Annotated in this window: 53 protein-coding genes and 6 pseudogenes (1 of these 59 only partly in view); 35 read left to right on the top strand and 24 right to left on the bottom strand. The window is 69.2% G+C overall.

The window, feature by feature from the left end:
• A protein-coding gene (locus tag AC07GB_RS35375; protein ID WP_478852852.1) for an MDR family MFS transporter crosses the window boundary here: on the top strand, nt 1-444 show its final stretch. It extends 825 nt beyond the left edge of the window; only the last 444 of its 1,269 coding nucleotides appear in the window; the start codon falls outside the window, past its left edge; it ends in the stop codon at nt 442-444.
• A 117-nt stretch (nt 445-561) separates the two neighbouring features.
• Here AC07GB_RS35375 and AC07GB_RS35370 read toward each other — a convergent pair whose 3' ends face one another.
• The 3 genes from AC07GB_RS35370 to AC07GB_RS35360 form a co-directional block, all read right to left on the bottom strand.
• A complete protein-coding gene (locus tag AC07GB_RS35370) occupies nt 562-1,158 on the bottom strand; it encodes a cysteine peptidase family C39 domain-containing protein (protein WP_478852850.1) in 597 nt (198 codons plus the stop codon).
• Between the two features lie 186 nt (nt 1,159-1,344).
• Nucleotides 1,345-1,758 carry a hypothetical protein gene (locus AC07GB_RS35365; protein ID WP_478852848.1) on the bottom strand — a complete coding sequence of 138 codons (414 nt, stop codon included), beginning with the start codon at nt 1,756-1,758 and terminating at the stop codon, nt 1,345-1,347.
• 5 nt (nt 1,759-1,763) lie between these two features.
• Nucleotides 1,764-2,135, bottom strand: a complete 372-nt coding sequence (locus AC07GB_RS35360) for a tyrosine-type recombinase/integrase (protein ID WP_478852846.1) — start codon at nt 2,133-2,135, stop codon at nt 1,764-1,766.
• 147 nt (nt 2,136-2,282) lie between these two features.
• On the opposite strand from AC07GB_RS35360, the pseudogene AC07GB_RS35355 reads away from it, so the two are divergent.
• Nucleotides 2,283-3,156: pseudogene (locus AC07GB_RS35355) on the top strand (methyltransferase domain-containing protein); the annotation flags it as partial.
• Nucleotides 3,157-3,255: 99 nt separating this feature from the next.
• On the opposite strand, the gene AC07GB_RS35350 reads toward AC07GB_RS35355, so the two are convergent.
• The 3 genes from AC07GB_RS35350 to AC07GB_RS35340 all read right to left on the bottom strand — a co-directional run bounded on the left by AC07GB_RS35350 (nt 3,256) and on the right by AC07GB_RS35340 (nt 5,144).
• The gene (locus tag AC07GB_RS35350) at nt 3,256-4,269 is read right to left on the bottom strand and encodes a lysostaphin resistance A-like protein (RefSeq protein ID WP_478852844.1); all 1,014 of its coding nucleotides are present in this window, start codon (nt 4,267-4,269) and stop codon (nt 3,256-3,258) included.
• 5 nt (nt 4,270-4,274) lie between these two features.
• Complete coding sequence (locus AC07GB_RS35345) at nt 4,275-4,586, bottom strand: hypothetical protein (protein ID WP_478852842.1); 312 nt, start codon at nt 4,584-4,586, stop codon at nt 4,275-4,277.
• A gap of 75 nt (nt 4,587-4,661) precedes the next feature.
• Complete coding sequence (locus AC07GB_RS35340) at nt 4,662-5,144, bottom strand: hypothetical protein (RefSeq protein WP_478852840.1); 483 nt, start codon at nt 5,142-5,144, stop codon at nt 4,662-4,664.
• 659 nt (nt 5,145-5,803) lie between these two features.
• Here AC07GB_RS35340 and AC07GB_RS35335 point away from each other — a divergent pair.
• Together AC07GB_RS35335 and AC07GB_RS35330 are read left to right on the top strand one after the other, a co-directional pair.
• The gene (locus AC07GB_RS35335; RefSeq protein WP_478852838.1) at nt 5,804-5,983 is read left to right on the top strand and encodes a hypothetical protein; all 180 of its coding nucleotides are present in this window, start codon (nt 5,804-5,806) and stop codon (nt 5,981-5,983) included.
• Complete coding sequence (locus tag AC07GB_RS35330; RefSeq protein ID WP_478852836.1) at nt 5,980-6,243, top strand: hypothetical protein; 264 nt, start codon at nt 5,980-5,982, stop codon at nt 6,241-6,243. The genes AC07GB_RS35335 and AC07GB_RS35330 overlap by 4 nt, the downstream gene beginning before the upstream one ends.
• A gap of 588 nt (nt 6,244-6,831) precedes the next feature.
• Here the strand turns inward: AC07GB_RS35330 and AC07GB_RS35325 are convergent.
• Nucleotides 6,832-7,959 carry a hypothetical protein gene (locus AC07GB_RS35325; protein ID WP_478852834.1) on the bottom strand — a complete coding sequence of 376 codons (1,128 nt, stop codon included), beginning with the start codon at nt 7,957-7,959 and terminating at the stop codon, nt 6,832-6,834.
• 750 nt (nt 7,960-8,709) lie between these two features.
• Here AC07GB_RS35325 and AC07GB_RS35320 point away from each other — a divergent pair.
• The 4 genes from AC07GB_RS35320 to AC07GB_RS35305 all read left to right on the top strand — a co-directional run bounded on the left by AC07GB_RS35320 (nt 8,710) and on the right by AC07GB_RS35305 (nt 14,508).
• A complete protein-coding gene (locus AC07GB_RS35320) occupies nt 8,710-9,456 on the top strand; it encodes a hypothetical protein (protein WP_478852832.1) in 747 nt (248 codons plus the stop codon).
• Between the two features lie 237 nt (nt 9,457-9,693).
• A complete protein-coding gene (locus AC07GB_RS35315) occupies nt 9,694-10,209 on the top strand; it encodes an endonuclease domain-containing protein (RefSeq protein WP_478852830.1) in 516 nt (171 codons plus the stop codon).
• A gap of 153 nt (nt 10,210-10,362) precedes the next feature.
• A complete protein-coding gene (locus AC07GB_RS35310) occupies nt 10,363-13,302 on the top strand; it encodes an NACHT domain-containing protein (protein ID WP_478852828.1) in 2,940 nt (979 codons plus the stop codon).
• Between the two features lie 378 nt (nt 13,303-13,680).
• Nucleotides 13,681-14,508 (top strand): FRG domain-containing protein, encoded by an 828-nt coding sequence (locus tag AC07GB_RS35305; protein ID WP_478852826.1) that lies wholly within the window; start codon nt 13,681-13,683, stop codon nt 14,506-14,508.
• 329 nt (nt 14,509-14,837) lie between these two features.
• Here AC07GB_RS35305 and AC07GB_RS35300 read toward each other — a convergent pair whose 3' ends face one another.
• The 3 genes from AC07GB_RS35300 to AC07GB_RS35290 all read right to left on the bottom strand — a co-directional run bounded on the left by AC07GB_RS35300 (nt 14,838) and on the right by AC07GB_RS35290 (nt 16,063).
• On the bottom strand, nt 14,838-14,972 hold the full coding sequence (locus AC07GB_RS35300; RefSeq protein ID WP_478852824.1) for a hypothetical protein: 135 nt from the start codon (nt 14,970-14,972) through the stop codon (nt 14,838-14,840).
• 198 nt (nt 14,973-15,170) lie between these two features.
• Nucleotides 15,171-15,422 (bottom strand): hypothetical protein, encoded by a 252-nt coding sequence (locus AC07GB_RS35295; RefSeq protein ID WP_478852822.1) that lies wholly within the window; start codon nt 15,420-15,422, stop codon nt 15,171-15,173.
• 104 nt (nt 15,423-15,526) lie between these two features.
• Nucleotides 15,527-16,063, bottom strand: coding sequence for a hypothetical protein (locus tag AC07GB_RS35290; protein ID WP_478852821.1), 537 nt, complete (start codon nt 16,061-16,063; stop codon nt 15,527-15,529).
• A gap of 229 nt (nt 16,064-16,292) precedes the next feature.
• Between AC07GB_RS35290 and AC07GB_RS35285 the strand changes: the two genes are divergently transcribed.
• Nucleotides 16,293-17,540: an MFS transporter gene (locus AC07GB_RS35285; RefSeq protein WP_478852819.1), complete on the top strand. Its 1,248-nt coding sequence runs from the start codon at nt 16,293-16,295 to the stop codon at nt 17,538-17,540.
• A 4-nt stretch (nt 17,541-17,544) separates the two neighbouring features.
• On the opposite strand, the gene AC07GB_RS35280 is transcribed toward AC07GB_RS35285, so the two are convergent.
• Both AC07GB_RS35280 and AC07GB_RS35275 read right to left on the bottom strand, forming a co-directional pair.
• Nucleotides 17,545-18,258 carry a class I SAM-dependent methyltransferase gene (locus AC07GB_RS35280; protein ID WP_478852817.1) on the bottom strand — a complete coding sequence of 238 codons (714 nt, stop codon included), beginning with the start codon at nt 18,256-18,258 and terminating at the stop codon, nt 17,545-17,547.
• A gap of 105 nt (nt 18,259-18,363) precedes the next feature.
• Entirely contained in the window at nt 18,364-19,119 is a 756-nt protein-coding gene (locus AC07GB_RS35275) for a hypothetical protein (RefSeq protein WP_478852815.1), read from the bottom strand.
• A gap of 286 nt (nt 19,120-19,405) precedes the next feature.
• Between AC07GB_RS35275 and AC07GB_RS35270 the strand changes: the two genes are divergently transcribed.
• Both AC07GB_RS35270 and AC07GB_RS35265 read left to right on the top strand, forming a co-directional pair.
• Nucleotides 19,406-20,647, top strand: coding sequence for an XRE family transcriptional regulator (locus tag AC07GB_RS35270; protein ID WP_478852813.1), 1,242 nt, complete (start codon nt 19,406-19,408; stop codon nt 20,645-20,647).
• 375 nt (nt 20,648-21,022) lie between these two features.
• Nucleotides 21,023-21,295, top strand: a complete 273-nt coding sequence (locus AC07GB_RS35265) for a hypothetical protein (RefSeq protein WP_478852812.1) — start codon at nt 21,023-21,025, stop codon at nt 21,293-21,295.
• Between the two features lie 516 nt (nt 21,296-21,811).
• Here the strand turns inward: AC07GB_RS35265 and AC07GB_RS35260 are convergent.
• Together AC07GB_RS35260 and AC07GB_RS35255 are read right to left on the bottom strand one after the other, a co-directional pair.
• Nucleotides 21,812-22,426, bottom strand: a complete 615-nt coding sequence (locus AC07GB_RS35260) for a hypothetical protein (RefSeq protein ID WP_478852810.1) — start codon at nt 22,424-22,426, stop codon at nt 21,812-21,814.
• Nucleotides 22,427-23,017: 591 nt separating this feature from the next.
• Nucleotides 23,018-23,236 carry a hypothetical protein gene (locus AC07GB_RS35255; protein WP_478852808.1) on the bottom strand — a complete coding sequence of 73 codons (219 nt, stop codon included), beginning with the start codon at nt 23,234-23,236 and terminating at the stop codon, nt 23,018-23,020.
• Nucleotides 23,237-23,440: 204 nt separating this feature from the next.
• Here AC07GB_RS35255 and AC07GB_RS35250 point away from each other — a divergent pair, with 204 nt between their 5' ends.
• The 4 genes from AC07GB_RS35250 (at nt 23,441) to AC07GB_RS35235 (ending at nt 28,279) form a co-directional block, all read left to right on the top strand.
• Nucleotides 23,441-24,115, top strand: coding sequence for a DUF4262 domain-containing protein (locus tag AC07GB_RS35250; RefSeq protein ID WP_478852806.1), 675 nt, complete (start codon nt 23,441-23,443; stop codon nt 24,113-24,115).
• An 863-nt stretch (nt 24,116-24,978) separates the two neighbouring features.
• The gene (locus AC07GB_RS35245; RefSeq protein WP_478852804.1) at nt 24,979-25,425 is read left to right on the top strand and encodes a hypothetical protein; all 447 of its coding nucleotides are present in this window, start codon (nt 24,979-24,981) and stop codon (nt 25,423-25,425) included.
• A gap of 498 nt (nt 25,426-25,923) precedes the next feature.
• Nucleotides 25,924-26,475: a flavoprotein gene (locus tag AC07GB_RS35240; protein WP_478852802.1), complete on the top strand. Its 552-nt coding sequence runs from the start codon at nt 25,924-25,926 to the stop codon at nt 26,473-26,475.
• Between the two features lie 208 nt (nt 26,476-26,683).
• Nucleotides 26,684-28,279, top strand: a complete 1,596-nt coding sequence (locus AC07GB_RS35235; RefSeq protein WP_478852800.1) for a pentapeptide repeat-containing protein — start codon at nt 26,684-26,686, stop codon at nt 28,277-28,279.
• Between the two features lie 674 nt (nt 28,280-28,953).
• On the opposite strand, the gene AC07GB_RS35230 is transcribed toward AC07GB_RS35235, so the two are convergent.
• Entirely contained in the window at nt 28,954-29,106 is a 153-nt protein-coding gene (locus tag AC07GB_RS35230; protein WP_478852798.1) for a hypothetical protein, read from the bottom strand.
• A gap of 508 nt (nt 29,107-29,614) precedes the next feature.
• Nucleotides 29,615-29,749 carry a hypothetical protein gene (locus tag AC07GB_RS35225; RefSeq protein WP_478852796.1) on the bottom strand — a complete coding sequence of 45 codons (135 nt, stop codon included), beginning with the start codon at nt 29,747-29,749 and terminating at the stop codon, nt 29,615-29,617.
• A 309-nt stretch (nt 29,750-30,058) separates the two neighbouring features.
• Here AC07GB_RS35225 and AC07GB_RS35220 point away from each other — a divergent pair, with 309 nt between their 5' ends.
• Nucleotides 30,059-30,640, top strand: coding sequence for an SMI1/KNR4 family protein (locus AC07GB_RS35220; RefSeq protein WP_478852794.1), 582 nt, complete (start codon nt 30,059-30,061; stop codon nt 30,638-30,640).
• 97 nt (nt 30,641-30,737) lie between these two features.
• On the opposite strand, the pseudogene AC07GB_RS35215 reads toward AC07GB_RS35220, so the two are convergent.
• Nucleotides 30,738-31,064: pseudogene (locus AC07GB_RS35215) on the bottom strand (IS5 family transposase); the annotation flags it as partial.
• A 418-nt stretch (nt 31,065-31,482) separates the two neighbouring features.
• On the opposite strand from AC07GB_RS35215, the gene AC07GB_RS35210 reads away from it, so the two are divergent.
• Nucleotides 31,483-31,953, top strand: coding sequence for a hypothetical protein (locus AC07GB_RS35210; RefSeq protein ID WP_478852792.1), 471 nt, complete (start codon nt 31,483-31,485; stop codon nt 31,951-31,953).
• 106 nt (nt 31,954-32,059) lie between these two features.
• Here AC07GB_RS35210 and AC07GB_RS35205 read toward each other — a convergent pair whose 3' ends face one another.
• Entirely contained in the window at nt 32,060-32,590 is a 531-nt protein-coding gene (locus tag AC07GB_RS35205) for a hypothetical protein (protein WP_478852790.1), read from the bottom strand.
• Nucleotides 32,591-33,039: 449 nt separating this feature from the next.
• Between AC07GB_RS35205 and AC07GB_RS35200 the strand changes: the two genes are divergently transcribed.
• Nucleotides 33,040-33,576 (top strand): GNAT family N-acetyltransferase, encoded by a 537-nt coding sequence (locus AC07GB_RS35200; RefSeq protein WP_478852788.1) that lies wholly within the window; start codon nt 33,040-33,042, stop codon nt 33,574-33,576.
• Between the two features lie 268 nt (nt 33,577-33,844).
• On the opposite strand, the gene AC07GB_RS35195 is transcribed toward AC07GB_RS35200, so the two are convergent.
• The 5 genes from AC07GB_RS35195 to AC07GB_RS35175 form a co-directional block, all read right to left on the bottom strand.
• Nucleotides 33,845-34,330 (bottom strand): hypothetical protein, encoded by a 486-nt coding sequence (locus AC07GB_RS35195; RefSeq protein ID WP_478852786.1) that lies wholly within the window; start codon nt 34,328-34,330, stop codon nt 33,845-33,847.
• Nucleotides 34,331-34,929: 599 nt separating this feature from the next.
• Complete coding sequence (locus AC07GB_RS35190; protein WP_478852784.1) at nt 34,930-35,304, bottom strand: hypothetical protein; 375 nt, start codon at nt 35,302-35,304, stop codon at nt 34,930-34,932.
• Nucleotides 35,305-35,528: 224 nt separating this feature from the next.
• Nucleotides 35,529-36,848, bottom strand: coding sequence for a UDP-glucose dehydrogenase family protein (locus AC07GB_RS35185; RefSeq protein WP_478852782.1), 1,320 nt, complete (start codon nt 36,846-36,848; stop codon nt 35,529-35,531).
• Between the two features lie 67 nt (nt 36,849-36,915).
• Complete coding sequence (locus AC07GB_RS35180; RefSeq protein ID WP_478852780.1) at nt 36,916-37,353, bottom strand: NUDIX domain-containing protein; 438 nt, start codon at nt 37,351-37,353, stop codon at nt 36,916-36,918.
• A gap of 28 nt (nt 37,354-37,381) precedes the next feature.
• The gene (locus AC07GB_RS35175; RefSeq protein WP_478852778.1) at nt 37,382-39,148 is read right to left on the bottom strand and encodes an asparagine synthetase B family protein; all 1,767 of its coding nucleotides are present in this window, start codon (nt 39,146-39,148) and stop codon (nt 37,382-37,384) included.
• A gap of 333 nt (nt 39,149-39,481) precedes the next feature.
• Between AC07GB_RS35175 and AC07GB_RS35170 the strand changes: the two genes are divergently transcribed.
• From AC07GB_RS35170 to AC07GB_RS35095, 16 genes and pseudogenes are all read left to right on the top strand, one after another.
• Entirely contained in the window at nt 39,482-40,879 is a 1,398-nt protein-coding gene (locus AC07GB_RS35170) for a sporulation protein (protein WP_478852776.1), read from the top strand.
• Between the two features lie 243 nt (nt 40,880-41,122).
• Nucleotides 41,123-42,043 carry a hypothetical protein gene (locus AC07GB_RS35165; protein ID WP_478852774.1) on the top strand — a complete coding sequence of 307 codons (921 nt, stop codon included), beginning with the start codon at nt 41,123-41,125 and terminating at the stop codon, nt 42,041-42,043.
• 94 nt (nt 42,044-42,137) lie between these two features.
• Nucleotides 42,138-43,541: a pentapeptide repeat-containing protein gene (locus tag AC07GB_RS35160; protein ID WP_478852772.1), complete on the top strand. Its 1,404-nt coding sequence runs from the start codon at nt 42,138-42,140 to the stop codon at nt 43,539-43,541.
• 351 nt (nt 43,542-43,892) lie between these two features.
• Nucleotides 43,893-44,072, top strand: coding sequence for a hypothetical protein (locus tag AC07GB_RS35155; protein ID WP_478852770.1), 180 nt, complete (start codon nt 43,893-43,895; stop codon nt 44,070-44,072).
• An 819-nt stretch (nt 44,073-44,891) separates the two neighbouring features.
• Nucleotides 44,892-45,242, top strand: a pseudogene (locus AC07GB_RS35150) (phosphodiester glycosidase family protein); the annotation flags it as partial.
• A gap of 196 nt (nt 45,243-45,438) precedes the next feature.
• Nucleotides 45,439-46,110 carry a PIG-L deacetylase family protein gene (locus tag AC07GB_RS35145; protein ID WP_478852768.1) on the top strand — a complete coding sequence of 224 codons (672 nt, stop codon included), beginning with the start codon at nt 45,439-45,441 and terminating at the stop codon, nt 46,108-46,110.
• A 412-nt stretch (nt 46,111-46,522) separates the two neighbouring features.
• Complete coding sequence (locus AC07GB_RS35140; protein ID WP_478852766.1) at nt 46,523-47,077, top strand: AAA family ATPase; 555 nt, start codon at nt 46,523-46,525, stop codon at nt 47,075-47,077.
• Nucleotides 47,078-47,316: 239 nt separating this feature from the next.
• Nucleotides 47,317-47,640: pseudogene (locus AC07GB_RS35135) on the top strand (transposase family protein); the annotation flags it as partial.
• A gap of 136 nt (nt 47,641-47,776) precedes the next feature.
• A complete protein-coding gene (locus AC07GB_RS35130) occupies nt 47,777-48,181 on the top strand; it encodes a DUF4265 domain-containing protein (protein WP_478852764.1) in 405 nt (134 codons plus the stop codon).
• Nucleotides 48,182-48,448: 267 nt separating this feature from the next.
• A complete protein-coding gene (locus AC07GB_RS35125; protein ID WP_478852762.1) occupies nt 48,449-49,096 on the top strand; it encodes a SpoIIE family protein phosphatase in 648 nt (215 codons plus the stop codon).
• Between the two features lie 462 nt (nt 49,097-49,558).
• The gene (locus AC07GB_RS35120) at nt 49,559-50,878 is read left to right on the top strand and encodes an ATP-binding cassette domain-containing protein (protein ID WP_478852760.1); all 1,320 of its coding nucleotides are present in this window, start codon (nt 49,559-49,561) and stop codon (nt 50,876-50,878) included.
• A complete protein-coding gene (locus AC07GB_RS35115; RefSeq protein ID WP_478852758.1) occupies nt 50,845-51,426 on the top strand; it encodes a hypothetical protein in 582 nt (193 codons plus the stop codon). The genes AC07GB_RS35120 and AC07GB_RS35115 overlap by 34 nt, the downstream gene beginning before the upstream one ends.
• Before the next feature lie 71 nt (nt 51,427-51,497).
• A complete protein-coding gene (locus AC07GB_RS35110) occupies nt 51,498-52,967 on the top strand; it encodes an NUDIX domain-containing protein (RefSeq protein ID WP_478852756.1) in 1,470 nt (489 codons plus the stop codon).
• Nucleotides 52,968-53,114: 147 nt separating this feature from the next.
• Nucleotides 53,115-54,170, top strand: a pseudogene (locus AC07GB_RS35105) (bifunctional class I SAM-dependent methyltransferase/NUDIX hydrolase); the annotation flags it as partial.
• A 163-nt stretch (nt 54,171-54,333) separates the two neighbouring features.
• Nucleotides 54,334-55,122, top strand: coding sequence for a PIG-L deacetylase family protein (locus AC07GB_RS35100; RefSeq protein WP_478852754.1), 789 nt, complete (start codon nt 54,334-54,336; stop codon nt 55,120-55,122).
• Nucleotides 55,123-55,254: 132 nt separating this feature from the next.
• Nucleotides 55,255-55,644: a hypothetical protein gene (locus AC07GB_RS35095; protein ID WP_478852752.1), complete on the top strand. Its 390-nt coding sequence runs from the start codon at nt 55,255-55,257 to the stop codon at nt 55,642-55,644.
• A 166-nt stretch (nt 55,645-55,810) separates the two neighbouring features.
• Here the strand turns inward: AC07GB_RS35095 and AC07GB_RS35090 are convergent.
• Nucleotides 55,811-55,933, bottom strand: a pseudogene (locus tag AC07GB_RS35090) (IS5/IS1182 family transposase); the annotation flags it as partial.
• Nucleotides 55,934-55,989: 56 nt separating this feature from the next.
• Between AC07GB_RS35090 and AC07GB_RS35085 the strand changes: the two are divergent.
• Entirely contained in the window at nt 55,990-56,268 is a 279-nt protein-coding gene (locus tag AC07GB_RS35085) for a hypothetical protein (protein ID WP_478852750.1), read from the top strand.
• The last annotated feature ends 90 nt before the right edge of the window (nt 56,269-56,358 follow it).

The following is a 56,358-nucleotide window of genomic DNA, read 5'->3' as shown; positions in this document are numbered from 1 at the left end:
ATCCCGGTCACCCGCTTCATAGAGCACCGCGACCCGCAGAATCTGCTCGTCCTCTCTGCGCTGACCGCGGGTTACGGATTCGGGCTCACCGCCTTCGCGGGCTCGATCGGCTTCTTCGCACTGACTGTGTGCGTGTGGACACTCGCCGAGATCATCAACTCCCCCACCCAGATGGGTCTGGTGGTCCGCCTCTCGCCGGTGCAGGGACGCGGCCACTACCAGGGCGTCTACACCGTGTCCTGGTCGGTGGCGGCCCTGGTGGCCCCGCTGATGGCTGGCTTTGTGATCGACCGCTTCGGTGCGGACTGGCTGTGGGGCGTCTGCGCGGTGCTCGGCACCATCGCCGCAGCCGGGTACTGGGCGCTGATGCGGGACTTGCCGACGGAGGACTCGGCGGCGTCGGCCGAGGCTCCGGTAGCCACCGAGACTCCGGCGCCGCGCTGAAGTACGACCAGAACAGGTTCCAGCCTGAATCCAACGGACGGATTTCGACGAAGCCACAGCCTGACAGCCTGGTTGGTAGCACAGGCCCTGGGCACCGGTCTTGAGCGCCTGCCGCGGTCAGCCGACCCGAAGAGTCACCCCGCGCCGACCGAAGAATGTCTCGAACACCTCGGCGGGCAGCAGTCCGTACCGTGCTTCCTCGGTGTGGCCGGACGGGTTGCGAAAGTGGACGCCTCGGCTGTCCCGCCCAATGACCAGAACGAGATGCCCGCCCCGCCCCGGAGCCGGCAGCGAAGGCCGGCGGATCTCCTTGTGCACCGAGGCCAGCACCATCCCACCGTGGTCCAACTCCTCACTCAGCTCCCGAAGGGACAGTGCGGGATGTACAGCACCGTCGAGTTGGTGCACCTCACGCACGTACTGCAGGAAAGGCGCGTACAGGAGACCGAGGACACTTCCGTCCTCCTTCGGCTGGTAGGCGCCGCGAGCGATGCCGTCGCGCATGAGGTGCTGCAACGGCGGCACCGACTGCCCCCTGTGCGCCAGCACCATCTGGAGACAGGTCATCCCGCAGGACCTCCGCGACCAGAACCCGTACTCCTTCCGGCTGTCGGCTCCCGACCGCCACCACAAGGGGTCATCCGCCGGGTCCGCCCCCTCGTACGCGATGGCTGCGATGAACTCCGGCGACTGGTACTGGGTGACAGCGGGCACGGGATGATGGACGTTCCCCGCCCGCGGCACCCCCGTGGCGTGACAGGGCCCGCACCGATCACGCGGGTGTTTAGCGCCTGACAGAACACCGCGCCCCAAGATCGCCTCACTCACACGCCCAGGCTATATCGTCCCATCGCTCGACAGCGGTGGCCATCTCGGCCTCCTACCGGCGTCCGTAGATCATCAGCGAGCTGCGGGCGCCGCTCGCCAGCGGTGAGCCCGGCACACCGGCTCGTTGCCCGAGTTGATCCACGGGCGTTCACAGCCCGAGACCCGGCAGTTCTCGGTACCCAGGTGGAGATGCCGCGAGGTGCGGGGAACCCTGACGAACTCCTCCACAGGCATGCCGGACTTCCGGTGCCGGCTGTAGCAGGTGCTGCACAGCTTCTTCCCGCGCACCGGCGACTCGCAGTTCGGCACCGGACAGCGCCTGCCGCCCATGGTGGGATGGCCTGTCGGCGTCATCACGCGACGCTCGGCGTTCCAGCCCGCCTCGGCAAGGAACTCCTCGCTGATCATGGACCACAGGAAGGCGGTCACCTCGGCATCGGATGCGTCCGTTCCCGGGGCCGGAGACGTGACCACGGGCGTGAGCATGCGACTCATCGGGCACCCCCGGTGAACTCGCGGGGCGAGGGCACCGCGTCCACCGCGTCCCGCAGGCGGTCCGGAGCCGGTGTCAGGTACGGCTCCGCGCTGGACAGCCGGGAGTGGTCCAGCAGCGCGGTGATCTCGTCCTGCCCACCGCCCGCGTCCGCGAGATTGCTGCCCGCCGCCCGGCGCAGCATCCGCGGTGTGACGTTCCGGCTCAGCCCGGCACGCTTCGACAGCCGCCCGAACAACTCGGTGATCGAGTCGGGGGTCATCGGGGCGCCGAGCGGCTCGGCGAACAGGTTCACCAGCACGAAGTCGCTGCCGGGGCCGTGCGGCAGCGCCATCCGCTCCATCACGTACTGGTCGTAGGCGAGGACCACCAGACGGTCGACAGGCTTCCAACGGCCCGGCGCGGCGGTCGGCTGCCGCTTGGCCCAGGCCCCGTTGGCGGGGTGAGCGTCGGCGGGGTTCGGGGCGGGTGTGGCCTTTCGGGGCGCGGCTCGCTATGGGGGTTGAGGTGGGGTTTGTCTTCGTGGCGGCCTGGCTTGGTGGTCGGGGTGTGGGCCGACGCCGACGTGCGGGAGGGGCACACGGTGCTGGAGATCGGCACCGGGACCGGCTACTCCACCGCACTGGCCTGCCAGCGCCTCGGCTCCGGCGGCATCACCTCGATCGAGATCGACAGCGGCCGGCTCCAGACGGCCGCGGGCGCGCTGTCCGACTGCGGCTTCGCCCCGACCCTGGCCGTGGCCGACGGACTGTACGGGTACTGGCCCGAGGCCCCCTTCGACCGGATCGTCGCCGCCTGTTCCTTCCGCGCCGTCCCGCCCGCCCTGATCGCACAGACCCGGCCCGGCGGGAAGATCCTGCTCACCCTGTCCGGCTGGCTCCACGGCTACGCCCGCGTCCTGCTGACCGTGGACCGGGACGGCACCGCCCACGGGCCGCTGCTGGGCGGCACCATCTCCTTCATGTCCGCACGCACCCACGCCGCCCCCGCCTTCGGCAACCCCGCCCACTGGGCCGCCGAGCTGCCCGAGACGGCCCGCCGGACCCAGCACGGACCGCAATGGCTCAGCGCCGCCACCAAGGAAGCCTTCCACCTGCGCTTCCTCGCCCAAAGCACCATCCCCAACGCACAGATGACCTACGTAGGACAGGCAGTGCACCTGATCGACGTCACCACCGGCTCCGCTGCCATCCTCACCCCCCCACGACGACGGCGGATGGGCCGTGCGCGAGGCCGGCCCGGTCAAGCTGTGGGAACGCATCGAGCACCTCCTGGACGCCCACCACGCGGCCGGGCGGCCAGGACCTGAAACCTTCACCCTCCGCGTCCACGAGGGCGGGCAGCACCTGCAGCACCCACACCTGCCGCCCCTGCACCTGCCGCAGCCCTGAAACGGCCCGCACACACCAGCCCCACCCCGCAGCCAGGCCCTGGCCAGGCCGTTACCGATCCAGCGCGGCAGCGAACCAGGTTGGTCCCGAGGGCGGCGGTTACGGGGTCCGGGAGGCAAGTGTGTACCGGTCGGCGAGGCGTGCCATGGTCAGGCAGTACAGCGGGGTGAAGACCACCTCGAGGACGAGGGCCTGCCAGGGGGCGTCGGCCGCGGTGCCATCGTCGGCGAGCTCGCCGAAGGCGGCGGCCAGGCCGATGGCCAGGGCGTTGTTGGCTGTGTGCAGGGCGATCACGGCCTCCAGGCCGCCGGTGCGGATGACCAGCCAGCCCCACCACATCGCGGAGTAGAACAGCAACGCGAACCCGGTGGGCTCGCCGAAGCCGTGGGCCAGAGCGAAGAGCAGCGAGGCGAGGGCGATGCCCGGCCACGGAGATCGGGTGACCCGTCCTGTGAGCTGGGGGAGCCAGCCGCGGAACACATACTCCTCGGCGGCGGCCTGGAACGGGATCAGTGTCCACAGCACCGCGAGGTTCAGCAACAGCATCGGCCAGCCAGGGAAGCCCTGCCCCGATGACGTGGAGCTGTCCGCGTCCCAGGTCCACGCCAGCAGCAGCCCCAACTGCACGATCATCACGGGAAGGGCCACCATGCCACAGCGCAGGAGCCAGCTCCAACGCAGGCCGCCGGTGACGGAGGAGACCGTGCCGGCTGGGCGGCGGCCGAAGCGGCGCACGCCCGCCAGGACGGCGGGCACGGCAGCTCCCAGTGCGGCCAGTTGCAGAGCCATGTCGGCGAGCGGGGAGGAGAACACCTGGTCGCTGTCGGCAGCGGCCGGACCGGCGTGCAGTATGTCCGCGAGGACCATGCCGATCACGTAGACGCCGAGAACGGTCACCACGATCAGGCCCACGACTAGCAGGAGCTCGCCCCACCAGTCACCTCTGGTGGCCCGGCCGTTCTTGCCCTGCGCGTGGTAGGGCGTCCCGGGCGGGGCCGGGGTGGGGCCCGGTTTCGGACTGGCGGTGGGATCCAGCTGCGGCGGCGGCCAGTTCTCCCAAGGCACGCTGGCGGGGCGGGTGGGCGGCTCGTGCGCAGCAGGACGGTCGGGCATCGGGGCTACATCTCGCCGTTGAGGAATATGAGGACTGTGCGCACGCACCACAGGGCCGCGAAGATCCAGTCGAAGCCGGAGCGCCAGCGGCGCAGCACGGTGCGGCTGAGGATGATGGTGGCCAGGGTGCCTGCTCCGGATGCCCAGTGCAGGGCCAGGCCGATGGTGGCGAGGGTGTCGTTGTGGCGGGCGTCGGCGACGAACAGGCACAAGAAGCCGACGAATGCGATCAGCAGCAGTGCGGCGAGGACGGTCTCGGTGCGATTCCGCGGCGAGGCCATGGCCGTTTCGTCGGGGGTGGGGGGTGAGGAAGGCATGTGTGCTTTCTTGAGGATGGGCGGCCGCAGGGCCGGGCACAGGGGACGGCGCCCGTCCCCGCGGCCGGGCGGGTGTCAGCCGGTCTGGCTGTGGACGAACTTCCAGATGCGGTACTGGACTTCCTGACCCGCCGCCATCCATGTCAGCTTGATCGGGTTGTACCACTTCAGGCCGTCAACCCAGTTACGGAAGGTGGAGTACTTCCCGGCCGCCTTCTTCGCCGCCTTGACGACCTTCGGGCCCGCCTTCTTGACCAGCTTCCAGAACGCCTTGGCCGCGGACGAGGCAGCGCCCTTGGTCTGGGCTTCGGTGGCGCTGCCGCCGGCGACAGCCTGCAGCTCGGCGCGGGCCTCCGGGGTGAGCTCGGCATGGACTGCAGGCGTGGCCAGCAGAGCCCCGGCCTCGGCAGCGCCGAAGGCAGATTCCGCCGGGGAGGCGGCAGCGACGGGGGCCTCGGCGCGGTGCTCCTCGACGGCCGAAGCGGCCGGGGCAGCGATACCGAAGGCCACAACGGCCACAGCCGTGGCCGCGCTCATGCGCAGGGTTGTGCGCTTCACGTACTCTCTCCCTTGTGTATTCACACGGGTGGGCGGCCGTGGTCTTTGACGGGATGCGGCCGCTTCCACTCCTGCTTGGTCAACAGCGGGGCAGCTCCTGTGACAGGACAGCTCAACGCCGCCACTGACCCGCAGTCCTGATATTGCTTCAGACGTCAACTATCCTGAAGGGGAACAGGACCCCGCCAATAGGGCCGAACAGCCCTTGAAGGCCAGCCCGTAACTCCCCCGGACCGGGGCGCACATGGAGCCGGTGCGGGGCGGAGTGTCCGCGCTGAGCCCCAGGAAGGGTGATCTTCAGGCTCCACCTCCGCGTATTCGGAGGGGGAGTCTTCCAATTCGCCAGGAGGTCAGCGGCTCCCAGCGGAGCCATGCCGCCATCGCTGGCGGTGACCAGCGCTGCCACGGCTTCCTGCAACGCCATCTCGCCGTCTTCCACGGCACGCCCATACGTCTCGATGTCGTTTAGAGCCTGATCTGGAGCCGTGTACACGGAATTTGTGGTCATGGGTCCCAGGGCGCCCTTGGCCACAGGATTACAAGTCGCGCACCCGTGCCGACTATCCGTGTCTGACTTCGGCGACCGTCTGCCCAGTCACCTTTCCCCCGGGTTCACTAGCTCCAGTTGGGCCTTGTCGGTACGGGAATCGGCTCGTTTGGTGAATCGCGGGACGGGGCGGCTCCTGCGGGCCCGGCGCCGCCAGTGGAACCGGCTGGTCCTACTCGCGGCGCCGTGGGACTACGCCGCGGGCTACGACACCGCCCGCTGGTGCGACGTCCAGCACGTCGACGTGGCCGAGGCCGCCAAGTCGGCGGCCATCCGCCGAAGCCTGCTGTGACCGGCCTCGGCCCCGAGGCGTGCGGCGACGCCGTCATACCGGCGGCCGCCGACGAGCGCCAGGTGCTGATCGAGCGGTGCGCCCAGCGGCACGGGATCGACGCCGCCCGGCGCCTGGCCGGGGCCAAGGGCCTGGCCACCAAGCTGCTGCAGGCCGGGGAGCGGCACGGCCCCGGGCCCGCAGGTCAGCCGTCGGACACGGCGCACGCGCGTAGCGTGGCTCCCTCTTCCTCTCCGGGCGGGGCCGGGCACGGGAGGTAGGTGCTGGTGCTGACCGGCCTGTCCGGCGTGCGGCTCCCGGGATCCGCAGCCCCGCCGCCCTGACTGGCCTGACCGGCCTGCAGGGCAAGGGTGAACAGACCTCCCACGATCACGAGGACGCCCCACGCGGCCACGCTCCACCGCCACACCCGACGCCGCACGCCGCCTCCCGGTCACCGCTGTCCCTGGCCCACCCGGCAGTCTGGCAGAGCCGCCGGGACACCAGCGGCTCACCCAGCGGACGCCGGGCCGAGTGCAGAGCTCTGCCCAGGCCGGTCTCTGTCAGGGTGCACGTGAGCGAACTGGCCGCGCGCAGTGCCGCTCCTCAAAGCCCCTTCCCCGCCAGGCCACCGCTGGATCGAGTCCTTCGTCACCACGCTGTCGACGCTGGCGACCGAAGACTGAGCGGGTATGAGCCCTCGGGCAAAACAGCGGTCCACCGCGCAGCCAGCACGGTGGTTCACCCGCCGCACGCGGTCACGGCAACCGGGCCCGGCCATGTGCCAGTCCGGTTCCCCCGGCCAGGCCCCGAGCCCCCGGCCTCACGCCTTCCAGGAACCGGCGGCCCCTTCCAGCAGGCGAGTGCGCTCAGCCCGGCAGGAAGCGTGGCAGGCGCGGCTGGAGGAAGTACCCGTCCTTCCGGGCAGTGGTGACGGCGGAGGCGGCCGGGCTGGTGGCGCCCACCGGGATGTGCGGGTAGACACAGTCGATCAGGTCGTACGCCTGGCCGTCGTCGCAGCCGGAACCGACCACTGCGCAGACGGGGCGACTGTATCCGCCGGCCTCGGCCCATACGCCGGGCCAGTCGGGGTGCTGCTCGGTGATGTGCACCTCGCAGTGCTGGCACTGGACCTTCTGCTCCTTGCCGGTCAGCTTCCCGGCCGGGCGGGCCTGGGCGGCATCGAGGACATGGCCGACCCGCTGCAGAGACTCTCCCCCGAGACGGGAGCGGTCGCAGACCGGCCCGCCCTCGTTCTCCACGCTGACCAGCACGCCTGGCCAGTGCGGGTGACGGTCGGTCACCGGCGCCCCGCAGCCGGCGCACTCGCGCGCGGACAGGCCGTGCGCGCGGAACAAGGCGAACGTCTCTTCTGGCAGCACCAGGCACCAGCCGCCGGGGCCGTCGGCCAGCGGTGCCAGGTCGAACAGCGGCAGCTGCTTCTCCGCCAGGCGCACGTCCTCCCACGTCTGCATCCCGGCCACCGGAAGGCTCTGCGTCCAGCCGATGCGCGGCATGCTCGTGGTCGACGGCCGCTGCACGGTCTCCAGGCCCGGGCGGTGCAGGCTCTGGGGTACGTAGGCGGCCAGCGCGCGGCGCAGCTGCTCCACGGCCTGGTCCCGGTCGTCCGCGTCCAGCCAGCTCGTCTTCACCAGCTCCCGCAGGGTGCCGCGCGGATAGAGCGTTACCTCGTATGCCCAGCCGTCGCTGTTCCGGCGCAGGCTGCGCTCGTATTCTCCGGAGTCGTCGAAGGAGTAGCACGACAGGAGCCCGCCGCTCTTCTCCGCCGCGGCGACGGCGTCGGCGACCGTGGCGTAGGTGTCGGTGAAGTCGCCCCACGGCGTGGCCAGGGGACCGGCAAGGATGGCGTCCATCGCCGCCAGTTGCGGCAGGACTTCCGCCATCGCCGCGAAGGCGTCGTTGCCTGACAGGGTCGTGCGCTGCTTCGCCTGCTTGGCGCGCTTGGCCGCCCGCTTCTGCTGTGCTCTCTTCCCCATCACGCCCACCTATGCCTAATTTGACACTGTATTGACGAGTAAACGGCCTATGGAGAGGTTCGTCACGGGTGCGTGGAACTCCGGGCGCAGGGCACAGCTCGCGAGTCCCGGTGGTGACGCTTCACCGCCCGCACCTTGTCCACCACGCCCATACGCCAGAACGTCCTCACCGAGCCGGGCAGCGTGCCGCACCGGCCGAGGGCAGGGGCCGCCCCGATTCCGGTCCACGCGGAACTACCGTCCAAGACCGCCGCTGTGCCGGGCTCCGGGCGATCACAGCCCGACTGCGCTCTCGCCCGGCCCCACGAGCTCATGCCCCGCCGCGGCGGACCCGGACACCGCGCGGCTGAAAGCCTGCCGAGCCGGACATGAAGGCCCGGTTCACCCGTCTGCGAGCGGATGCCGAGCAGTCCCTGGCCGACCTGCCGCTCGCCCGCCCTGCGACCGCTGCGCCGCTGGCGTGGGACTGATCTCCGGGGAACCCTCGGGCGGGGCGGCGATGCGGGGAACGGTCGGCCGCCAGGCGCATCGGAACTCGCCTGGATGGGCTGATCGCGGGAATTGGGGTGCTGTGCCGCGTCGTTGCCGGCTGGCGTGCGTTCTCCCCCCAGACAGGACTCAGGCGTCGGCGATCGGCGGGCCGGGTGCGCTACGCGTCGGCACTGGAGTGGCGAGCGGCTTCCCTCTCGTGGGGCATGTGAGGTCGGCGGCAGGGTGCACGGGTGCCCGTCAGGTGGAGGAGGAGTCACGATGGGCAGGAAGAAGTCCGGCAAGCCGGGACGTCAGCGGAAGGGGCCCTACACCCTCCAGCAGTTGCAGCCTCCCGGCTACGACGAGTGGATCAATGTCGATCCGCAGCTCACCTCTGAGGCCGTCGTCGATCCCCGCCTGGACGAGGAAGCGATCGACCTGATGCGGCGTTTCGCACGGCTGCGGCCGCTCTACCGGGGCCTGGTGCCAATGCAGGCCGTCCACCTCGACATGGTCCTGGACACGGGCTCCATCCCTCTGTCCAACGGCGGTGAGGACGTGGAACTGGTCCCCATCCAGGACGTCGCAGCCGCGATGGGAACCGGCTCCACCGGCGGTGACATCCGCGAGAGCATTCACCGGCTCCACTCTGTGGGCGCCCTCCTGGTCCAAGGGGACGACGACATCCCGCTGGTCCGCATCGTCAGCCAGCCCCCGCAGCGCCCCGGCGACCCGTGGATCTTCCCCGAGGATGCCGAGGACATGCTCGTCCCGAAGACCTGCGTTCCCGCCCGGCCCGGCGAACTGCCGCCCGACGAGTTCGCCGCGCTGGCCTTCATCAGAGCCCACATGTCCGCAGGCACCGAAGCCGATCCCAAGCAGTTCGCCAGGCACGAGGGCATCGGATCGGAGGAACGGGCCCGCGAACTGTTCGCCTCCGTAGCCGAGCTCGCCCAGAAAAGGGGCTGCTCCACCTGCCCGACCGCGCACCTCTGCACGCGCGTTGAGGCGGGCGGACCCGCATGACCGAGCGACAGCTCCCGGCCCGGCGGCGCCCAAGCCGCCGACCAGGCCCGTAGCAGGCACACAGTGTCAACCCACGCCCTTGTCCACGAACCGCCTCGTCTGTGGCCGCCGATGCCGATGGGGTACCAGCCCTGCGCCTCCCGCCCCACGAGCGCGCAGGGGCCCCGCACGCCCGAACTCGCGCGCCGCGCAGTCTCAGGCAGCGGGCTCTACCACCTGTGGGACCCCCAACGCGGCATGAACACCACTCCGTGCCCCAGGATCAACGGATGCCGCCCGCTGCCCGAGGACCGGCTCGGTGAACCCGTGGCCGCCGCGCTCGTTCCCCACAGCCAGCGCTGCGGACAGCGCCAGCTCGCCATATGGCCGCTGTATATCGCCAGGCCGTGGACGGGGCCGCTGCCCTACAACTGGAAGGGCACCAAGATCCCCCGCTGGTACGTGTGGTGGCGCCTGTTCGACCTGCAGGGCGGACGCTGCGCCTGCTGCCCCGCCTCCCCCGCCACGATCGACCACGATCACCGCACTGGTCTCGTCCGCGGCCTGCTGTGCGTCTCGTGCAACCGCCTGGAGACCGACTACTTCCACCGCAACCGCATGTGCGTGCACCCCCCACCGCACTGCTTCGAGGAATACTGGCGCACCCCGCCAGCCCTCCAATTCCGCTGGCTCACGACCGGCCCGACCACCTTCCAGCACCACCAACCGCCGCCCTCACAATCCACTACAGGGCTACTGCCGCCGCTGCAGTAAACGGCTCAAGCAACACACACTCCGTCCGGGGCGTGCACGGCGCACCAGCCGTCCCGGTTCACCACTAAGCGCCCGCGGCAAAAGGCCACTCGCCCGCCGCCGGACGTTTCTTCCCTGAAACGCTCAGTTCCACATGAGACGAGGGGTGACAGCATGCGCGGGCGGGAAGTCTGGACACGACGCAGGCTGTGGGTCGGGGTCAGCTGTGCGGCGCTGGTCGTGCTGGCCGTCACACTCAGCCGGGTCGGCGCCGGGAATCACGGGCAAGCTCTATACGACGGTCCCGCGTTCGTCGTGTCCGTGGTCGGCGTCGTAGTGTCTGTTGCGGCACTGCTTATGGAGGTCCTGCGTCGCACGGACGCACCTCCAGAACGCGGTGCCGTGTTGCGGCAGACTGCCGATGCGCTCGCCGAGGCGGTACGGGTCCAATGGGCACAGGAGGCGCGGCTGCGGCGGCTGCAGGACCCGAAGCCGCTGGACGTGCGCTGGAAGCGGGCCGACAGACTGCTCACGGACGACCCACGGAACATCCGGCGTGGTAGCCCGGTGCCGGAGCCCCGGTCCGGCGACAACTGTCTGGCGTCGATCGCCACCGCCTTCGGGGAGGTGCCGTCCAGGCGCATGGTCGTGCTGGGAAGCCCGGGCTCGGGCAAGAGTGTGCTCGCCGTGTGCTGCACACTCGACCTGTTGAAGGAACGCACGTCCGGCACAGCCGTGCCCGTGATCTTTCCTCTGGCCGCCTGGGACCCGGGCACCACCGCTCTGCGTTCCTGGCTCGTCGAGCGGCTCGCGGCGGAGTACCGGCCACTGGCGGCCACCACCGACGGCACCGTACTGGCCGGGACGCTGCTCGACGCCGGACTGATCTGGCCTGTGCTCGACGGCTTCGACGAGCTGCCGCCGGCGTTGTACGGCATCGCGATGCGCAGGCTCAACGCCGAGCTGGACGACGACATGCCGGTGCTCGTCACCTCGCGGACCACGGCCTGGCGCCGCACGGTCGCGTGCAGCGACGTACTCACCGGTGCGGAGGTCCTCGAGCTGATGCCGCTGGAGTTCGCCGAGGCGAAGTCCTATCTGGAGCGCACCGCGCGCCCGGTACGCGGTCCCGGCGATCGCCGCACGACAGTGTGGACCCCGGTGCTGGACTCCCTGCGGGAGGATTCGCGCGCCCCGGCAGCCGACGCGCTCCTGCAGATCCTGACCAGCCCGCTCATGGTGGCCCTGGCCCGCACGGTGTACGGCGACGTGTCCCGAGACCCCCGAGAGCTCCTGGACGACCATCGTTTCGGGACAGCAGCCCGGATCGAGGAGCATCTCCTCGACGCGTTCGTGCCGGCCGCGTTCGGGGATGAAGGTGTCGACGCACGGTGGCGCGCAGCGGACGCCAGGCGCTGGCTGGCCTGGCTGGCCCGCGAGCTGGAGCGGCGAGAGTCCAAGCGGCTCGCCTGGTGGGAACTGTACCTCTGGGTGCCGCGGACGCTGCGACTGGCGGCCCCCGCCCTGCTCGCGCAGGCGCTCACGTTCGTCCTGGCCGTCCCCATCCTGTTCTCCAGCGTTGGCGGCGATGTCTTCGTCTTCGACGACAGACCGTCGCTGGCCGCCAATCTGGTCGGCAACCTGGTCGGATTCGCCGGTGGGCTGGCCCTGCTCCTGCCCCTGTCGGCGGAGCAGCGCGAAGGGCGCACGGCCCTGCCCCGGCACCTCACGGTCTGTATGACGACGGCCGCCGTGGCCAGCCTCGGGTATGGCCTCAGCGGAGGTTCCGTGGAGTTCGGGCTGCAGTTCGGCACGGTCACGGACGGCTGGGCGGCCGAGTTGTTCGGGGGCGCGGTCTTCGGCGTGTTGATCGCTCTGTACTTCGGGGTTGCCGGGCTGGCCCGCCATGCGGTGCCGCTCGGCCTGCCTTGGGCGGGCAGCCCTTCCGGCCGGCTCGCGGCACAAGCCGGGAGTGGCCTCCTCGCCCTGGCAGGGCTCGTCATCGTCACGCCATGGCTGTTCGGGCACGGTCTCGGCACGTGGCCGATGGTCGCCGCCGCCTTGTGTTTCGCCGCGGCCCTGTGCCTGTGTGCGGCAGCGAGGCGACAGGGCGCGCGGACAGTCGTTCCCCATGCCGGTGAGGGCCGGATCGCCCGCCGTTTCGTGACCGGGCTTCTGCACGGGTGGGCGGTGTGCCTACTCGTCGCCGTGGCAGCAGGCGTGACGGTGGGCGCCACCGACTACGCGTTCTCTGCGGTGGAGACCTCGAGGGCTCCCGACCTGGACGGCAGGCAACTCGGGAAGTGGTCGCACGTGGAAACACCTGACGGTGTCCGCACCGCCGAGTCCTCGACGAAGATCGCCGGAACCCTGGTGTACCCACGCGCGGATGCACGGCCTGCGGCCTATCCTCACGGCAGCCGTCCGCCCAGCTGCGGACATAAATGCGAGCCGTTCGACGCGCAGGTGACCTTCCGCGTGGCCCAGGGCGACCTGCGCGTGCTCGTCGACAGCAATACCGAGGCCGATGCGGTGAACATGCTGCCGGAGCTACCCAAGCAGTCCCGGACCTGGCTCGCTGAGAGCGCCGCCCGGCATCCAATCGACCGGTTCCTGCTCCCCGGTGCCATGGGCGGAGTCCTGATCGCGCTGATCGGCGGCCCCGTCTCGGGTCTCTACCGTGCGCTCAGCACCCCCTCCGATCTCATCCGGGCGGCCAACCCGCACGTCACCCTGCGCACGGACCGCATCGCGTCACTGTCCCGCTCCGGAGTCGTGGCAGTCATGACGGGCGGAGTGTGTGTCCTCCTGGCCTGGGCGTTCGCGTCGCGAGGCGGGCTCGACCATGTCGCGGCGCAGATGTGGGTGCCGATGGGCACCGCCGCGCTCGCACTCACCGCCTGGGGGCAACTGGCAGTTGCCCGTATCTGGCTGGCACTGACGCGGCGACTGCCCTGGCGGATCATGACATTCCTCGAGGAAGCACACCGCAGAGGAGTGCTGCGGCAATCCGGCGCTCACTACGAGTTCCGTCACCTGCGCATGCAGCAGCGTCTTGCCACGACCGACGAGGGATCGCAGGAAGACCCCCGAGCTACCGCACCCACGACATGACGACCCAGGCCCGCCCCGCGACGTCCATGGACACACGCAGCCGCCACCTCAGGCGAGGCGGAGCCCGCCATCTCGGACTTCACCCTCCGCCACGGCAACAGTCCGCCGTCAGCCGCAGAAGGGCCTCTTCCAAAGCCGTAACGGCGGACGACGGCTGACACCAGTCGCAGTGGACCGTGCAGGACCACTCTGGCGACAGCCGCCGGTTCTCTTCGCTCTCGGGCCGTACGGCGATCTGCCCCCTCGGGGGCCCGCGCGGGCGGTGCGTCTGTGCCCGCGGCGGGCGTCGTGGTGGGGCGGGTGCAGCATGAGTGGACGCACCGAGTGTCTGGGGCGCAACGGCTACGGAGGCCGTGTCCCGCCAGTACGTTCTGCCTCATGGGCATCGCAGGACTGTACTTCGAGGAGCGCGACTCCAATCGCCGGTTGAACATCACTTCCGCCGAGGCGCTGTGGGAGTGGGTGAAAGATGGCGCCACCAACCGGCTGACCTCACGCGAGTGGCAGCTGAAGCCGGGAGAGGGCCTCTTCTTCCGTGGCCAGCCCAACATCGAGTACGGCCTGTCCTCCAGCCTCTACCGCGTCTGCCGCGCGCGAAGCACCGCTGCGGAAGCCGGAACGCCCAATCGGGTGGACGAACAGGTGATGGCGCGAACCGAGCGCAAGATCATCGAGGCTATGCGGGGCGAAGGCATCGGTCGGCTCATGACTGACCGGCAGCTCCTGGCCGTGCTGCAACACCACGGCATCCCCACCCGGCTCATCGATGTGTCTGAGTCTCCCCTCGAAGCCCTCTTCTTCTCTGTGGATCAGGAACACGGTGTCGACGGGCGCCTGTTCATGCTGCACCTCCATCACGACGCCGAGCAGCCGGTCAACACGGTCGACTTCTCCGAGGGGAGGCTGGCGTGGGCCGACGCCGCGCGTGGGCAGCTCCAGACCAAGGGCGAGTGGACGGAGCAGGTTGCTCTCGTCGAGCAGGCCCCGGTCGATCCCCGGATGCAGGCACAGCGTGGGCGCTTCCTCGTCGGCGGCCTCAACCGTCGCTACGAGGGCCGGTCCTACCGGAGCCAGGGGAGCACCACCCCGGCCGAGCAGTTCCCCGACATCTCGAGTCTGGGGATCAACTTCCTCAACAGCGCCACCAGTCGGCCGAGCAGCTCCTGGCCAGCGACCGGCTGGACCGTACGCGTCGAGGCGGGCTAAAGGCGAGCTGCTCCAGCGCCTCGCCGAGGAAGGCATCACCCACGACTCCATGTACCCGCCCCTCGCCGAGGTCCGCCGCCTCGCTCTGAAGGTGGCCCGCGACACCGTGGATGAACTCGCCTGACGAGCGGGGCACCGCAGGGCGGGCGGGCCCGGGCCGGGCCTGCCCGGCAAAGCTCTCAGCTCAGAGCAGCATGGCCGGCCTCAGTGGCCTCCACCAGGTCTGAACGCTCTCCGTTCGCCGGGTGGACGATCCTGACGAAGCCGCCGTTGTGCAGGCCGAGTTCCGCCTTGAAGAGCCCGATCTGCTTGTCCTGCCAGGCCAGGCGTCAAGGGTCTTCCTCGTCGGCGCTGCGCTCGAAGTTGGCCGGGTGGATGGTGTGGAAGAAGTCGGAGGCGGCCACGGGCTCAGGTGACTGGGCGATCAGGCGCAGGAGTTCATGCTCGTCGGCATTCAGCGTCATGACAGCAGCGTAGGGCCAGCCTGGGCAGAGGTGACGGATGCCGGGCACACAGGAGTTGGCAGCCGCGACGACGGGGAATGCCAAGCAGGTAGGCCGTTTCTTTCGGATCATCTACTCGCGATGATCCGACGTGCCCCGTCTGCCGGAAGTGGCCGCCGGAGTGGGTGTTCCGCCCCGGCGGTGGTGACCTGATCCTGATCAGGAGTTGTCGCCGTCCGGCGGCGGGGGCGCGGACTGCTGGACACGTTCGCGCTCGACATCAGCGTTGATCTCCGCGCGGCGGGTCTCGCCGCGCTGCTCGAAGTACGTCTTGACCATGGTTCCGGTCTGGCGCACCGCCTCCAGGCCCACCGCACCGGTGGCCACCGCCTCGTACCAGGCGGAGGCGACCAGCGATCCGTTGGGTTCGGGATCGCAAGGAGTGCCCGGGGCGGGCCTATGCGTCGTCATGACCTCATGTTCTGGGCCCGGCGCCTCACCGAGCCAGCATCTGCGGCCGAACGGGTGGTGCCCGCCCCCGCAGGTGCCGGGGGCGGGCCGTTTGTGGTCGGTGGTTAGGCGCGGTACCAGCCGTGCCAGGCCTTGTTGTAGTAGGTGGAGCGCCAGCGGGTGCCGTCGGATGCCGCGACGATTACGGTGCGTCCGCCGTGGCCCCAGTAGGCGTGGACGATGTTGACGGCGCGCCCGTTGCCGGGCATCTCCCTCCAGCCGCTGCCTCCGTTGGCCCAGGCGTGGTAGATCCGTCCGTTGTCCCCGGCCATGAACTGCTCATCGATGCCGCGGCTCTTGCTGGGGTTCCAGTCGACGCTCAGGGGCTTGGTCTTGCACCTGATGTAGCCCCGCTGCTTCCAGATCGAGGTGACCACGCAACGTCGTCCGGCGGTGCTGGCCTCTTCTTCGATGTCGGCGCTGTCCGTGGAGGTCTCGACGGTGTCGGGCTCGTCGGTGTCCGGAATGTCATCGTCCGGCGCGGCAGTCACGGGAGCGACCGGCGCGATCCCCGGAAGGGTGACAGCCCCGGCTACCGGGGTGACAGCCATCAGCACGGACATCGCTCCGGCCGCAATCAGGCCGGGCTTCTTCAGCTTCATCGGGCTCATTCCCCCTGGTCAGGAGCGATTGATCACCCAGGAACCTACGAGGCTTGACGATCCACGATCAAGATGAGTTCCTGCCACACCTGCCTGAAAGTCAACGCAACTGTCAGGACCTTGACCTTCCGGTTACGGACAACAATCAGGCTCTGAGCCACTACCGCCTTCGTCGGGCGAGTGGCGGAACATGCTTCGTGATGTTCGCCGGGCCCCTACAGTCGCGCGGGTGAGCTATGTCAGTCTGCTGCGGCAGCGTCCGGTCCTGGTTCTGTGGCTTGCCGAGACACTGTCTGTGTTCGGGGACCGGTTCTTCACGCTCGCGCTGGCGTGGACGGCCTGGCAGAAGTCCGGCGCGGTGGCCATGGGCCTGGTCGTGGTGGCCGAGTCGGTGCCGCATCTGCTGATCGGCACGTTCGGGCGGAAGCTGGTCGCGCGGTTCGCCGCCTTTCGTGCGCTGGCTGTGGTGGAAGGGGTGCAGGTTCTCGTTGTCGGTGCGATGCCGTGGCTGTGGCAGTCGATGGGCCTGGCCGGTGTGCTGGTGGTGATCGTGCTGATCGGGACCTGCGACGCCATCACCGGGCCGAGCCTGTCGGCGCTGGTCCCCGCGATGGTGGACAGGGGCCAGGTGCGTCAGGTAATCGGCCTGATGGATATCTCCAACCGGCTCACGTGGTTCCTGGGTCCTGGATCAGCCGCGGTGCTGCTCGCGTTCGCGCCGGCGGAGAAGCTGTTCCTCATTGATGCCGTGACGTTCGCTGTCTCCGCAGCGGCATTCGCCTGGCTCGGCGGCCTCAGGATGTCCCCTCGCCCCCTTGTGGGCGCCGCCGACGGGCAGGACGCCCAGGCTGAGGTGGTAGCGCCCAAGGCGCTGAGTGTGCTGCGGGCGCATCCACAGTTCGGCGGCGCGCTGGCGCTCGGCGCAGTCGGTGACTTCTTCTCCACCGTGCTGACCATCGGTATCCCCATCTGGCTCACCAGCCAGCTGCACGCCGGGGCCGGAGCGTATGCGGTGGTGCTGTCCGCGATGGGGATCGGCGCCGTGGTCGGCAACCTGCTGACCGGGAACGTGGCGCTGCCGGGCCGCTTCCCGGGCGGGTACTGCCTGGTCTGGGCGGCCCGCGGCGTGCTGTTGGCGGCGTTCGCCTTCAGCTCCACGCTGCTGCAGGTCGTGGCCATCGCCGCAGCCGCGAGCGTCTTGATGCCGTTGGCGTCGATCAGCCTGAACGCGGCGATCGGCGGCCTGCCCGGTCCGGAGCGGCTGCGGCTGTTCGCCGTCGACTCGGTCAGGGTGCACGTGGCGAGTATGAGCAGCATGCTGCTGCTGCCCGCCCTGCTGGAGCGGTCCCCGCGGGCCGCGTTCGCCGTCGGCGGCACGCTGACCGCGGTGGCCGGCGTTGCCGCCTGGGGCGCAGCGAAGGCATGGTGGGGTGCTGGCGCCGAGGAGCTGGAGCGGGCGGAGTTCGCTGGCAGGTGAGCGGTCAGTCGCGGGTGCGGTGCGTGCGGATGACCAGGGTGTGGTGCGGGCTTGCCTTGGGTCCCTGGACGGGCAGGACGTCGGTGCCGGTGAAGCCGTACTCACTCAGGAGACGTCGCCAGGTGTCGGCGTCGAAGCAGTAGTGGACGACCGGCAGGCGGACTTGGCCTGCGAGGGTGAGGTTGTCGACGCGGCGGCCGGGCAGCTCGCCGTCGCGCGGGCCGTTGACCGAGAAGGCCAGGATGCCGCCGGGGCGGAGCCGGTTGTGGATACGCGGGACAAGCCGGGCGGGATCTGTGTACCAGAGGGCTCCGTAGATGGAGAAGCACACGTCCAGCACGGGCAGCTTGAGGAGTACGTCGGCGGCGTCGCCGGTCTGGAAGTCGATGGCGGGCAGGTGGGCGAAGCGGGCGCGGGCCTGGGCGATGCGCTGTTCGGCGACATCGACGCCGATGGCGAGGCGGGCGCCACGGGTGGCGGCGTACGCGGTGTGCTCGCCTGTTCCGCATCCGACTTCGGCGACCCGCGCACCACGGAGGTCTCCGATCCAGTCAGCGCCCGGGCCGAGGCCGGGCCAGGGCGTCCAGGCGAGGGTGGACGGGACCGGCCCCGGTTCTCCGGCGGTGCCCGGGGCGTCCTGGGCGGCGATGTGGTTCCAGGCGCGGGCGTTGACGCGCGCGTCGATCGCATGCCCGCCGGGCGGCATCTGGTCGTTCACGGTGCGTGCCTTCTCTCCGTACGGTCGAGCGCGGGAGCCGGGCGGTTTCCCGGGGCGCCTGCTGCCCCCCCCCCCCCCCCCGGCGCCCGCGCTCTGATCGTTGGGTCACCGGCGGCCCATGGCCGCGACCTGGTCCATCCAGTCGTGGCGCACGGAGTCGAGGTCGCGCTGGAAGCTTTCGAGATCGGTGCCGTAGGCGATCACGCAGCCGCCGGCCATGTCGGCGGCTGCCTGGCACCCGTGCACCAGACGGCCGCCGAGCGCGGCGTGCGCCAGGACGGATTCGCGCCGCCGCGTCTCGGTGAACCAGCCGCCGTGGTACAGCTCGTCGACCTTCTTGCCCTCGTCCTGCGTGAAGCCGAAGACGACCGAGGTGGCGACGGGGAAGAACCAGCACGGGCCGATGTTGGAGAGCCGTCCGTCGAGCTCGACCCGGTTGAGCGCCATGATCGTGGTCGCCTCGCGCAGCGCCTTCAGCTCGCGCTCAGTGACGTCCAGCCCGGGGATGTTCAGGTACTCGTCGCGGAACAGGTAGGCGGCGACCTGGTAGCCGGTCGCCAGCACCTTCGCCGGGTCGTCGGTGATCTTTCCGTGCGCCTTGACGAACTCCAGAGCACGTTGTTCGACGGCCTGTTCGCCGGTCTCGGCCTCGCCGAGAAGCTCGGTGCGGACCAGGTCCCAGTCGGCCAGGAGCCAGGTGGGGTTCTCGTAGCGGAAGAAGTACCGGCCGGGGTCGACGGTGATCGTGTTGCCGCGGACAGTGAGGCCGTCGATGCGGCTCCACTCGGGAGTGAACTGCTCGGGCAGCGCGACGGAGAACGCAGTGGTCGAGGTGGTGCCGGGTGAGGCGGCCAAGGTCATGGCGGGATCCCTCCTGGTACGGCGGTGTGGGCTGCTCAGCGGTGTGCTGGGCGCCGTATGTCGAGGACACCGCTGACCGGAGTTTTTTGGCAGAGGCGCTGCTTGCTCGTGCATGCCTCTTTGCGTGTGGTGCAAAGGCCCCTGTCGGGTCTGCTTCGGCGCATCTACGGTGGGGGCGGCGCAGCCTCGGCTATCGGCGAGACGGGGTGCAGAGGTGGCAGATGCGACGCACGCGGCCCCTGGCGCGGCTGCCCAGGTCTCCCGCTACGAGCGGGGTGTCGCCTCCATGAATGACGTGGACGTGCGGCGCAACTTTGCGGAGGCCCTCGAGCTGCCGCACGTGGTGTTCGGTCTTCTCCCGCCCGCGCCCGGGCGGCAGATCCGACACGGTCAGGCGGTGGAATCAGCCTCCGTCTTGCCCCGGCTGCCCGCCCCTAGGGTGGGTAGACCCGGTCAGGAGGGCGGTGATGATCCGGTGCGGCGAAGGAAGTTGCTCGCGAACCTGGCGCTGACGGCCGCCGCGGCGGCCACCGCTCCGCTGGTCCCCGGCCGTGCGGCCGCCGCACAGGAGGCGCTGTTGGGGGACGTCCTGGTCGCCGGACTGCGCGACGCGATGCTGGGCCTGGGCGGCCCTGTTGCCGTGCCGTCCGTCCAGGTGTTGGAGAGGGACCTCGCCCGTGCTCGTACCGACTTCGATGCCTGTCACTACGCGGGGCTCTCACGGCGTCTTCCCCGGCTGATCCGGGCCGGTCATGCTCTCACCGCGGGCACCGGCAGCGATGCGGGTGCGCACTGCGAGCGGCTTGCCCAGGCCTACCTCATGGCCACCCGCATGCTGGTGAAGCTGGATGAACAACAGCTCGGCTGGATGGCTGCCGACCGCGCACGACAGCTCGCCGAAACCAGCGGCAACGTCCTGGCCATCGCCGAGTCGGCGCGGCAACTCGCGGTCCTCGCCCGCAAGGCCGGCTGGCACGACCAGGCGCTGTCCATCGCGCTCACCGCAGCCGATGACCCCGGACTGAAAGAGGCCGGGCGGGAAGGAGCAGCCGAGCGCGGGCTGCTGGTCCAGTCCGCTGCCTACACCGTCGCCCGCCGCGGCGATCGTGACGGCATGAGGGAGCTGACCGAGGAGGCCGCAGCCATCGCCACGAACCTGGGCGGCGCGCCGCTGCTGCGTGGACACGCAGGCGGGTTCAGCCTGATCACTGTCCAGCTCCACCGCATCTCCGCGGAGAACCATGCGGGAGACCCCCTCGCCGCCCTCACCGCGGCCCGCAGCATCTCCCTCAACCAGCTGCCGAGCCTGGAGAGGCGATCGAGGGGCCTGGGCGACATCGCCCTGGCTCTCGAACGCCTCGGACGCCGGAGTGAGTGCGTACGCACGCTGCTGGCGGCCGAGCACTACGCGCCACAGGAGGCTCATGCCCGCCCCGCGGTGAAATCACTGATCTCGAGTCTGCTCGTTTCCGGACCGGCATCGCCGGAACTGCGCGGCCTCGCGACCCGTAGCGGAGTCCTCGCCTGACGGCCCCTCGCCCAACCTGCGCATGGTCCCGGCGGTCGCTGACCGGCGGGTCAAAAACGCAGGGCACACGCCGCGCCGCAGTGCGGCACGACGATCCGTACGCCACCACCACCGAAGTTCGCGGCGCGGGCATCCTGTGGCCGACTTCCTCGGCCTCGCTGCCCTGCCCCTCCCCCGGGGCGCCAAAACGGCCGCGTTCCCGCCGACCGGCCGAAGTGCCCGCTGATCACGTAGGGGCGGGGCAGTGTTGGCGGGCCCGGATCTGTCGCACACACGCTGGCACCTTGTGACGGCGGCCAGTTCCACAGGACCGTTTGCATCCTTGGCCGTAGGTTGGACGCGTCATCGAGATCATGCACCAGGGGAGGGTGCTGTATGGGCGATCTGGAGCCTCAGCTCAAAACGGCACTGCGCACCGCGTGGCAGGAGACGACGGCTCAAGGCACGGGCCTGGCCGAGGACGCTTTCGGCGATGCGACGGCGCGTGCCGAGCTGGTGGACGAGGTCGTCCGCTTCTTCTACGACGAGGCGAAGTTCCGTACGCCAGGACCGGCCGCCGAGCGCGAGGAGCTGGTGAAGGTCGGCGATGCCGCGCGCGACTACGCGGATCGGATGTTCGCGCTCCGCAGTAGCCCTGATGGCGTGTGACCTGCTCTTGCCTGGCGCACCGGCCCGGGACAGCGCGGGGCTGTCTTAGAAGGCCTGCACGACCACGTGGCTGCCGTGTTGGTGGGGCCAGGCGCCGATCAGGCCCACGTGGGAGACATAGATGCACCGAACGCGACGAGGCGGGAAACCGGCGCTGGGCCCTGCTGGAGCTGTAACCCCGGGGCGCCCTCGGCGCCTCCGCGCCGTTCAGCAGGCCATGCCGAGGGGCCTGCGGATCAGTCCCGGGACCTGGACACCCCCCCCCGCGCCTCGCGGTGGCCTTCGGCCTGCTGAGGGCACCGAAGCCGGTCCCGAACAGTTCGCCAGGCACGGGGGCTTCGAATCGGCGGAACGGGCCCGCGAGCTGTATGCATCCGTGGCCGAGCTGGCCCGTGCTCAGTCTGCTCGTCCGCGCACATCTGCACGCACCTCGACGCGGACGCAACCGCTCAACCGAGCGACAGCCCGCGGCCCGGCAGCGCCCAAGCCGCTCATCAGGCCCCTAGATGTGTCGCCTCATGACGTTGGTTCCAGGGCGCCGTGATCGGCGAAGTCGTGGCCCGCTTCGGGGAGGACGACTAGGACCCCGGATCCAGGAGGGTCCTCCACGGATACTCTGCGCATGCGAGCTGCCCACTCAGGAGTGGGCCACTGGGTGCCGCTGTCCCAGCGGATCCCGGTGAGGTCGACCCCAACAAGATCCACGGCGGTGAGCTCAACGCCAACGAAGCTGCTTGCCGTGTCGATCAGATTGTCATGAGCTTCGGTGAAGCCGCGGTCGAAGGCGAGGGCGAGGGCGAGGGCACGGTCGGGATCGAGGTCGGGGCCGCGGAGCAGGGCGCGCTCAAGGTCACGGGCGAGGTCGCGGTCGCGGACCAGGGCGCGCTCGAGGCCGCGGGCGAGGTCGCGGTCGAGGGCGCGGGCGAGGTCGAGGGCGCGGCCGAGGCCATGGTTCATGGCGCGGTTCAGGTCCAAGGGGCGGGCGAGGTCGCGGGCGAGGGGGTGGGCGAGGGCGCGGGCAAGGGTGAGGTTGCGGCCGAGAGGGCTGGCGAAATGGAGGTCGCGGTCGTGGTTGAGGTAGCGACCGAGGTCTCGGGCTACGCCGGCTGCGTCCTCCAGGAAGGCTGCCACGGCCAGCAGGTCATCGCGACACCGGAGCCGCTCGTGTGGAGACACGGACTTCCAGCGAGCCGTTGCGTCAACCAGGCCCAGCCTCGTCACGCCGTCCAGGGCTGGACCGGTCCGGGCTGGAGGAGACGCGCCAGGACTATCCGGCGTGAACAGGCCGGACACTTTCAAGGGAGGCCAGAAGCCGGGAGAACGACGTGAGAACACAGCCAGCACACGGCCCAGGAAGGACTCAGCGACAATCATCACGCCGCACCTCCTGCACCCGTCGGATCCTGCTGCCCCGCAACGCCCGTCTCGGGCTGCGGACTCCCTGATGGACTACCCGTCTGGGGTCCAGGCAGAGCACCACTCGGCTGCCCAGGGCCGGGCTGCTGAGCGTTTTGCTGGAGGCCCTGAGCTTGTTGCTGCGCCTCTTCCACTACGCCGCCCAGAGCGGCCCGACCTGCACGCTTCACCATCAACGGCACCAGCGTGGCGACCTTCTCGACGGCCGACAACGCGCCCAGCCCGACGAGAAACGCCACCAGCGGATTAGTGCTCTGCGGATAGGCCGCCGCCACAGCACCAGTCAGGGCGCACTGACAAATAGCCTCAGCACTCCGGCGAACGCATACGCCTTCCAGCCGGGGGCGGGCAGTTGCTCCTCGCCGGGCCGCACATCAGCTCTGCGCCGGGGCGGGGCGGGTCGATGGTGTCCGACGTAACGTTCCACGGCATCTGACGATGCCACCTGATGGCCCGGATGATGTCGACGGCCTCCATCGAGGCGCCGCCGGTCATTCCCACCACCGCCGCCATGAGCCAGTCCATGGTTCGAGGCTAGAGGGCATCATGCGCGGAGGGAGTGGTTCGGCGTAGCCAACGTGCCGAGGCAGTACACCTAGCCACCTGGCGGCTTGCCCAATTGGGCAAGAATGATCTTGCTCGGCGGTCGAAGATGCGATGCCGCGCCGCTGGTTCCCCGCCAAGTTGATCGCCAGCTGCCCGGAGTACCAGATAGTGCGCGGGGAGCCCGTGGCGGAGGACGAGGCCGTGCAGGCCGTTCTAGACCTGAAGGACGAGGGGCTACTGGAGCGGATGCGCTTCTCCGGCGGGCACCAGCCGGTGTCGGTGAACCATGCCCGCTTCCGGCTGAACGCTGCCGGGCGGCGGTGCGCGTCCCGCTACGGCGGCGACATCGAGGCATTCCGAGCAGAGGAGAGAAGGGCGATGACCGTCCAGGTGAACACGGCATCCGGCGGCGGGAGCGTGTGCGCTTCCGTCCACGGCGACGCCCACCAGCACACCGCCGGGGCCCTGAACCCCGCCGATCTCGCAGCGCTCCAGTGCCTGGCCGCTGATCTGCGCGTCGGGCTTGATGTCCACGCCATGCACCGCATGCTCAACAAGCTCGGAGAGAAGCCCGCCACGGGCTCTGCACTGGCTGACGGCCAGAGGCACTCCGGCGTTGTCGACGGTCACCAGGTCGCGCTCAGGCAGGTGGATCTTCGCTGGTACCGGACCTTCTTCGGACGGGCTATCGGGTTCTACCGGCGGCCGCCTTTTCCCGTGCTGCAAGTTGCGTGGCCCGACGCGGATGACCGCTTTCACTGGGAAGAACAGGCCGAGGAAAAGCATCGGGAGTCGCAGCCTCAGCTGTGGCTACCACCCAATGAGCACCCTGTCGGGATCTGGACGATCGAACTCTGACCTCGAACGTGCCGCTGGCGAAGACCCGCACCGGCGCGAGAGGCTGCTGAAGCGAGATCATTTCGCGGAGGAGTTCGAATCCAGCCCGGCCGTAGAGCTGTCCCTTGATTTTCTTAATGCGGTTCACGGTGCCCTCGATGCTGCCCCAGCTCCAGTCCAGAGCGAGCCATGCCGTCACGGCGTCGAGGTCTCGGAGCAGGCGGAGTGCGAAGCCGGTGAGGCCAGGCAACGGGCTGGCATCGACTGCGCCGATCCAGGCGGGGAGCGTGCCGGCGAGGCGGCCGCTGAGTCTCTCGCCGAGTCGCGGACGTGTCCGGCGGCCGTGGCCAGTTCGGGGCAGCGGGTCAGAACGTCCTTAGCGGGTCAGAACGTCTTTCAGGTCAGCGCCGTTCTCCCCGTTCAGGGTGGCGGGGTGACAGGTGAGCCAGCCGGTCACCTGCCGCGCCGTCGGCCCCATGGCGATGCCTCGGACGGAGCCCCGCGCAAGGTCACGATGTATGCGCGGACCGTGCCATAGGTGACCAGGGCGTGCTCGGAAGCCAGCTCGCCGTGCCGTCGGGTGGGTGACGCTGGCGCATCCCTCGGCGAAGCGTCGCTTCCAGTAGGGCTTGCAGGGGGCCAGTCCGCTGGGCCGGGGGCGGTTCTCGCGCACGGTGTCCTGCCAGCGTGCAGCGCTCGCGCAACGGAGCACGGCGTTGACGCCCCAGCCCGGGTGCCGGGCAATCGCCCGGCGTGAGTGACCTTGGGCAAGGAGTTCGTGGACCAGGGCATGCGCTGCCTTCTTCCGCTCCGGGAAGGTCTTCCAGGGCGCATCAGCGGATAGCCTGATGACGCCTGCTCGCTCAACCTGCCGGGGAGAGTAAGTGCCCAGTCTGATCAATGCTGTTGACGTCCGCCCGCGTGTGAGCTATAGGACCATCCAGATCGGCCCGATCCTCTTTGAGGAAGCGCCTGCAGAAGACGACATCGTTCAGATCCCAGGAGAGGGCTGGAGTCTGACTTCTAGCGACAACGACTTCTTCCCGCTGGTACGCCTGGAGACATGGGACGGTCCCGCTCCCAAGCCGGCAGGCTCCTGGGAGTACGAACGAACGTTCAGTTCGCCGATGGAAGACCACCTCGCAGTCCTTGACCTGCACGGCTGCACCTACGGGGAGATCGCCCTGATTCCAGGGCGATATCACCTGCGCTTGCTCTGCCGAGGGCGGGATCACGTGGAAGCCCTGGTCACGCTCGATCCATTTCCGCCGGAAGACCCTCACGAGGATCCGCTTGAGGTGTGGGTCATCCAGATGTGGCCTGATCCCTGACCACCCGTGTCGCACCCCTCTTGAAGGCGGCGATGGCCCAGACCGCCGCAGCCGAGGCCGACGACCGCAACTTCGCCGCCCTGGCCCGGAAGGCGCCCGACCACCTCGCCGAGGCCGCCGGGCACCCCAGACACGACGACAACCGGCTGTGGACCAGCTTCGGACCGACGAATGCCTCCCTCTACCAGGTCGCCGCGCACGTCCAGCTCTCCCAGGGGACCGACGCGGTGTCCGTGGCCGCGAGCATCCCCGCCCCCGCGCTCGCATGGCTGCCCCCGGAGCGCCGGGCCCATCTGCTCGCCGACCGCGCGCTCGGCGAGATCCAGGCAGGACTGCGGGAGCAGGGGTCGCTACGCTGCTCGAGACCGAGCGCCTGGCCCCGGAGGAAGTCCAGTGCCTTCCCCGCACCCGGGCCGCGGTCGAAGACCTCCGGCTGCTCGACACCGGCAGCGAGGAGGGCCCCTTGCGCGCGCTCGCTGATCGCTGTGGACTGCCCGGGTGACCCAGACCCACACCCTGTACCTCATCGCGTGCGCCGCCCCGCCCGCCCGCCGCGTAAAGACACCGATCCGCCTTGCCCAGCAGGCCGGTTGCGATGTCTGCGTGATCCTCACACCGTCCGCGTACCGGTGGGCGAGCGAGGACGCCCCCGGCGAGATCCAGGCCGTGGAGAAGCTCACCGGCCACCCCGTACGCCACCAGTACAAGCTCCCCAGCCAGGAGGACGTCCTGCCACCGCCGGACGCGCTGCTGGTGGCCCCGCTGACCGCGAACACCGTCAACAAGTGGGCCGCGGGCATCAGCGACACCCTCGCGCTCGGCCTCATCACCGAAGGCATCGGCCTGAAGCTGCCGATCGTCGCCCTGCCGCACTGGAACAACGCCCAGGACGCGCACCCCGCTGTCGCCCGCAACGTCGACGTCCTGCGCACCGCTGGCGTCACCGTGCTGCTTGGCGACGGCGGCTTCACCCCGCACCCGCCCCGCCACGGCGCCCTCGACGCCTACCCGTGGCACGCCGCCCTCGACGCGCTGCCCACCATCGGCTGACTCTGTCGGTGCGCCTCCCGCGGAAGGGCACACCGACCTCACTCTCGTCGCCGCAGAGGAGCCCTCGTGTCGGCCCTGGCGTCCTAATGGGCTGTGAAGGGGCGGCACGAATCAGGCCCTACATAGAACCAGCGGCCCTGAGCTCTGACACCAGCTGCAAACTAGTTGGCACGGGAACCGTGGCTCTTCGAGCCTTGTCCCTGTCTTCGTGACAGCCAACCGTCGGCCGCGACCGACCTCGGGTGAACAGGAGTTACGGCTGTGGAGGGTCGGGCGGGCCCTGGCCGTCACCTTCACCGCCGCCATCCTGGTCGCCGGCGGCGTCTTCTACGGCCTGGTGTACCTGCTGGATTTCCAGGAGATCGACACCGCCAAGAAACTCGACGCCAAGACGCTCTTCGACCTGGTGAAGCTCTCCTTCGGGGTGGTCGCCGGGGCCGGCGCACTCGTCGCCCTGGTCGTCGCCTACCGCCGCCAGCGCGTGGACGAAGCCGGTGCCCGCCGCGAAGCCACCCGGCTCCACACCGAACGCTTCTCCCAGGCGGTCGAGCAGCTTGGCTCCGACTCCCCGGCGGTCCGGCTCGGCGGCGTGCACGCCCTGGCCGGACTCGTCGACGACGCCCCAGACGACGGCCTGCGCCAGACCTGCATCGACGTCCTGTGCGCCTACCTCCAGCTCCCCTTCACCCCCGACCCCGGCGACGACCCCGACCACCAAGACGAGCACCACCGCTACCTGGCCCTGCGCAAGGTCCGGCACACGATCCTGCGTCTCATCGGCGAGCACTACCGCCGCCCCCAGGGCACCCACCGCTCCTGGCAGGGCTGCGACCTCGACCTTACCGACGTCATCATCGACGGCAGCATGGACTTCAGCGGCGCGGCATTCTCCGGCGCGGTGTCTTTCAGCCGTGCGACGTTCTCCGGCAGCAGGGTGGCTTTCGACGAAGCAAGGTTCTCCGACGGCACGGTGGCCTTCGACGAGGCGACGTTCTGCGACGGCGACGTGTCCTTCGCCGACGCGATGTTCTCCGGCGGCACGGTGTCCTTCGACCGTGCGACGTTCTCCGACGGCAGGGTGGCCTTCGGCGGCGCGATGTTCTCCGGCGCCGTGGTGCCCTTCGAGCGTGCGACGTTCTCCGGCGGCACGGTGTCCTTCAGCCGTGCGACGTTCTCCGACGGCGAGGTGTTCTTCGACCGTGCGACGTTCTCCGACGGCGCGGTCTCCTTCAGCCATGCGTCGTTCTCCGGCGCCATGGTGGGCTTCGCCGGTGCGACGTTCTCCGGCGGCAAGGTGTTCTTTGACCGTGCGATGTTCTCCGCTGGCGTGGTGGGCTTGGCCAATGCGACGTATTCCGGTGGCACAGTGACCTTCCGTGCGACTTTTTCCGGCGGCATGGTGTCCTTCGCCGGTTCGACGTTCTCCGGCGGCGTGGTGGCCTTTGGCGGTGCGGCGTTCTCCGGCGGCGTGGTGGCCATCGACCGTGCGACGTTCTCCGGCGGCGAGGTGGCCTTCGTCGGCGCGAAATTTGCCGGCGGCACGGTGTCCTTCGCCGGTTCGACGTTCTGCGGCGGCGCGGTGTCCTTCAGCCGTGCGACGTTCTCCGGCGGCGAGGTGGCCTTCGACGCGGCGACGTTCGGCGACGACGTTGTGGCCTTTGGCCAGGCGACGTTCACCGCTGGCACGGTGACCTTCGTCGGCGTGGCAGGGGTGCCTCCGCGGGGGCTTCTCGACGCCGTCGCTTCTGCTCTGTCTGCCACCACAGTGCGTCTGCCTATGGGATGGCGATCCTTGAATCCGTAACACGCAGGGGGCGGAAACGGCCCAGGGGCCCCGAAATCCCCGGGCTCCTGGACCGTTGCCCGTCAGGATGTGCCTACGTTCGTCTACCGACCCTCGTCGAAGGGAATGCGGGCTCACCTGCGCGGGAACTCCACGCGTCGGAGGTCACGTTCCTGCTGGTCAACGAAATCCGTCGGTTGTCCGGGACCGCGCGCCTCGCGGCCACCCGGCGTCACGGCATGCCCGCACCGTGACGCCCCGGCTGCACACTGCGGACGGGCTACGTCACCGACCCAACGCACCCCCGTTTCCCTTGACCAAAGAGATAGGGGCCCCCGCGGTGGCTCTCTCCCCCCTGGGGCCCGTGGACCCCCCGGGGGGCTTTGCAGCGATAGGTGGCACCTCCGCGGCGCTCCGACCTGCGACCGGCATGCCCATTCCGCCGCGCCGGCCTTCCTGGCAGCGGCCACTGAGCGGATGTGGTGAAGGTGGCTGCGGGTTGGGTACGCGCCCTGATGGCAGGACGCGCCGGCTGTTGCAGCCAGTGGGCGAAGGGTGCCCTCAGATCTACAGGCACCCCTGCGGTGCAGACGGGCAACCGCGCCATCGCACCGCGGAGTTCACCGCTCAGCGCGACTATGTGCGATGGCCAGGTTCATGCATCTCACGCCAGAGCGTGCGGCGGACCGCACTCTTCACGAGTTCTCGACCTTGCGAACGCCGTGGGTCATCACCCCTCGTTCGCAGAACACGTCGGAGGTGGTGATGAAGTACTTGACGCGGATGTCATACCCGGTCAGTGTTCGGCACTTGACGTAATGCTCGTAGTGGCCAGGAGTGACACACACGGCCTCTGCGGTACGTCCCCCGTCGATGACTCTGAGACGGCAGCCAGGTGGGTCCACCGGAGCCTGCCCGGCCGCCCGGGCCGCAACGTGGTCGACTGAAGCCGGGGTTGCGGCAAGCGCTGTTGGTCCCACGCTCGTCACAAGCACGACGGCGGAGGCCAGCAGTGCTCGCTTTGCCAGTGTTCGTCGCGTCATCCGCATCCCTTCTGTGAAGCCTTGGGTATGGCCCGTGCCGCCCGCTGATCGCGTGGATGCCCGGCCTCCACCAGGGTCGACGACTGCGTGCAGCCCAGCCAAGGGCTCCGGCGAGCGTCCGTACATATGAGTGAAATACTGCGAAAAAAGGGATAGAAGGTGAGGTAGCCGATATTCGAATCCGTGTACATATATATCCATATGAGGAGCCCAGCTCCACGACCCACCGGACACGAACTAAGCGGCTTGCGTGAAGTCCTCTGATGGTGGGTGGATACGGTCGCGTAGCCGGGCCATGGCCAGGTCGACGGTCTCACTGAGGGAGTCGGTGCCGGTACGCGCGCTGGAGGTAGCCCTCGTACTTCGCTTGCCGCCAGGAGACCACCCGGGACGTCATCAAGCGGGCCATCGCCACCCGCAAGGGGACGTCGGCCCGCTTGATCCACATCGTCCCTAGGAATGTCTTCCGGGCCCTTCGGCAAGAAGGTGTGATCTTCCGCGATCGCGCGGCACTGTCGTCGGCGCCTTGGTACCAGCCGAGGCGCCGGAGGTGGCCGGTGCGGTTCTCATGCATCTCGCGGGTGGTGGCCCCAGGCCATCGTCCTCTTCGGCGCCCTCGCCCGGTGCGTCGCCGCTGACCTGCCGTGCCCGCCTACCTGCCTGCCTGCCTGCCGGACATCGTCACGATCTGGGCTCGGTGAAGAACCCGTCTGGAATCCTCCCGTTCAGCGGCATGCCTAACTGGCATGATCCGAGGATGACTTCGTCGATATCCGAGTCGTGGATCCGTATAGAGGCCTGGCTCGCCCAGCACACGCCTCGGACGTTTGCCGCTCTTGCACCACCAGCAGAGCGCTCGGCGATTGCCGTGGCCGAGCAGGCCATCGGACAGCCATTCCCCGAGCCCTTGGTGGAGTCCTTGCTGCGGCACAACGGCATGGGCCACTACGACCTGCTGCCGCCGTTCTGGTCCTTGCTCGATGTGCGGGGCATCACCAGGTCCTGGCAGACGCGCATGAAGATTTATGGAGATGAGCGCGCGGAAGCAGAGGAAGGCGATCCGGACGGGGAGTACGGGCCGTGGTGGCATGCCCAGTGGATCCCCTTCGCCTTTGACGGTGGAGGGGATGCCCTCATCATCGACCAGCGCTCCTACCGGCGCCGCGGAAGGATCGGCAGGGCTGACCACGAGCAGGGAACCTTCTTCCGCTCCCACCCCATGTGGGCCTCGCTCCCTGCCCTCCTGGATGCGACAGCTACCGCTCTGGAAACCGGCGAGGCGGTGGACGGGTACCGGCCTGTCGCAGTCGACGAGGATGAACTGGACTGGGACTTCTGATGCTCAGAACTCCGGCCCTGGACGACGTCGAGGCGTCCAATCCGGTGCCCGATCACTAACTGAGTGTTTGGTCCGGTGGTTGGTGTTTGGTCCCGGGTCAGGTTCCGCGCCAGTTGGGGGTGGTTTCGCCGGTGAGGCGGCGAGCCATCAGGTCGATCATCGCGAGGTGGATCATGGCTTCGGAACGGTGGGGGTGGGTTTCGTAGTCGCGGGCGAGGCGCCGGTGGTGCATGAGCCAGTCGATGCTGCGCTCGATGGTCCAGCGTCTTGGAATGACCTTGAATCCCTTGACTCCCGAGTCGCGTTGGACGGGATGGACGTCGATGCCCAATCGGGCGCCGTGGTCGATGGCGGTGGTGCGGTAGTCGGCGTCGACCCACGCCTTGGTGATGCGCGGGTGGACGGCGGCGATGCGGGTCAGCAGGGTCGACTGGTCAGGGACTACGAAACCAAGAGACCCGCGGCCGTCGGTGCGCGTGCTGCTCGTACGGCCGACGCTGACCGCTTAGGCGGCGGGCTGGTAAGTGACGGTGGTGGCCCGGCAGTCCTCGGCAAGGCCGAGCAGCACCTGGCGCTCGGTGTCGTCCGCGGCCAGGCTCCAGCGGAGCTTGGTGGCCCCAAGTCGCGGTGTAGGTGCAGTGGTAGGAGCCGTCTGGGGGCATCCATTCGGCCGGGTCCTTGTCGGCCATGGACCGGTTGGAAACCAGCGGGTTCGGGGGATCTGGACGGTGCTCCGGTGAGAACCCGCTGGGGGGTCTGGTGGTTCTGGCCGGGGGTACCGCGCGGGTTCCGTTTCGCCGTGTGGGTCAAGATGGGGCCTCCGATCTGGAGGGGGCTTTGGGATGGGTTACGACCTGCGAGCAGTGATCGCTGATGAGGAGGCGTTGCGTGGCGCGGCGCGGGACCTGCCTGCCGCCCGACTGGCGTCGATCGGACAGGGCCTCTCGCTGATGCCGATGACGGACGCGCTGTTCGATTCCGTCGCAGACGGCAGCGGTGTCGGCACGTTGGGGTTCTGGGCGTTGCCAGGAGGGTTCGAGAAGACCCTCGTTGCCTGGTCAGCCGGTGGGCCGGTGGCCTACGTGGAAGCTGAGTACTTCGGCGGCGTAGGCGAGCAGCGGGCTGCCGTGTGGAACGGCGGCGGCATCGTGCTGGGACCGCTGCACGTGGAGGAGGGGCAGCCCTTTCCGCCTGCCGGCAGTCCGATCTCTCAAGCGCTGCGGCGGTTGGGCGTAGTGGCAAGCACCGGCGAGGACGAGTTCTCAGCGGTGGGGTTCGACCGGCATCGACACGGTGAGGCGTGGATTGCCTGACGCGCGACTTCTGAATTCCCGCACTCACAGGCAAGTTCCTGCTCGCAGAATCTGCCCGTGAGTGCGTGAACCTCGCACGCTCGCTGATTCGCCCGGTGCAGGGTGCTCACCTGCGTACTTGCGCTGATGCGAGCGAGGTATGCCCCGGGGAACCCGCGTGAACTCCAATTGAGGCGGCCGAGACCGCGATCAGCGTGTCCGGGGATTCCTGGTCGTTTGCGTAGGCCTCGCGGCGCTTGGCGTCCCAGGCGTGGCCGCCCGAGTCGTGGACTTCGGCCAGGGGGTCGAAGTGGTCGACGTCCAGGCGGGCGGCGTCGGTGACAGTGAGGTCGTCGTACGCGCTGTGCCACACCTCGCCGGCGAGCTTGCAGCCCGCCGTGACCGTGGGGGCCACCACGGCCTCGGCGAGGATGACCTCCTTACGCGTGTCGCAGCCGTCGGTGAGATTCAGGCCCCGGGTCCAGTGTTTGTACAGGCTGCGCTGGTAGCCCTCACGCTGCTCGCCGGCAACCGGCAGCCGGTCGACCGCTACGGACAGCGGCAGCGCCACCGGCTCCGCGAACGAAGAGGTGGGCGCGGCGACATGGTCGCGGGCGTGGGCGGCGGGCGCGGTGGCGAGCAGGGGCAGGGCGGCCAAGGGCGAGCGCGGGAAGCCCGCGCACCAGGTTCTTGATCACAGGGAGGTTGTAGCGGCCTGCGGCCGGGGCGGGGTGGGATACCGCGATCAGCTCACGCGTGCGGGTGCCTGTGGCCAGCGTGCGCGCTCGGCCGAAAGGGGCATCCATTTTCCCTGTCAAGTCTGGCTGTGTTGTAGCGATCTCTCATTTTTCTCCTGGTGTTGGTTGTTGAGGTGACTCCGCGTAATAGCGGAGAGGGTGGCTCTATTCACGAATCCCGAAAGCAGATCGGCAGTTCGGGATGCGGTCCGCTGCTACCGAAGTCGAAGCTCACGAGAACGGGAGGCATCTCGTCCTCGGCAGGCGTGGTTGTAAGGCCCGCCCCATTGGCGAGGATGGGGCCCGGGCCGGTGGCTTGATCGGTCTGCGAGTCTTGATCGCTGCCGAGCGTGCTGATTGGCTGGCCGACATGACTGAGCTGGGACCCATCGCCTGGCCCCCTGCACCGATCAGGACCGAAAGGCTCGCACTCCGTGAGGCCGAGGCCCGGGACCGTGCGGTGTTCATCGAACTGCTCGCCTCGCCAGAGGTGCACACCTACCTTGGCGGCCCCCGTCCGCGTGACGAGCTTGAGCGCGAGGTGCCCGAGGTGCCTGGGCAATGGCCTGGGTGTTTCGTCGTCGATCTCGACGGGGCGATGATCGGTGAGATCCTGCTCAGGAGAGCAACGGAGGACCGTCGCCCGGCTGCCGCGGGGAAGGTCGATCTCGGCTACCTGTTCCTGCCGCGAGCGTGGGGATTCGGGTACGCCGCCGAGGCGTGCACGGCGGCACTCGACTGGTTCGACGGCGTCCTTCCCGGCGAGCCGGTGGTGCTCCACACCCAGACCGCCAACGTCGGCTCGATGCGCCTCGCGGCAAAGCTAGGATTCACCGAGGTAGAGCGGTTCCATGCCTGGGATGCCGAGCAATGGCTCGGCATGCGGCCCCCCCGTCATGACCTCTGATTGAACTCGTACTCGACAGGCCCTTTCGTCCTGACCGCTGCGCGGCCAGGACGAAAGGGCCTGTCTCCAACGCAGGCGTCCTCAGCCGACGACGGCACAGTGATCCATGCCCTTACCGACATCCTCCGCCGGGAGCGCACCACCCACCGTGAGCGCGTCCAAGAACTCGAACAACGACTGGCGCCGCACACGGCGAGATCCTGCGCTTGCAACGCGTGATCCAGTCACATGGCCCGACCTCGTGACAGCACCCGCCGGGCTGCAGAGCTTACGATCCGGAGCGCAAACCCAGAGCACTGTGCTCCACCACGCCCGCGGGAAGATCACTCTTCCCCGAAGCCTGAGCAGCCAACTCAACGAGACCGGACCGGAGTTCGGCGGCGGGCTCACCAAGGACGATCGCGCTGATGATCAGCTCCATCATCAGACAGTCGTACGTGTCCCCCACCCTCCGATAGCGCTCGCGATCGGCCTCCACAACAGCGGAGGCAATCTTCCTCCCACCACCGGTCACTGGGACAAAGGACACCTCATAGACACCGTGACCGGTCCAACTCCGGTGCGTGAAAAGGACATCGCCTTCAACGAAAACGTTCCACTTCTCATCCATGTCCCGGGCTCGATATCCGCGCCGGATCCGGTCCCAGTCCTCGTCAGTCCAGACTCGATCCGGCACCTGAGACACCGGCCGGGGCGTGTTAATCGGATGGAGGCGCCGGAACGACTCTCGGGTGAGCAGGGCATCGGCAGTCATGACGTGATCCTACGGAAGCACCACTCCAGCAGGACAGCGACTTACCTCCAAGAGCAGTCACCCTGGCCAAAGGATGCGCCTCAGCTGCCTTCCCGACGCGTCCGCAGCGTGGTGAACAGCGACTTCGCAAGACGCCTTCACCGTTACCCCAGATAAGTCCGGGACTTCGACTACGACGCCAACCCCAGCATCGACCCCGCCACCATCCCCACCCTGGCCAAGTGCGAGTGGGTCATGTGGAGGTGCTCGGGGATGTCCGGCGACCCAAGCGCTTGCCCGGCCGACCGGCCCGCCGTCGGCGGGCGGCCGTGCGCAGAGCAGCGGCCCGGCTGTCGGCCAACGGCAGTCGAGCAGATGGAAGGCCCACCCGTCTTCATGCCGCGTCGCGGCGCTGAGAGGAGTGCAGCCGTTGAGGCCTTCCGCTTGTTGGGGACTACTGAGGCGGGGGCAGGGTCATGGCAGGCCGCTTGGCGATGCGCCGCCCGCGTCTCGCCTCTGCGCGGGCTGTGGGCTCCGGGACCGCGGTCTTGGCAGGGAACTGCGGTTCGCCTCTCGGAGGCGCTCGAAGGCCACTTTGCGCAGCGCCAAGAGCTAAGGCGTCAGCCGGGCGTATGGCAGTAATCGCAGACCGTCTTTATCCAGGTGCCTTGCTGGTCACTGTGGAAGCGAGGACGACCGGCCGCTCCGCAGGCCTCGCAGGTCCGCTCAGCCTCCGTTTCGATGGCTTCGGTGAGCTGGCTGACATGGTCGGCCCAGTCGCCGTCGAAGTGTCCGCCTTCGTCGAAGCGGTCGGCGACGTAGATCCTCAGCCCGCCGAGCTTCGGGGTGCACTCGTCGATGCGGTAGTCCGGCGCCAGTGCCAGGAGCTGCTCGTGGAGCTTGAGCAGGAGCGGGTGCCAGCCGGGGCTGACGGTGTCGAAGAGCTCGGGGATCTGCTGGCCGAAGGCCGGGCAGAAGGACGATGCGGTGCGCATGATTGCAGCGTCTCGCGGACCACTGACAACGCCGGTTCCCCGCTGATTCCTCGGAGTGCGCCGAGGTTCCTTCGCGGCGGCGCGTGCTCGGCCGATGACGTCTGGGCTGACTCCCATTTGTCTAAGATTCGACCCCTTCAACCCCTGTGGCCTGGCGCCGGTGACGCTGGTGGGCCCGTGACCAGGCGCTTTGCCTGGACGGGCCCGCAGCGGAGGTGAGGGACTCAGGGGCGGCCGAGCGCCCGGTAGCTCCATCCGGAATCGCGCCAGGCGTCTGCGTTGAGGGTGCCGCGGCCGTCGATGACCTTCTGCTGGCCCGCCCGGCAGGCGAGCCGGTAGGGGTCGATGTGGGCGAACTGCGGCCACTCGGTCAGGTGCAGCAGCAGGTCAGCGTCCTGGACGGCGGCGATCGGGTCCTCGCTGTAATCGAGTTCGGGGTGGAGCTTGCGGGCGTTGTCGAGGGCCTGTGGGTCGGTGACGGTGACGGTGGCGCCGAGTTCGTGGAGCTTCTGGGCGACGGCGAGGGCGGGCGAGTCGCGGATGTCGTCGGTCTCGGGCTTGAAGGCGGCGCCCCAGACGGTGATCCGCTTGCCAACGAGGTTGCCGTCCAGTTGCTGGCGGGCGAGGTCGACCATGCGTTCGCGGCGTCGGGTGTTGATCGCGTCGACTTCGCGGAGGATCGTCAGGGCCTGGCCGACGCCGAGTTCGCCGGCGCGGGCCATGAAGCCGCGCAGGTCCTTGGGCAGGCAGCCGCCGCCGAAGCCGAGGCCGGGCCGCATGCCGCGGCGGCCGATGCGGACGTCGTGACCGAGGATGTCGGCGAGCTGTCCGACGTCGGCGCCGGAGGCTTCGCAGACCTCGGCGATGGTGTTGATGAAGGAGATCTTCGTGGCGAGGAAGGCGTTCGCGGACGCCTTGGCGAGTTCGGCGGTGGCCCAGTCGGTGACGATCGTCGGCGTCCCGGCTTCGATGATCTCCTCGAAGCACTGCCGCAGCACGGCCTCGGCCCAGGAGTGCTCGGTGTCGAAGCCGAGGACGAGCCGGTCGGGGCGGAGGGTGTCCTCGATGGCGAACGACTCGCGCAGGAACTCCGGATTCCAGGCAACCTCGACCGCGTCCCCGGCGGGCGCGAACTCGTGCAGCAGGTCACGGACGCGGGGTGCGGTGCCGACCGGGACGGTCGACTTCACCGCGACGACGGCCGGGTTCTTCAGACGGGGTGCGAGCTGGCGGACGGCGGAGAACAGATGGTCGAGGTTGTAGGCGTTCTCGCCGGGCTTCTGCGGGGTGCCGACCCCGATGAAGTGCAGGTCGGCGAACTGGGCGGCCTCTGCGTAGGAGGCGGTGAACCGCAGCCTGCCGCTGTTGATGTGCCGGGTGAGAAGGCCGTCGAGGTCGCGTTCGTGGAACGGGGCCTTGCCCGTGTTGAGGACGGCGACCTTGTCCATGTCGGAGTCCATGCCGAGGACGTCGTGGCCGAGTTCGGCCATGCAGGCCGCGTGCGTGGCGCCGAGGTAGCCGCAGCCGATCACCGTGAGTTTCATGAGCGGGGTTCCTTCCAGGGGGCCGCCCGGCGGCCCCACCGGCTCCCCGCCCATGAGGGAGGGGTGGTCAGGAGGGCCGGGCGGCCAGGTAGCGGTGGATCCCGTCGCGGATATAGGGCGGGATCGTGAGGGTGGAGAGGTGCTCGGGGGCGAAGAACTGGAGCTTGACGCCCTCGGCGAGGTTCAGGCTGGCCGGATCGCCGCTCCAGGTGGCGGCGAAGAACGTGATCAGCTGGCCGGAGCCGTAGAGGTCCTGGACCTCGAAGAGCTCGAGGGGGCCTTCGATGGTCAGGCCGGCTTCTTCGTCGAGCTCGCGGACGATCGTCTCGGCCGGGCTCTCGCCTGGGTCTGCGCCGCCGCCCAGCAGGCTCCAGTGGGCGGGCCAGGCGATGTCCGGGAGGTCATCGCGCAGGTGCATGAGCAGTTCACCGCGCCGGTTGATGATGATCGCGACCGCGCCGCGGGCGGTGACCGGCTCCTCGGCGATCGTGGTGTCGGAGTGCATCCCGACACCGTAGTGACGTGAGGGTCCGTCATGCGGCTGTCCTCACCGTCTGGTCGCGAAACCACGCGGCCGTCATGAGGGCCTGCATGCGGGTGCGGTCGAATGGGCCGCCGGTCTTCAGTCCGCCTTCCAGCAGCGGCCGCAGCGACGCCGGGGCCTCCGCCAGTGCGGTCGTGATCTGGGCCTCCGCCCAGGCCGCCAGTGGTCCGTTGAGCCAGTCGGGGACGGGGCTGGCGAAGCCGCGCTTGTCGCGGCTGCCCCAGACGGTGCGGGGCAGGCCCAGCGCCTTCGCGGCGTCCCGCAGGATCCGCTTGCCCGTCGCCGGTTCGGCGATCTTGTGGTCGGCGGGCAGCCGGTAGGACAGCTCGACCAAGTCCCGGGCCAGGTAGGGGGCCCTGCGTTCGAGGGCGTAAGCCGAAGCGAGCTTGTCGCTCGTCATCACCAGCGGCCGCCAGGCGGTGGCCAGATCGGCGAGGGTCAGACCGCGGGCCAGGTCGCCGCGCGCCCGCTCGAAGGCGTCCGCGACCAGGTCACGGATGCGCCCGTCGGGGTCGGGGCCGCGCAGGACCAGCCGGGTGGCTGCCTCGGTCTGGGTCAGGGGTTCGTCGGCGGTGTGCAGGAGCTTGGCGGCCAGCGGCTTGTAGGCGTCCATCCCAGCGGCCAGCACGGCCTCGGCGCCGAAGAGGACCAGGGCATGGCGGACGTAGCCCATGAGGAACTCGTCCGGGCCCAGCCCGCCGACCACGACCTTCAGCCCCAGGTCGGAGGCCTTGCGGTAGGCCATGTGCTCGGAAAATGTGGACGCGTTGCCCATCGGGTAGTCCAGGGCGCCCATCATGTGCGGCAGCACCGTGGTGAAGTCGAGGTGATCCGGTTCGACCACCACCAGCTCGGCTTTGATGTCCTCCGCGATCCGGGCCGCGATGTCGGACTCATCGAGCCGGTCCTGGCCGGGGTAGCGGACGGTGACGCAGACGGGCGGCCGCATCAGGTAGGCCAGCACCGAGGAGTCCAGCCCGCCCGACAGTAAGAGCGCGAAGTCGCAGGCCGGGGTCCGCAGCGGGACCTGCTCGGCCAGGACCACGGAGAACTTCGCCAGGGCCTCGCGGTAGGTGCCGTCGTAGGGCTGGCGGCCCTCCAGCCGCCACCAGGTCGTCTGCTCAATCGAGCCGGTGGCGACGGTGAAGGACAGCAGGCTGGCCGGGGCCAGCAGCTGGATGCCCTGGAACGGGGTGTCCGCGCCGGTCGGCGTCTCGATCGCCAGCGTCTCCGGGCGGAGGACCAGCGGGGCCGGTCCGTAGCCGGTCAGGGTGGTGATCTCGGAGGCGAACGCGAGCCGCCCGCCGTCCAGGCGCCAGTAGAGCGGCTTCTCCCCGAGCCGGTCCCGGGCCAGGAACAGCGTGGCGACGCGCGGGTCATAGACGGCGAGGGCGAACATGCCGTCCAGCCCGTCGAGGCAGGACGGTCCGATCTTGGCCCAGGCCCGCAGGACCAGGTGAGCGTCCGTCTCCCGCTCGCCGAGCGGGATGCCCCAAGCCTTCGCCTGCTGACGGTAGTTGTAGATCTCGCCGTTGAAGGCCAGCAGCAGCCCGCTCTCGCGGTCGAGGTAGGGGCCGGGATCGGCCTGCGGGTCGACGATCAGCAGCGTGTTCATGGCCAGCACCGCCCGCCGGTCCGTGCTGGCGGCGTGCAGGGTGCCGTCCGGGCCGCGGTAGTGCTGCGAGTGCCCCATGGCCGCGACGGTGTTCTGGTGCCGGGTGGCGTCCGCTCCGGCCAGGCCCGCGATTCCGCACATCTGGTTCACCCCCGAAGGTGAGTGGTGCCTTGGCGGCGGCCGCTGCCGGGAGCCCCTTCCTGGCGTCCCGGCAACGGCCTGGACCTTCATCACAGCGGCGAACGCAGAACGCGGGGAGGGCTCGCAGGGGGGCTCACAAATCGCAGACGCGGTTCACTGCGGTCCCACGAGGCCATACTCTCGGTGAGCTCAACACGCAGTGCGTACGACTCTTCGTGCACCACTCGGGGTGTTGCGTACCAGTGAACGTACTCAGCCCGGGACGGCAGCCGTCCATGAGTGAGTACGGAGTAATATGCGCAACGCTCCAGTAACCGGCCGAGGGGGACGTCGATGGGATCGACCGTCCGCCGGACCCGCCCGCCGAACGCGGACCTGGCCCGGCTCATCGAAGCCTGCGGTGCGAGCCACAAGTCCCTGGCCCACCGGATCAACCAGCTCGCCCACCAGGCCGGGATAGAGACGGACTACTCTCACACGTCCGTGGCGAACTGGTGCCGCCGCGGCATGACCCCCAAGGGACAAGTACCCAGGCTGCTGGCCCAGGCGGTCTCCGAACGGCTCGGCCGGCCCGTCACCCTCGCGGAGATCGGCATGGGCGAGGCGGAGACAATCGACGCGAGTGTGGGGTTGGATTTCCCGCGAGAACCCGCAGATGCCGTCCGCGTTGCCACTTCGTTCTGGAGTTCCGTGAACCGCCGCGACTTCCTCACCACTGCCGGATCCGGCTTCGCCGTGTCCGCGTTCACCACCCCCGTCACCCGCTGGCTGGTCACCCCCGCCGACGAGACCGCCCATCACGAGGGCGGGCAGCAGGTCGGCCGGGCCGATCTGGACGAGCTGCGGGACGCCGCCGAGGACGCCAGGCGGTGGGACTCGAAGTATGGTGGCGGGAACTGGAAGGCCAACTCCGTCACCGCCTGCCTCGAACAGCGGGCGGCCCCGCTGCTGGAGGGCACCTTCACCGACGCGGTCGGCCGTGAACTCTTCTCCGTGACCAGTGAGTTGTCGCGGCTTGCCGGGTGGACGGCGTTCGATGTCGGCGAGCATGACGCCGCCCAGCGGCACTTCATCCAGGCCCTGCGCCTCGCCCGCGCCGGCGGGGATGTGCAGCTGGGCTGCTATGTCCTGACCACGATGGCCATGCAGACCCTCATGCGCGGGTTCGCCTCCGAAGCCGTCGACATGGCCCAGGGTGCCTTCGAAAGAGCCAAGGGCCAGGCGGTGCCCAGGGTGCTGGCGTTCACCAAGCTGATCGAGGCCCGCGCTCACGCCCGCGAGCACGACGCCCGGGCCGCCTCCCGGGCCCTGGCCGCGTCCGAGGACCTGCTGGCCGCGGCGAAGGCGGACAGCGGCGACGAGCCCGCGTATATCGACTTCTATCACCACGCCCGCCTCTCAGCCGACGCCGCCGAGGTCTTCCGCGACCTGAAGAACCCCAAGGCCGCCCTGGCCTGGAACAAGCAGGCCGCCGCCATGCCAACCGGGGTGTTCACTCGCTCCGTCGGCATGCGCCTGGCCATCGTCGGGACCGCCCACCTCCAGGGCAGGGATCTGGATCACGGTTTGGAGCTGGGCAACCGCAGCATCGACATCCTCGCCCGCGTGAAGTCCTCCCGCGCCAAGGACTACGTCCGCGAATTCAACGCCGCCCTTGCCCCGTGGCGCCGGGAGCCCACCGTCCGCGAGTTCGTCCAGCGGACCCGCAAGGAACTCGGCGTGGCCGCCTGAGGTGCTCCGGCGGTGTTGCCAATGGCGGAACATGTGCGGGCGGATATAGGTGGCGGGAGCTCCTCCGCTGACCGCATTCGGGATGACGGTGTCAGACACCGCCGAAGAACCGGGAAGAGATGTGCAGTTGGGCGAGCGGCACCTGAGAAGAGGCCCGGCTGCACACCACGCGGATCCACATCCGGTTCGGCATGCTGAACAACTGCACTGCCGACCACACCAACCCTGTTGGCGCCGTCTGCCTTGAGAACGCGATCGTCCCCGATCCTGGCCGTCGCCTGCCTGCTCGTCGGCAATACCACCGCAATCAGGGACGCGACCCGCCTGACGGGCACCACGGTGAACAGCCACAACGTGTCGACCCTGCTCGCCGACCTCACCCGCCGCCACGACTGCGCCGACGTCCTGCACGCCCTGACCCTGCTCGCCGACCACCTCGACCAGCACGGCAGCCCCATCAACTACAACCGTCGCCGCGCCCTGTTCGCCCCACGTTCCTGCTTCATCGGCCCAAAGAACTGGCTGGACCTGCAGCGCCGCCTGCGGTCGAACCACCGCCCCGGCAGCACGCACGCCCAACGCTGGACCTTCCACGCCCTGACCGGCTCACCTCCGCGTCTGGCGCACCCAGCCATCGCGCCCGCGACCGCCGCGCAGCGCCAGAAGCACCAGCGGTTCCGCTGGCGCATCCTGCCCGCCGAGGCCGACCTCCTGACCCGCACCGCACGCGACCTCCTGGAAGAACACTGCATCGACGAACCCCTCCAGTGGGCCCCACGCCTGGACGCCGCCAGCCTGCGCGGCCTGCGGCTGCCAGGGCCTGACCCGGACAGCATCACCGTGGCCCGGCCCCACCAGGCCGTACCCGTGGGCGACTTCTCCGTCGCCCGCCTCGCGCACGCCCTGAGCACCACCACGGCGCACGTCATCTACCTGCTGTCCCAGCATCCAGTCGACTGGAGCCCGCCGCGGTTTCGCCGTACCCAGCACACCGCCACCTGCATCCGGCAATGGCGCACCTGGTACGAACAAGACCCCCTCTCGCTGCAGGGCATCGCTGATCGTGAAGGAACGAGCCTGGCTACCGTGCGCCTGGCTCTCCTCAAGAACGGTGTCCCGCTCCGCCCCTCGGGGGCCTACCCCGCCCGCCCAAGGGGCACATGACCGGCAGTGTTCCCGGAGCGGTGGCCCGTGTGGCGAAGCTCCGGGCCCCCTGAGGGCTTGCCACCGAACAGGCTGTCGGAGAGTGTTATATGACGTGAGCCCTTCTGAGCCCCAGCGCCAAGCCGAGCGGCGCGGTCTGCGACCGATAGGTCTGGTTCTCGCACTGGCTTTCTTCGGCGCGCTGTGTGTGTTCGCCGTCGTCTTCTACATCGCGTGGGAGACTCTGGGAGCACGCGAGGTGGAAACAGAGCGTCGCATCGACTCCCAGACCCTCTTCAACCTGGCCAAACTGTCCTTCGGCGTGGTCATCGGGATCGCCGTCCTGGCCGCTCTGGTCCTAGCCTACCGCCGCCAGCGTATCGATGAAGACAATGCCCTGCGTGAGGCCCTCCGCCTACACAGCGAACGCCTCACCACTGCTGTCTCCCTGCTTGGCGATGATTCTTGTGCCGCACGCCTTGGTGGCGTCCAGGCTCTGGGCAGACTCGCCGACGAAGCCCCGACGCGCGCCCTGCGCCAGGCCTGTGTCGAGGTCTTGTGCGCCTACCTGCGTCTGCCGTACACGGCAGAAACCAGCCTGCCCGATGGTGACCCGCGCGCCCGGCTCGACTACCTCGCCCTGCGCGAGGTTCGCCACACTGTGATCAGGCTCATCCGCGACCACCTCACCCCTTCCGTCTGTGATCCCGCACACTCGTGGCAGGGCTTCAACTTCGACTTCACCGGCGCCGCCTTCGACGGCGGGGACTTCGGCGGAGCGGACTTCACGGGCGCCACGGTCGACTTCCGCGAGGCGCACTTCTCCGGCGGGCCCCTCAACTTCCGCGGCGCGCAGTTCGACGGCGCCACCATCGACTTCCGTAAGGCGCGCTTCTGCGGCGACGTCGTGTACTTCATGTCGGTTTTCAACGACGGCAGCGTCGACTTCCGCGAGGCGCGCTTCGTCGGCGGCACTGTCAACTTAGGCAACGTGGGCTTCTACGGCGGCACAGTCGACTTCCGCGACGCGCACTTCTGCGGCGGCACTGTCGACTTCCGCAAAGCGCAGTTCCGCAGCAACACCCGCGGACCTGTGGTCCTCTTCTCCAGGGCAACCTTCTCCGGCGGCACCCTCGACTTCAGCTCGGCCCTCATCTGGGACGCCATCCACTTCCGGGAGGCGGTCTTCACCGGCAGTACCCTCGACTTCCGCGAGGCGCGCTTCCTCGGCGGCTACGCCGGGGTCGACGATGACGCCGGCGTCATCGACTTCCACCGGGCGGCCTTCTCCGGAGGCACTCTCGACTTCCGTGAGGCGGACTTCTCCGGCGAACCCTCATCCACCATGGGAGAAACCTCCGGCAGCAAAGTCGAACTCCGTGAGGCAACCTTCTCCGGCGGTACCCTCGACTTCAGCTCAGCCCATGGACCAGCTCCAATAATCGGCCTGCTCCCCAAGCACCAGGGTGCCTTGCCCACCCGGCTGCTACTGCCCCCGGGCTGGCTCCCAGCGCCATAGCCTGCACACCCGCACATGGCTCCCACAAGTCGGGCTGCCCTCCAGCAGCCCAGGTGCCGGGAAGCGGCACCGGCCAGGCTGGCAGACATAGAACAACCGCGGGGATGGTGGAGGAAAGCGGCCCAGCTCCGCCCGCTGACTCATTTACGCTCTGTCGCGCTTTGATCTCGGTGAGAACCGTTCCTGGCTCAAGACCACCTCCTGGGAGGGGTTCCTTGATCGGGAACACGTTCGAGCCGGTGCTGGGACAGCTGCTGACAACTCTGGCAGAGGCCGCCGACACGGCTGGGCAAGTTCGCTTCCTGGACCGGGGGCGGGCCCAATGAGCCGCTCACCGCAGCAGAAGTTGCCGTGGCCGCGCCGGCCGAGGAGACACCCGCCCTGGCGGGCGCCGTGCCGACCGACCCCATCGAGGCGTTCCACGCCGCCGCACGGATCGCACAGCTGACGCCGGAAGAGGAGTGGGCCGTCGGACAGATCGAGGCCGAAACCCGTAAGCTGGCCGCTGTCCTGCCCCAGGTTTCCTCCTGACTGTGCTCGGGTTCCAACGAGCCGCTCACGGAAGACCAGAGCGTGAAGGCTTTGCGACAGTGGCCAGGCGGAATTCCCCACCGGCGGCCAGGTCGCGAGGAGTTAACCGGCCACGAATGTCACAGCGTGTGGTCTGGACGGCCGCTCCGGCGATGGCTGGCTCAAGAATCAGTTGCCCCCTCAACATCCGTTGGTTCGATGATCTGGTCAGCCTCCAGTACAGTCAGATACTCGGTGGCCGAGCGTTTTTCGGCCGCGCCGATGCGCTGGTAAATGTCGACAGCTCGCGAATTTCCGCAAGAGCAGCCTTGCGAGCGCCCATGCGAGCAAGGCATCGAGCAGTACCTTCAAGCGCCCGTGCTTCATCGAGCGGGCTGTGGATCTGGCGTGCCAGCCCCGGTGCTCTCGGTACGAGGGAAGAGCCGCTTGGGGTCCGGCCGGCTCCTTCTCCCTTGCACATCACCAACATCCTCGAACATAGCTAAGGTTTGCCTTTAGGACCCGCACTGCTCGTGCGCGACGGTCAGCCCGTTGTCGAGCCCCTCCCCGCGCGCGGGACGCTGGTCCTCGGCGGCCGGCCCTACCGATGGGCCGGCTCCAAGGAACCCGGCACACCCCGGGCCCCGGCCGCTCCTCTGCTCGTCTACGGTGCCGCGAACTGCCAGATCCGCTACCGCGACCACCCCCGTACCGGCTTCCTCCGCCACGTCGACCGGCCGTCCAACGTCACCTCCGTATCCGCTTTGGCCGTCGACTACGTGGTGAAGGGCAATCCCGAGCGCGGGTTGCTGGTGAGCCAGATCCGTCCGGGGGGCGGCAGTGACCTCTTCAGGCCGATTCATCCTGCGCGCGGACCGCCCCGTGGCCGACGTGGCTCTCGGCACGCCGGTGAAAATCATCGAGATCGCCGGCCACGGCACGGGCGCGCTCGCATCGGGCATCTCCCTGGGCCCGAGCGTCGCCGACGCCGCGGACGGACTCACCGCCGCCTACGACGCCTCCCTGGGCAACTCCCCGTTCCACAACACCCGGCACGCCCGGACGTTGATCGCTGTGCGCGGCGAGCAGCTGGTGCTGCAGATACTCGACGGCGCCCCCAGCACGGACACCTTCCGCGGCGCCACCCCCCGCGAGACCACCGAACTCTGTGCGGCCGACGGCCTCGATCCCCGCCACGTCTACCACCTCGACGGCGGTGCCTCCTCGAAGATCGCCTACCGGCACGTGGAAGGCCCGGCGTGGTCGGCAGCATGCACTATCTGCGATGGCCGACCGCCGCCTCGGAGCCGTTCCGCTGGCAGGGACTGGCGGGCCGCGCCCTGCACAGCGCCATCATCCTCAAGCCCCGCTCGTGAAAGGTCTACGCGTGACCGACGTCCTGATCGTCGTGGCCCATCCCGACGACGCCGAAATCGCCATGGGCATGCGCATGCGCGAGTACGCCCCTACCGGCGACCACGTACGAGTCCACTGCCTCAGCCCCGGCGCGACCGCCCCCGAGGGCGCCGAGCAGCGCCGGTCCGAGTGTTTGGCCGCCGCCGCGCTCCTCGGAGTCGCGCAGTACACCTTCTCCCACATCCCTGACAATGAGTTCGTGGAACGGCGTGTGGAGATCAACCGGGAACTCTTCCGCGTCTTCGGGGAGCGGCGCCCGGACGTCGTGTACACGCACTTCCCCGGTGACCAGCACCTCGACCACCGCATTACGGCAGACGAGGTCACCACCGTGGCCCTGCGCGAAGCCGACAGCCTGTGCTACTTCCGCTCCCCCTCCAGCCACGCCTTCGAACCCACCGAGGTCTTCGTCGGCACCCCGGCGCTCTTAGAGGCCAAGGCCCAGGCCCTCCACTGCTTCGCGTCGCAAGAGCAACTCGACATCGACACCTTCAGGATGCTGGCCACCGTGGCGCACCGCCAGCACGTCCACCACCGCGTGGTCGAGCGGTTTCCCGCAGGGCACACCTGCGCGGAGCTGTTCCACACGGCGCGCACGATCCAGTTCGCGGCGCACACCGAGCAAGAGGACTGGCGCTCGTGAGCTGCGCCAGCCGTCGCGTCCCTCTGTGGGCCACGCACCTCGTGGGGAGACCTTCCGCTCCAGACGGCGCGGCCTGGGGGATCTCGTGGCGCGGGTGCAGAGTGCCAGGACGATCTCCGTAGGGAGGAATGCTCATCCCGCCTGTGTGCTGCGTACTTCGCAAAGCGCCCTGCCTGTATGAACTGCCGACGTGATCCCCACATCCAGGCAGTGGACCGTGGAGGCGCGTCACACCGCGCACGAGGGGGCCGACCTCGGCTGCCCACCACGTCCAGCGTCACCAGCACCGGATCCCCGTGATCTGTTCGACGCTGAGGCGTTGACGACGTATCCGCTTCCTCTCGGCGAACCGCCGGGTTCGCCTCGCAGTATCAGCATCAGCAGTAGACCTCAAGCATCGGAGAGACCTGGCGTGATCATCTGGATCAACGGCCCTTTCGGCGGCGGCAAGACGACCCTCGCCCACCTCCTCCACGAACGCCTCCCCGACAGCATCATCTTCGACCCCGAGGAAGTCGGCTTCCTGTGGCGCGAAGCCCTGGGCGACCACCCCACGCGCACCAAGGACTTCCAGGACTACCCGGCCTGGCGCACACTCGCCGCCGCGTATGCCACCGAGCTCGACCGCCACACCCGCGGCGGCCCCATCATCGTGCCGATGACCCTGGTCAACGGGCAGTACGCCCGCGAGATCTTCACGAGCCTGCACAACGATGGCGTGGAACTGCATCACCTCGTCCTCCACGCAAACACCACCACCATCCGGCGGCGGATCGAAGAGAGCCAGGAGTTCCCTGGTGAAGAGGAGCGCAGCGAGAAGGTCCGCGTCTTCCGCCGGCGGCGCCTGGCCGACTACGAACGGGCCTATAAGACCTGGATGCAGAGTCAGGCGGAGGTCATCGACACCACTACGCTCACCCCCCAACAGGTCGCCGACCAGGCCCTCGCCGCCCTGAAACGATCATGAACAGCAGTACCGCAGCCGCCATGCAGACCGCCGTCGGGGCAGCCCAGGTCGTCGCGGACCACAGCTGGCCCGCCACCTTCACTACCGTCGTACACCTACGAACAGCGGACGGCCGAGAAGACATCCTCAAGCGCAACACCAGCACGACCAGCTTCCACCAGGAGCACGCGGCACTGACCCACTGGACCCCGCCGCTCGGAGACCAGGCACCGCAGCTGCGCGCCGCGGATGAAGAGGAGGATGTCACCCAGCTGATCCCGCTACTCGAAGCCGTTCCACCGGAGCACGGCAAGCGCGGCCGTCCCCGGCGCCGCCCGGACATCGTGCTCGGTGACCGCGGCTACGACCACGACAAGTACCGCCGCCTCGTCTGGGCCCTCGGCGTGAAGCCGGTGATCGCCCGCCGGGGCACCGGGCACGGTTCAGGACCGGGAACCCAACGCTGGGTCGTGGAACGTGCTTTCGCCCATTTGCACTGGTTTCGCCGCCTGCGCATCCGCTGAGAGATCCGTGCCGACATTCACGAAGCCTTCCTGGCCCTCGGACGTGCGCTGATCTGCTGGCGCCGCCTCACGGCCCCCGTCGTACACCGGCCGAGGCCGTTGTTGCAGGATCTTGAGGTCAGGACCCAGCTCCGGGAGGCACGCCATCACCATCATCACGCACGAGAACCCGATCGGCAGGGGCCCGTCCAACTATATGATCCACGCCGATCTGTCCGAGCGGGAGGCTGGCTGGCGCGAGCAGTTGTGGACCCGCCAGCTCGCCGACGACAGATTCGAGGTCGCCTGCCTGCCCTTCCTCACCTACGGGATCTGCTACCGCGACGTGGTGACCATCGACAGCAACCACCTAGTGACCGCCGTAGTGCACAAGTCCGGCCACCGCACCCTTCGTGTCGCACTCGCCCCCGAGCACCAAGATCGGGGCCAACTGCACGAGCTCCTCCACGGCAAAGTCACCGAAGCCGACCTGCCCCATGAATGGCTTCAGGGCACCTACCTTGCCCTGGACCTCGCCCCAGGCGCCGATCCGGCCACGCTCATCGCGGCGTTGGAACCCCTTGCCCAAATGGGCGCCCTCCACTGGGAGATCGTCTCCTGAGCTTCGAGTCATTCCGATAGGAGTTCTAAGTTCTAAACGGGCTGAGCCTGACCCTCAAGGAGGAACGCCTCGCCTACGGCCGGGCCGGTGAGCTAATGGCACGGGTCCTCACCGCTGTCTCTCCCCCACGGCCAGGAGCGTCAGTCGAGGGATGAGCAGCCTGTGGGCGAACGAGGTCGTGTCCGCCTAGGAGGAGACCAATGAACACGTCCGTGATCATCGGCACAGCCCAGCGACCGGGAACGGAAGCGCCTTGCGTGGACGCGCATGATGTCCAGCGCACCGGCGACCGCGTCACCGCCGCCGTCGTGGACGGCGCCGGACACTACCCGGACACCGTCCGCTACGCCGGGGGTCGCGCCCGCCGTCATCACCCACATCGGCGCAAAGCTCGGCGGCCTGGCCGGGCTCATCACTGCCGGACAGATGGCTCACGCCTACGACCGTCCGCCGCACGTCTCCGCCGTCTACGCTCGCATCGAACCCGGCCGCGCCGGCATTGTGTGGATCGGCGACTGCCGGGCCTACGGCTGGAACGGCAGCGAGCTCACCTGCTTCAGTACTGACCAGACCATGGGGGAGTTCCTTCGCGTGCACGGGGATGTGCCAGCGCCCATCGTCGAGCATCATGACGCCTGGGCGAGGCCCGGACTCGCCCAGGCGTCCGCGGTGACGTGCCGCGAAGTCCAACTCCCCGAGGCTGTCCGGCTCGTACTGCTGTGCTCGGACGGCGTCTCCGGTCAGGTGGACCCGGTGACCTGGCGCGAGCTGTGCGCGACGCACGCCGAGGACCCGCAGGCTCTGGCTGACGCGCTGGTCGCAGCCGCCACCGCGGACGAGAAGGGCTACCGCGACGACGCCACCGTCGTGGTGCTGCTGCGCCGCGGCGACGAGCCCGGCGTCGTCCGTGACTGACCGACCACACGGCACATGACGCTGCGCCTGGGGCTGCCGATCACCCCGGGCAGACAGAGGACACCCCCGGCCCCGAGCTGTGGTTGACAGCCGATCGCCACTGCGTCCGACCGTCGGCGTTTCGGCCAACCATGCCCGAGCCGAGGTTCCTTGCGCGGCAAGGGTCGGTGCACCGTGCATCTTCGGAAATCGCTGAATCCCAGGGCGCGCAACCCGTCCGAAAGGAACAGGTGCTCGAAATCGTGCGGCGTCGTTGAACACGGCGACGCCACCACCACGTCCACGAGGGGGAACACATTGACGCCAGTCGAACCGGGCAGCGAGAAGATTGCGAGCGGCCGGCAGGCCGGAGCCGCGGACAACATCTCTGACGCCGAGCGGGAGCTGTACGGAGGCCGTCTTCGTTACGAACGGTCCTACGCCAGACACGAAGGCCCACTGACCCGACTGAAGTTCGGGCACATGGCTGCCGCGCTGCCGCACATGGTGGGCGTGGTGCTGCGCACCGGCTGGAGGGCGGACCGGCGCGCGCTGATGGGGGTCGTTGCGGCCGAACTCGGGCAAGGTGTCACGGCCGGGTGGGGCCTGGTGGCGGTCAACGGCGTCCTCGCGCAGCTGTTCGCCGACGGTCCGACCGTGGACAAGCTCCGCGACGCGCTGCCGTCCCTCGCGGCACTCGCTGTCGCGGCGGTGACAGGCGCCGTCCTGGCGGCATGGTCGACGGCCATGTCCGGTCGGCTGGAGCCCCAGGTGGAGCGGGCCGTCTCCGCGAGGTACTACACGGCCGTCACCCATGTGGAGGTGGAAGCCACCGAACGGCCGGAGGTTCAGCGGATCCTGGAGGCGGGGAAGTTCGGCACGGACTCGGCCCGCAGCATGCTGCGACTGTCGGTCGGCGTCGGCAATGTGGTCATCGGCACGGCCGCGGCCGCGATCGTGCTCGCCGCCCTGCACTGGACACTGCTCCCCATGCTGCTGGCGATCGCCCTGCCCAAGGGGTGGGGCGCGGTCCGCTCCGCCCGCCGCGGCTACCTCTCCCGGATGAACTGGATCGACCACCGCAGGGCGATCGCCTCCTTGCTGGCCTACCTCACCCGCCCGCACGCCGCCGGTGAGCTGCGGGTGCACGCCGCCGGCACGAAGCTGCTGTCCAGCTACGAGGAGATGTCGAAACAGACGGAGGCCGAGCAGCGGCGCCTGGCCCGGGCCCAGGCATCCACCGACCTGGTCGCGGGGACGTTCGCCGGTATGGCGTCGCTGGCCTGCTACGGGGTGCTGTGGTGGCTGCTGTCGACCGGCAGCCTGCCGCTCGCCGTCGGCGGGACCGCGGTGATCGCCATCCGAACCTCGACAGCGCGGCTCACAACGATGGTGCAGCAGATCAACCGGCTGTACGAGGAGCTGCTGTTCCTCACCGACACCGAGGACGCCATCAAAGTGGCGGGCGAGAACGCGATCCCGCTCACCGGTACCCCGCTGCCCGCGCCGGTACGGGAGGTGAGGACGCAGGCGGTCTCATTCACCTACCCGGGCGCCGCGGGCCCCTCCTTGAAGGGCGTGAGCGTACGCGTGCGACGGGGGAAGGTGACGGCCCTGGTGGGTGCGAATGGGTCGGGAAAAACCACCCTCACGAAAGTGCTGGCCGGACTGCTGCTCCCCGCCGAGGGAGACGTGTGGTGGGTGGGCGAGTCGGGCGACAAGTCGAGCTGCGTGAGGCGGACCGCTCCCAGATCTTCGCCGGAGTCGGGTTGCTGGCACAGGACTTCCCGCGCTGGGAGATGACGGCGGCCGCGAACGTGGCCATCGGTGCCGGCGACCGTCCCCGGGACATGGACCGCGTCCGCCGCGCCGCCGGTGAGGCGGACGTGCTCGAACTGGTCGAGAGCCTGCCGCACGGCTGGGACTCGATCGTTTTCAAGGGCTACGAGCGTGGTGTCCAGCTGTCGGGCGGACAGTGGCAGAAGCTGGGGACAGCTCGAACAAGGTACCGGCAGGCGCCGTTCCTGCTGGTCGACGAGCCGACCAGTGCGCTCGACCCGCACGCGGAGATCGCCGCGTTCAAGGGGCTGTGGTCCCTGGCCGAGGAAGGGCACGCGGTCGTGCTCGTCACCCACCGGCTCGCCGCGACCATGCACGCCGACCACATCTACGTCCTCGATCAGGGCAGCGTCGTCGAGGACGGCACGCACGAGGACCTGATGGCCCGCAGGGGCGGCCTGTACCAGAAGATGTTCACCGCCCAGGCCGCCCAGTACGGCATCGCGCCAGTACCCGACGGCGTTCCCCGCCCCCGCGGCGCCCAGCCATCCGGCCACGAGACGGCGAGCTGATCTACCCCAGCGGCCTCTCCCCCCTTTCCCAGCCTGCCCCGTCCCACGACATCGAAGGCGAGACAACGCCCATGTCACCCAGCTCCACCGCGATCCGCAGGACCATCGAGGCGTACCTCGGCCGCCACCCTCACGAGCGTGACGGCCTGGCCGGACTCCTCGCCGCGCTGGACCGGCCAGTCGACGCGACCGCCCGGACGGCACTGCCCGCACACCTCACGTGCAGTGCCGTCATCATCGACCGGCAAGGCCGGGCCCTGCACATCCGGCACCGGGCCACCAGCGGCCCCGTGCTCACTCCCGGCAGCCACCTCAAGCCCCAGGACCGCACACTGCTCGCCGCGGCTCTGCGCACAGCGGTCGAAGAGGCCGGGGTCACGCCGGGCGCCCTGTGCCTGACCCGGCAACTGCTCGGCTCTCCAATCGACATCGACGTCCGCGACATAGGCGCCGGCCCGTCCAAGGAGAAACCGCCCCACCGCCACTACGACGTCCGCTACGTCTTCTACCTCGCCGAAAAGGAGCCGCCCGCGATCGCGCTGCAGGACGAGGATGTGTACGGTGCCCCGTGGCTCCCGCAGCCGGAGATCCCCTCGCCGACACTGCGCGCGAAACTTCTCGCGGCGCGGCTGGACGGCCTGCCCGAACCGGTGAACGCCTCCGCGCTCATCCACGACGGGGCTGGCCGCTACCTGCTCCATCTGCGCGACCACAAGCCCGGTGTCATCTGGCAGTCAGGGGCGTTCGCCGTTCTCGGCGGAGGCCGCACGCACGACGACCAGAGCCTTGAGGGAACGCTGCTGCGGGAACTGTCCGAGGAAGTCCCCGACCTCCGCCTGGAGGACCTGGAGCCGTACGCCGTGGAGATGGCCACCAGCGTCGACGGCCTCAGTGTCCCGGTCCAGGTGTTCACGGGCCGCTGGCGTGGCAGCCCCGACCGGCTTCAGCTGCACGGGGGCGTGCTGCTGCGGTGGTTCACCCCCGACGTTCTGGATCGGCTGCGCCTGAGCGCCTCGACGCGGGACCTCATTCGCCGACACGCCGCCCAGAACGCGTCGGACGGTCAACCGGTGGCGCACCCTGCTCCGTGGGACGGGGGCAGCCGGACCGTGCTGAACGGAGTCGGTGTCCATCTCCACTTGGAAGACGACGAGGGGCGGGTGCTCCTGGGTCTGCGCCACCCCGACGCGGCGTACGCGGGCAATACATGGCACTACCTGGCAGGAAAGTGCGAGCAGGAGTCCGCGGTCGCGTGCCTGGTGCGCGAGGCGCAGGAGGAAGCGGGTCTGGTCATCGAGCCAGCGGATGTGGATCTCGTCCACGTCGTCCACCTCGTCGACACCCCAGGCACCCAGCCGTTGATGCAGCTCGTGTTCCACGCCCGCCGATGGAAAGGAGCCCCGACAGTCCGCGAGAGGGACAAGTGCCTGGCCTGGCAGTGGTGGCCGCTGCACGAGCTGCCGGACCGGATCGTCCCCTACACCAGAACCGCCATCGCCGCGATCTCCGAAGGCCGCAGATACTCCCAACTGGGCTGGTGAAAAGGTGAGCGCACCCATCGAAAATGGGGGGATCAGCCCCATCGAGACCGAAACCCTCGCCTCCGGCTGGTCCACCGTCCATACCGCCGACCTGGACGCGCCCCGCTGCTACGCCCTGCACCCCTGGCCCTCACGCACCCCTTGCCGATGGAGGACTCGGTGACCACCGAGAAGGACACCGTCGAGATCTGGAACACCTACGGCACTCACCAGATCACCAGAGGACTCCCTCTGCCCGAGCTGGACCGGTGGGACTGGGGCATCCCAGCAAGCGGCCCCGGTATCAACGCCCTCGGCGGCGTGGCGGGATGTCGTGTCCTCGACCTCGGCAGCGGACCCGGCCGGCACGCCGCGCACTTGGCCTGCCTGGGCGCCAAGGTCACCGCCGTGGACGCCTCACCCGCACAGCACCAGCGCGCCCTCACTCGCTACCCGGACCACCCCGGCCTGCGTCTGGTGTGCGCCGACGCGGTGGCCCACTTGCGCGCTGCCGACCCGTACGACCTGATCTACTCCGTCGGCTCCGTGCCGTATCTGGACCCCAGCCGACTGCTGCCTGCCCTGGCCAACGGGCTCAAACCGGGCGGGCGCCTGGTCTTCTCCGCGCTGCACACCAACTCGGGCGGCGCCGGGCCCTCGAACGAGGTGACCCCGCGCCCCGAGACCCTGCGACTGCCCGGCACAACCCAGGACCACCCCGTGAACATGTGGGTCCTCACCGTGCAGCTGTGGGAAGACCTCTTGGTCCAGCACGGTCTCACTCTGGAATCGGTCACCGCGATCGACTCCCCCGCACCGGACGACGCCGTCTCCTACCGGCTGTACGCCGCCCGGCGCCCCCACCGCGTGCCGAGCCGCCCCCGCACCAGCGCCACGCCACCACCGCACGCGGCTGTGGGCGTGGGCCTTATCGTGCATGGGCCGGAGGGAGTCATGCTCGGCCAGCACCAGCGCCGTACGTGGGAGCTTGCCGGCGGCACGGTCGAGCCGGGCGAGAGCTTCGCTCAGGCGGCTGCCCGCGAACTCCGTGAGGAGGCTGGCGTCGTGGCCGAGCCTGGCGACATGCGGGTGTTGGGCACGCTCCTTGACCGGGTGGGCGACGTCGTCCGGGTGACGGTGCCCGTCGTCGTCACCCGGTGGACCGGCGTCCCGCAGCAGCGCGAGGAGGCCATCGGCTCCTGGCGGTTCTGGCCCTTGGGCGCCCTGCCCGGACCGCTGTTCGTACCCAGCGCCCAGTGCCTGGCCGCTTGGAAACCGGAGCTGCCGCTTGAGCACCCGCCCGCCCACTTCCAGCGGTACGAGACCCCCGGGCCGCGCATAGTCCGGCCACCACGCCCATACGACTGCGATGAAAGGCCCCACTACCGTGCCTTCACCCCCTTCGGATACGCCTGTCCCCTCGCTCCTGGTCGTTGTCGCCCACCCGGACGACGAGGCCCTCCTTGCCGGCGGAGTCCTCGCCCAGCACGCCGCCGCAGGCGCCCGCACCGCGGTCGTCACCGCCACCTGGACGGACGACACCCACCGCATCGCCGAACTCGCCGAAGCCCTCCAGATCTTGGGCGCCGGCGCCCCACGGCTCCTCGGCTACGCCGACGCCCGCAACCCCGCCTCCGCTCCCGACGGTGCCGTACGCCTCCTCGACGCGCCCCTGGACGAGGCCGTCGGACGCCTGGTCGCACACATCCGGGAAGTCCGGCCCGACATCGTGGTCGGCCACGACGCCCTGGGCCAGCTCACCGGCCACCCGGACCACAAGCGCACCCATCAGCTCACTCTTCTCGCCATCGAGGCCGCCGGTCTGCCTCACCTGTATCCCGAGGCCGGCGAGCCCTGGCAGCCGACGGCCCTGTACGCAGCTACGCACCCGGAATCCGGCATGGGCCAGCTCGGCCCGCTGCTGCAGAGCGTGGGGAAGACGCTCCTCGCGGTACCGGACACCTACGTGACTACGACGGTCGACGTCTCCGCCTGGGCTGCGCAGAAGTGGGCGGCGATCCGCGCCCACCGTAGCGAGGTCGCCCGCCCACGGCCGCTGCCCGGCCTCCTCGCTCGCCTGTCCGAAGAGGCACGCCTGGAAATCATCCGAACCGAGTACTTCACCCGTCTCACCCCTGCCCCCTCACCGGGCGACCCCCACCAGCTCACCAGCTGACCGGCCCGCGCCCAGCCCCACCACCAACCGAGGATTCCCATGAGCGACACGCCCCCGTCTCCACCGGGTCCCTGCCCGTCGAGCGTGCTCGTCTCCGCAGGCACCCCTCAGGACACACCACCAGGAGGACCTGTGTCATCCCCGCAACTGAGCACCCCCGAGGCGAAACTCGCCGATGCGAAGAAGCAGCTGAGCTTCCCTCGTATCGTCGCGATCTGCGGCTCCACCCGTTTCATGGCCGAGATGTCCGAGGCCGATGTGCGGGAGACCGAAGCCGGGCGGATTGTCGTCAAACCGGGGTGCGACCTGAAGTCGCCGAACCCACTGTGGTCCGATCCGGTCAACGCTCAGGCGCTGAAGATCCGACTCGAAGAACTACACCGGGCGAAGATCGTGCTCGCTGATGAGGTGCTCGTGGTCGGCGACTACACCGGAGACAGCACCCGAGCCGAAATCGCCTACGCCCGGTCACTGGGTAAGCCCGTGCGGTTCACACACCCCGAAGTGGACCCCGACGCCTGAGGACCCGCCCCCCGCCCCCTGTCCGCAGGCACCGCCGATCCGTTCGTACCGACGAAGCATCCAACGAGTTCGACCAGCAGAACGCGACCAAGGCTTGGCTGCGCCACCTGCACGGCCAGGCAGCCCAGATCCTCGCCGGTGTGTGGGCGACGGCGCGTACTTCAACACCGGCCTGGTGGCCGTTGCCGCCCCGCTCGCGCACCACCTTCAGCAGCTGCTGGAACGCACCAAACCGCAGCCCGGTGAACGTCTCCACCCGCAACAACTCAGCCCGCAGCACCCCACTCATACAGGAGAAATGCCCAGTTCACAGCCTTCTGCACCACGCTTTACCGGTGGTACGACATGCGGTGGAGAGGCATCCCGCTGCAGCGGGGGCTCCGGGAACTCGGCGAGGAACTCGCCGGTCACATCGCCGCGCGGACCGTGCCCGGCCCTGCCCTGCGCACTCTCGACTCGCGCGCTGCACTGATCACGGCCGCGGAGTGCGCCATGGGCGTGCTGAGCCTCGCGTGCTTCCCCGACGGTGACTTCGAGGTGCCCCTCCCGCTTGTGAGGGAGACGCTCAGCAGCGAGGAGCTTGACTATGAGGAGGCATGGGAGCCGGCTGCCCCGGTGACCTAGGCGGTGTCGTCAAATGTTCACTGCTGGTGGATCATGGTGTCGTGATACGTCGCCATGAACTGTCGGACGCCGAGTGGGAGTTCGTCCGGC

It is taken from the genome of Streptomyces sp. NPDC045778, assembly GCF_056431945.1.
The sequence above is the reverse complement of the archived record's forward strand: the minus strand, read 5'-3'. Positions and strand labels throughout refer to the sequence as shown.

What these genes read in the sequence shown, in the direction of transcription:
- AC07GB_RS35125 (WP_478852762.1), top strand. Translation starts at nt 48,449, where the DNA reads ATGATGTCCAGCGCACCGGCGACCGCGTCACCGCCGCCGTCGTGGACG.
- AC07GB_RS35255 (WP_478852808.1), bottom strand. Translation starts at nt 23,236, where the DNA reads ATGGACTGGCTCATGGCGGCGGTGGTGGGAATGACCGGCGGCGCCTCG.
- AC07GB_RS35190 (WP_478852784.1), bottom strand. Translation starts at nt 35,304, where the DNA reads ATGCGCACCGCATCGTCCTTCTGCCCGGCCTTCGGCCAGCAGATCCCC.
- AC07GB_RS35325 (WP_478852834.1), bottom strand. Translation starts at nt 7,959, where the DNA reads ATGGGGAAGAGAGCACAGCAGAAGCGGGCGGCCAAGCGCGCCAAGCAG.
- AC07GB_RS35175 (WP_478852778.1), bottom strand. Translation starts at nt 39,148, where the DNA reads ATGTGCGGAATCGCGGGCCTGGCCGGAGCGGACGCCACCCGGCACCAG.
- AC07GB_RS35320 (WP_478852832.1), top strand. Translation starts at nt 8,710, where the DNA reads ATGGGCAGGAAGAAGTCCGGCAAGCCGGGACGTCAGCGGAAGGGGCCC.
- AC07GB_RS35315 (WP_478852830.1), top strand. Translation starts at nt 9,694, where the DNA reads ATGAACACCACTCCGTGCCCCAGGATCAACGGATGCCGCCCGCTGCCC.
- AC07GB_RS35220 (WP_478852794.1), top strand. Translation starts at nt 30,059, where the DNA reads ATGACTTCGTCGATATCCGAGTCGTGGATCCGTATAGAGGCCTGGCTC.
- AC07GB_RS35270 (WP_478852813.1), top strand. Translation starts at nt 19,406, where the DNA reads ATGAATGACGTGGACGTGCGGCGCAACTTTGCGGAGGCCCTCGAGCTG.
- AC07GB_RS35345 (WP_478852842.1), bottom strand. Translation starts at nt 4,586, where the DNA reads ATGCCTTCCTCACCCCCCACCCCCGACGAAACGGCCATGGCCTCGCCG.
- AC07GB_RS35305 (WP_478852826.1), top strand. Translation starts at nt 13,681, where the DNA reads ATGGGCATCGCAGGACTGTACTTCGAGGAGCGCGACTCCAATCGCCGG.
- AC07GB_RS35130 (WP_478852764.1), top strand. Translation starts at nt 47,777, where the DNA reads ATGATCCACGCCGATCTGTCCGAGCGGGAGGCTGGCTGGCGCGAGCAG.
- AC07GB_RS35180 (WP_478852780.1), bottom strand. Translation starts at nt 37,353, where the DNA reads ATGCACTCCGACACCACGATCGCCGAGGAGCCGGTCACCGCCCGCGGC.
- AC07GB_RS35200 (WP_478852788.1), top strand. Translation starts at nt 33,040, where the DNA reads ATGACTGAGCTGGGACCCATCGCCTGGCCCCCTGCACCGATCAGGACC.
- AC07GB_RS35085 (WP_478852750.1), top strand. Translation starts at nt 55,990, where the DNA reads ATGCGGTGGAGAGGCATCCCGCTGCAGCGGGGGCTCCGGGAACTCGGC.
- AC07GB_RS35225 (WP_478852796.1), bottom strand. Translation starts at nt 29,749, where the DNA reads ATGTGGATCAAGCGGGCCGACGTCCCCTTGCGGGTGGCGATGGCCCGC.
- AC07GB_RS35295 (WP_478852822.1), bottom strand. Translation starts at nt 15,422, where the DNA reads ATGACGACGCATAGGCCCGCCCCGGGCACTCCTTGCGATCCCGAACCC.
- AC07GB_RS35350 (WP_478852844.1), bottom strand. Translation starts at nt 4,269, where the DNA reads ATGCCCGACCGTCCTGCTGCGCACGAGCCGCCCACCCGCCCCGCCAGC.
- AC07GB_RS35310 (WP_478852828.1), top strand. Translation starts at nt 10,363, where the DNA reads ATGCGCGGGCGGGAAGTCTGGACACGACGCAGGCTGTGGGTCGGGGTC.
- AC07GB_RS35290 (WP_478852821.1), bottom strand. Translation starts at nt 16,063, where the DNA reads ATGAAGCTGAAGAAGCCCGGCCTGATTGCGGCCGGAGCGATGTCCGTG.
- AC07GB_RS35195 (WP_478852786.1), bottom strand. Translation starts at nt 34,330, where the DNA reads ATGACTGCCGATGCCCTGCTCACCCGAGAGTCGTTCCGGCGCCTCCAT.
- AC07GB_RS35185 (WP_478852782.1), bottom strand. Translation starts at nt 36,848, where the DNA reads ATGAAACTCACGGTGATCGGCTGCGGCTACCTCGGCGCCACGCACGCG.
- AC07GB_RS35210 (WP_478852792.1), top strand. Translation starts at nt 31,483, where the DNA reads ATGGGTTACGACCTGCGAGCAGTGATCGCTGATGAGGAGGCGTTGCGT.
- AC07GB_RS35275 (WP_478852815.1), bottom strand. Translation starts at nt 19,119, where the DNA reads ATGACCTTGGCCGCCTCACCCGGCACCACCTCGACCACTGCGTTCTCC.
- AC07GB_RS35120 (WP_478852760.1), top strand. Translation starts at nt 49,559, where the DNA reads ATGGCTGCCGCGCTGCCGCACATGGTGGGCGTGGTGCTGCGCACCGGC.
- AC07GB_RS35300 (WP_478852824.1), bottom strand. Translation starts at nt 14,972, where the DNA reads ATGACGCTGAATGCCGACGAGCATGAACTCCTGCGCCTGATCGCCCAG.
- AC07GB_RS35365 (WP_478852848.1), bottom strand. Translation starts at nt 1,758, where the DNA reads ATGCTCACGCCCGTGGTCACGTCTCCGGCCCCGGGAACGGACGCATCC.
- AC07GB_RS35110 (WP_478852756.1), top strand. Translation starts at nt 51,498, where the DNA reads ATGTCACCCAGCTCCACCGCGATCCGCAGGACCATCGAGGCGTACCTC.
- AC07GB_RS35170 (WP_478852776.1), top strand. Translation starts at nt 39,482, where the DNA reads ATGGGATCGACCGTCCGCCGGACCCGCCCGCCGAACGCGGACCTGGCC.
- AC07GB_RS35265 (WP_478852812.1), top strand. Translation starts at nt 21,023, where the DNA reads ATGGGCGATCTGGAGCCTCAGCTCAAAACGGCACTGCGCACCGCGTGG.